The organism is Streptomyces sp. NPDC032161 (assembly GCF_040636995.1).
GTDB lineage: Bacteria > Actinomycetota > Actinomycetes > Streptomycetales > Streptomycetaceae > Streptomyces.
Genome location: NZ_JBEZVN010000009.1, coordinates 115,344 through 172,100, shown reverse-complemented (window position 1 = coordinate 172,100; position 56,757 = coordinate 115,344). Strand labels below are relative to the sequence as shown.

Annotated in this window: 52 protein-coding genes; 37 read left to right on the top strand and 15 right to left on the bottom strand. The window is 72.9% G+C overall.

Going from position 1 to position 56,757, the window contains the following annotated elements; translation table 11 throughout:
- Window positions 1-39 precede the first annotated feature (39 nt).
- Entirely contained in the window at window positions 40-948 is a 909-nt protein-coding gene (locus AB0E67_RS19920) for a 5'-3' exonuclease (RefSeq protein ID WP_362028384.1), read from the bottom strand.
- Window positions 949-1,368: 420 nt separating this feature from the next.
- Between AB0E67_RS19920 and AB0E67_RS19915 the strand changes: the two genes are divergently transcribed.
- From AB0E67_RS19915 to AB0E67_RS19900, 4 genes are all read left to right on the top strand, one after another.
- Complete coding sequence (locus AB0E67_RS19915) at window positions 1,369-2,460, top strand: glycine betaine/L-proline ABC transporter ATP-binding protein (protein WP_362028307.1); 1,092 nt, start codon at window positions 1,369-1,371, stop codon at window positions 2,458-2,460.
- Window positions 2,453-5,086, top strand: coding sequence for an ABC transporter permease/substrate binding protein (locus tag AB0E67_RS19910; protein WP_362028304.1), 2,634 nt, complete (start codon window positions 2,453-2,455; stop codon window positions 5,084-5,086). The genes AB0E67_RS19915 and AB0E67_RS19910 overlap by 8 nt, the downstream gene beginning before the upstream one ends.
- 264 nt (window positions 5,087-5,350) lie before the next feature.
- The gene (locus AB0E67_RS19905; RefSeq protein ID WP_362028301.1) at window positions 5,351-5,989 is read left to right on the top strand and encodes an XRE family transcriptional regulator; all 639 of its coding nucleotides are present in this window, start codon (window positions 5,351-5,353) and stop codon (window positions 5,987-5,989) included.
- Between the two features lie 13 nt (window positions 5,990-6,002).
- On the top strand, window positions 6,003-6,707 hold the full coding sequence (locus tag AB0E67_RS19900; protein ID WP_362028298.1) for a helical backbone metal receptor: 705 nt from the start codon (window positions 6,003-6,005) through the stop codon (window positions 6,705-6,707).
- Here AB0E67_RS19900 and AB0E67_RS19895 read toward each other — a convergent pair.
- Window positions 6,646-7,824, bottom strand: a complete 1,179-nt coding sequence (locus AB0E67_RS19895; RefSeq protein ID WP_362028295.1) for a TDT family transporter — start codon at window positions 7,822-7,824, stop codon at window positions 6,646-6,648. The genes AB0E67_RS19900 and AB0E67_RS19895 overlap by 62 nt on opposite strands.
- Window positions 7,825-7,894: 70 nt before the next feature.
- On the opposite strand from AB0E67_RS19895, the gene AB0E67_RS19890 reads away from it, so the two are divergent.
- On the top strand, window positions 7,895-8,827 hold the full coding sequence (locus tag AB0E67_RS19890) for a LysR family transcriptional regulator (protein WP_362028292.1): 933 nt from the start codon (window positions 7,895-7,897) through the stop codon (window positions 8,825-8,827).
- Between the two features lie 49 nt (window positions 8,828-8,876).
- On the opposite strand, the gene AB0E67_RS19885 is transcribed toward AB0E67_RS19890, so the two are convergent.
- Both AB0E67_RS19885 and AB0E67_RS19880 read right to left on the bottom strand, forming a co-directional pair.
- Entirely contained in the window at window positions 8,877-9,632 is a 756-nt protein-coding gene (locus AB0E67_RS19885) for a gamma-glutamyl-gamma-aminobutyrate hydrolase family protein (RefSeq protein WP_362028289.1), read from the bottom strand.
- Between the two features lie 194 nt (window positions 9,633-9,826).
- On the bottom strand, window positions 9,827-10,555 hold the full coding sequence (locus AB0E67_RS19880; protein WP_362028286.1) for an FCD domain-containing protein: 729 nt from the start codon (window positions 10,553-10,555) through the stop codon (window positions 9,827-9,829).
- A 239-nt stretch (window positions 10,556-10,794) separates the two neighbouring features.
- Here AB0E67_RS19880 and AB0E67_RS19875 point away from each other — a divergent pair, with 239 nt between their 5' ends.
- From AB0E67_RS19875 to AB0E67_RS19865, 3 genes are read left to right on the top strand one after another with little or no spacing between them, the layout of a single operon-like run.
- Window positions 10,795-12,162: a glutamine synthetase family protein gene (locus AB0E67_RS19875; RefSeq protein ID WP_362028283.1), complete on the top strand. Its 1,368-nt coding sequence runs from the start codon at window positions 10,795-10,797 to the stop codon at window positions 12,160-12,162.
- 7 nt (window positions 12,163-12,169) lie between these two features.
- On the top strand, window positions 12,170-13,558 hold the full coding sequence (locus tag AB0E67_RS19870) for an aldehyde dehydrogenase family protein (protein WP_362028281.1): 1,389 nt from the start codon (window positions 12,170-12,172) through the stop codon (window positions 13,556-13,558).
- Window positions 13,559-13,564: 6 nt separating this feature from the next.
- Window positions 13,565-14,356 carry a 3-oxoacyl-ACP reductase gene (locus AB0E67_RS19865; protein ID WP_362028279.1) on the top strand — a complete coding sequence of 264 codons (792 nt, stop codon included), beginning with the start codon at window positions 13,565-13,567 and terminating at the stop codon, window positions 14,354-14,356.
- 216 nt (window positions 14,357-14,572) lie between these two features.
- Here the strand turns inward: AB0E67_RS19865 and AB0E67_RS19860 are convergent, their stop codons facing one another.
- Window positions 14,573-15,775: an amino acid deaminase/aldolase gene (locus AB0E67_RS19860; protein WP_362028276.1), complete on the bottom strand. Its 1,203-nt coding sequence runs from the start codon at window positions 15,773-15,775 to the stop codon at window positions 14,573-14,575.
- A 185-nt stretch (window positions 15,776-15,960) separates the two neighbouring features.
- Between AB0E67_RS19860 and AB0E67_RS19855 the strand changes: the two genes are divergently transcribed.
- From AB0E67_RS19855 to AB0E67_RS19845, 3 genes are all read left to right on the top strand, one after another.
- Window positions 15,961-16,968: a hypothetical protein gene (locus tag AB0E67_RS19855; protein WP_362028273.1), complete on the top strand. Its 1,008-nt coding sequence runs from the start codon at window positions 15,961-15,963 to the stop codon at window positions 16,966-16,968.
- Window positions 16,965-18,158: a type VII secretion-associated serine protease mycosin gene (gene mycP / locus AB0E67_RS19850; protein ID WP_362028270.1), complete on the top strand. Its 1,194-nt coding sequence runs from the start codon at window positions 16,965-16,967 to the stop codon at window positions 18,156-18,158. The genes AB0E67_RS19855 and mycP overlap by 4 nt, the downstream gene beginning before the upstream one ends.
- A gap of 89 nt (window positions 18,159-18,247) precedes the next feature.
- Window positions 18,248-18,976: an SseB family protein gene (locus AB0E67_RS19845; protein WP_362028268.1), complete on the top strand. Its 729-nt coding sequence runs from the start codon at window positions 18,248-18,250 to the stop codon at window positions 18,974-18,976.
- Window positions 18,977-19,080: 104 nt separating this feature from the next.
- On the opposite strand, the gene AB0E67_RS19840 is transcribed toward AB0E67_RS19845, so the two are convergent.
- On the bottom strand, window positions 19,081-19,443 hold the full coding sequence (locus AB0E67_RS19840; RefSeq protein WP_073787788.1) for a DUF1844 domain-containing protein: 363 nt from the start codon (window positions 19,441-19,443) through the stop codon (window positions 19,081-19,083).
- Between the two features lie 322 nt (window positions 19,444-19,765).
- On the opposite strand from AB0E67_RS19840, the gene infC reads away from it, so the two are divergent.
- From infC to pheT, 7 genes are all read left to right on the top strand, one after another.
- Window positions 19,766-20,473: a translation initiation factor IF-3 gene (gene infC / locus AB0E67_RS19835; protein ID WP_362028382.1), complete on the top strand. Its 708-nt coding sequence runs from the start codon at window positions 19,766-19,768 to the stop codon at window positions 20,471-20,473.
- Between the two features lie 121 nt (window positions 20,474-20,594).
- Entirely contained in the window at window positions 20,595-20,789 is a 195-nt protein-coding gene (gene rpmI / locus AB0E67_RS19830; RefSeq protein ID WP_351523667.1) for a 50S ribosomal protein L35, read from the top strand.
- A 108-nt stretch (window positions 20,790-20,897) separates the two neighbouring features.
- Window positions 20,898-21,284, top strand: coding sequence for a 50S ribosomal protein L20 (rplT, locus tag AB0E67_RS19825; RefSeq protein WP_073787782.1), 387 nt, complete (start codon window positions 20,898-20,900; stop codon window positions 21,282-21,284).
- A 129-nt stretch (window positions 21,285-21,413) separates the two neighbouring features.
- Window positions 21,414-22,247, top strand: coding sequence for an RNA methyltransferase (locus AB0E67_RS19820; protein ID WP_351523666.1), 834 nt, complete (start codon window positions 21,414-21,416; stop codon window positions 22,245-22,247).
- Window positions 22,248-22,428: 181 nt separating this feature from the next.
- Entirely contained in the window at window positions 22,429-23,622 is a 1,194-nt protein-coding gene (locus AB0E67_RS19815; protein ID WP_362028264.1) for an ATP-binding protein, read from the top strand.
- 212 nt (window positions 23,623-23,834) lie between these two features.
- Entirely contained in the window at window positions 23,835-24,962 is a 1,128-nt protein-coding gene (pheS, locus tag AB0E67_RS19810; RefSeq protein ID WP_351522151.1) for a phenylalanine--tRNA ligase subunit alpha, read from the top strand.
- Window positions 24,962-27,475, top strand: coding sequence for a phenylalanine--tRNA ligase subunit beta (gene pheT, locus AB0E67_RS19805; RefSeq protein ID WP_362028261.1), 2,514 nt, complete (start codon window positions 24,962-24,964; stop codon window positions 27,473-27,475). Before pheS ends, pheT begins: the two co-directional genes overlap by 1 nt.
- 204 nt (window positions 27,476-27,679) lie before the next feature.
- Here the strand turns inward: pheT and AB0E67_RS19800 are convergent, their stop codons facing one another.
- A complete protein-coding gene (locus AB0E67_RS19800; RefSeq protein ID WP_362028258.1) occupies window positions 27,680-28,540 on the bottom strand; it encodes a 3-hydroxybutyryl-CoA dehydrogenase in 861 nt (286 codons plus the stop codon).
- Between the two features lie 239 nt (window positions 28,541-28,779).
- On the opposite strand from AB0E67_RS19800, the gene AB0E67_RS19795 reads away from it, so the two are divergent.
- Window positions 28,780-30,081, top strand: a complete 1,302-nt coding sequence (locus tag AB0E67_RS19795) for a family 10 glycosylhydrolase (protein ID WP_362028379.1) — start codon at window positions 28,780-28,782, stop codon at window positions 30,079-30,081.
- A gap of 97 nt (window positions 30,082-30,178) precedes the next feature.
- On the opposite strand, the gene AB0E67_RS19790 is transcribed toward AB0E67_RS19795, so the two are convergent.
- On the bottom strand, window positions 30,179-30,391 hold the full coding sequence (locus AB0E67_RS19790) for a DUF1918 domain-containing protein (protein ID WP_362028256.1): 213 nt from the start codon (window positions 30,389-30,391) through the stop codon (window positions 30,179-30,181).
- Between the two features lie 306 nt (window positions 30,392-30,697).
- Complete coding sequence (locus AB0E67_RS19785; RefSeq protein ID WP_362028253.1) at window positions 30,698-31,633, bottom strand: DMT family transporter; 936 nt, start codon at window positions 31,631-31,633, stop codon at window positions 30,698-30,700.
- Here AB0E67_RS19785 and AB0E67_RS19780 point away from each other — a divergent pair.
- Both AB0E67_RS19780 and AB0E67_RS19775 read left to right on the top strand, forming a co-directional pair.
- The gene (locus tag AB0E67_RS19780) at window positions 31,632-33,146 is read left to right on the top strand and encodes a PLP-dependent aminotransferase family protein (RefSeq protein ID WP_362028250.1); all 1,515 of its coding nucleotides are present in this window, start codon (window positions 31,632-31,634) and stop codon (window positions 33,144-33,146) included. The two genes, AB0E67_RS19785 and AB0E67_RS19780, sit on opposite strands and share 2 nt — an antisense overlap.
- Window positions 33,147-33,284: 138 nt before the next feature.
- Complete coding sequence (locus AB0E67_RS19775) at window positions 33,285-33,860, top strand: histidine phosphatase family protein (RefSeq protein ID WP_362028248.1); 576 nt, start codon at window positions 33,285-33,287, stop codon at window positions 33,858-33,860.
- A 110-nt stretch (window positions 33,861-33,970) separates the two neighbouring features.
- Here the strand turns inward: AB0E67_RS19775 and AB0E67_RS19770 are convergent, their stop codons facing one another.
- Window positions 33,971-34,744, bottom strand: coding sequence for a Clp protease N-terminal domain-containing protein (locus AB0E67_RS19770; protein ID WP_362028245.1), 774 nt, complete (start codon window positions 34,742-34,744; stop codon window positions 33,971-33,973).
- A 186-nt stretch (window positions 34,745-34,930) separates the two neighbouring features.
- Entirely contained in the window at window positions 34,931-35,428 is a 498-nt protein-coding gene (locus AB0E67_RS19765) for a peptidylprolyl isomerase (RefSeq protein WP_362028242.1), read from the bottom strand.
- A gap of 390 nt (window positions 35,429-35,818) precedes the next feature.
- On the opposite strand from AB0E67_RS19765, the gene AB0E67_RS19760 reads away from it, so the two are divergent.
- From AB0E67_RS19760 to AB0E67_RS19715, 10 genes are all read left to right on the top strand, one after another.
- Window positions 35,819-37,180 (top strand): bifunctional o-acetylhomoserine/o-acetylserine sulfhydrylase, encoded by a 1,362-nt coding sequence (locus AB0E67_RS19760; RefSeq protein ID WP_362028240.1) that lies wholly within the window; start codon window positions 35,819-35,821, stop codon window positions 37,178-37,180.
- Window positions 37,177-38,376: a homoserine O-acetyltransferase gene (locus AB0E67_RS19755; protein ID WP_362028377.1), complete on the top strand. Its 1,200-nt coding sequence runs from the start codon at window positions 37,177-37,179 to the stop codon at window positions 38,374-38,376. Before AB0E67_RS19760 ends, AB0E67_RS19755 begins: the two co-directional genes overlap by 4 nt.
- A gap of 199 nt (window positions 38,377-38,575) precedes the next feature.
- Window positions 38,576-38,734: a hypothetical protein gene (locus AB0E67_RS19750; protein WP_362028387.1), complete on the top strand. Its 159-nt coding sequence runs from the start codon at window positions 38,576-38,578 to the stop codon at window positions 38,732-38,734.
- 295 nt (window positions 38,735-39,029) lie between these two features.
- Window positions 39,030-39,698, top strand: a complete 669-nt coding sequence (locus AB0E67_RS19745; protein WP_362028237.1) for a HEAT repeat domain-containing protein — start codon at window positions 39,030-39,032, stop codon at window positions 39,696-39,698.
- 6 nt (window positions 39,699-39,704) lie between these two features.
- Window positions 39,705-40,718 carry a MerR family transcriptional regulator gene (locus AB0E67_RS19740; protein ID WP_362028234.1) on the top strand — a complete coding sequence of 338 codons (1,014 nt, stop codon included), beginning with the start codon at window positions 39,705-39,707 and terminating at the stop codon, window positions 40,716-40,718.
- A 723-nt stretch (window positions 40,719-41,441) separates the two neighbouring features.
- Entirely contained in the window at window positions 41,442-42,470 is a 1,029-nt protein-coding gene (argC, locus tag AB0E67_RS19735; protein WP_362028231.1) for an N-acetyl-gamma-glutamyl-phosphate reductase, read from the top strand.
- The gene (gene argJ / locus AB0E67_RS19730) at window positions 42,467-43,621 is read left to right on the top strand and encodes a bifunctional glutamate N-acetyltransferase/amino-acid acetyltransferase ArgJ (protein ID WP_362028229.1); all 1,155 of its coding nucleotides are present in this window, start codon (window positions 42,467-42,469) and stop codon (window positions 43,619-43,621) included. The genes argC and argJ overlap by 4 nt, the downstream gene beginning before the upstream one ends.
- The gene (gene argB, locus AB0E67_RS19725; RefSeq protein WP_362028226.1) at window positions 43,618-44,532 is read left to right on the top strand and encodes an acetylglutamate kinase; all 915 of its coding nucleotides are present in this window, start codon (window positions 43,618-43,620) and stop codon (window positions 44,530-44,532) included. The genes argJ and argB overlap by 4 nt, the downstream gene beginning before the upstream one ends.
- Window positions 44,529-45,725, top strand: a complete 1,197-nt coding sequence (locus AB0E67_RS19720) for an acetylornithine transaminase (RefSeq protein ID WP_362028223.1) — start codon at window positions 44,529-44,531, stop codon at window positions 45,723-45,725. The genes argB and AB0E67_RS19720 overlap by 4 nt, the downstream gene beginning before the upstream one ends.
- Before the next feature lie 10 nt (window positions 45,726-45,735).
- Window positions 45,736-46,272: an arginine repressor gene (locus AB0E67_RS19715; protein WP_073787752.1), complete on the top strand. Its 537-nt coding sequence runs from the start codon at window positions 45,736-45,738 to the stop codon at window positions 46,270-46,272.
- 126 nt (window positions 46,273-46,398) lie between these two features.
- Here AB0E67_RS19715 and AB0E67_RS19710 read toward each other — a convergent pair whose 3' ends face one another.
- Window positions 46,399-47,100 (bottom strand): L,D-transpeptidase family protein, encoded by a 702-nt coding sequence (locus tag AB0E67_RS19710; RefSeq protein ID WP_362028220.1) that lies wholly within the window; start codon window positions 47,098-47,100, stop codon window positions 46,399-46,401.
- Between the two features lie 93 nt (window positions 47,101-47,193).
- A complete protein-coding gene (locus AB0E67_RS19705; protein ID WP_362028217.1) occupies window positions 47,194-47,793 on the bottom strand; it encodes a pyridoxamine 5'-phosphate oxidase family protein in 600 nt (199 codons plus the stop codon).
- A 250-nt stretch (window positions 47,794-48,043) separates the two neighbouring features.
- On the opposite strand from AB0E67_RS19705, the gene AB0E67_RS19700 reads away from it, so the two are divergent.
- The 4 genes from AB0E67_RS19700 to AB0E67_RS19685 all read left to right on the top strand — a co-directional run bounded on the left by AB0E67_RS19700 (window position 48,044) and on the right by AB0E67_RS19685 (window position 52,928).
- Window positions 48,044-49,237, top strand: coding sequence for an argininosuccinate synthase (locus AB0E67_RS19700; RefSeq protein ID WP_362028214.1), 1,194 nt, complete (start codon window positions 48,044-48,046; stop codon window positions 49,235-49,237).
- Between the two features lie 88 nt (window positions 49,238-49,325).
- Window positions 49,326-50,762 carry an argininosuccinate lyase gene (argH, locus tag AB0E67_RS19695; RefSeq protein ID WP_362028211.1) on the top strand — a complete coding sequence of 479 codons (1,437 nt, stop codon included), beginning with the start codon at window positions 49,326-49,328 and terminating at the stop codon, window positions 50,760-50,762.
- Window positions 50,763-50,875: 113 nt separating this feature from the next.
- On the top strand, window positions 50,876-51,847 hold the full coding sequence (locus AB0E67_RS19690) for an aldo/keto reductase (RefSeq protein WP_362028208.1): 972 nt from the start codon (window positions 50,876-50,878) through the stop codon (window positions 51,845-51,847).
- A gap of 166 nt (window positions 51,848-52,013) precedes the next feature.
- Window positions 52,014-52,928 (top strand): sigma-70 family RNA polymerase sigma factor, encoded by a 915-nt coding sequence (locus AB0E67_RS19685; RefSeq protein ID WP_362028206.1) that lies wholly within the window; start codon window positions 52,014-52,016, stop codon window positions 52,926-52,928.
- Window positions 52,929-52,999: 71 nt separating this feature from the next.
- On the opposite strand, the gene AB0E67_RS19680 is transcribed toward AB0E67_RS19685, so the two are convergent.
- Window positions 53,000-53,521 carry a hypothetical protein gene (locus tag AB0E67_RS19680; protein WP_362028203.1) on the bottom strand — a complete coding sequence of 174 codons (522 nt, stop codon included), beginning with the start codon at window positions 53,519-53,521 and terminating at the stop codon, window positions 53,000-53,002.
- Between the two features lie 148 nt (window positions 53,522-53,669).
- On the opposite strand from AB0E67_RS19680, the gene AB0E67_RS19675 reads away from it, so the two are divergent.
- Both AB0E67_RS19675 and AB0E67_RS19670 read left to right on the top strand, forming a co-directional pair.
- The gene (locus tag AB0E67_RS19675; protein WP_362028200.1) at window positions 53,670-54,221 is read left to right on the top strand and encodes a helix-turn-helix domain-containing protein; all 552 of its coding nucleotides are present in this window, start codon (window positions 53,670-53,672) and stop codon (window positions 54,219-54,221) included.
- Window positions 54,218-55,762: an MFS transporter gene (locus AB0E67_RS19670; protein WP_362028197.1), complete on the top strand. Its 1,545-nt coding sequence runs from the start codon at window positions 54,218-54,220 to the stop codon at window positions 55,760-55,762. Before AB0E67_RS19675 ends, AB0E67_RS19670 begins: the two co-directional genes overlap by 4 nt.
- Window positions 55,763-55,896: 134 nt before the next feature.
- Here the strand turns inward: AB0E67_RS19670 and AB0E67_RS19665 are convergent, their stop codons facing one another.
- On the bottom strand, window positions 55,897-56,568 hold the full coding sequence (locus AB0E67_RS19665) for a lysophospholipid acyltransferase family protein (protein ID WP_362028194.1): 672 nt from the start codon (window positions 56,566-56,568) through the stop codon (window positions 55,897-55,899).
- Window positions 56,569-56,757 lie beyond the last annotated feature (189 nt).

The following is a 56,757-nucleotide window of genomic DNA, read 5'->3' as shown; positions in this document are numbered from 1 at the left end:
CCCTGATCCGATTTGCTTAGGCTTACCTAAGCTAGCATCTCAGGCGTGCAGTGTGGAGAGCAGGCGCTGCAGGGCGCCTCCCAGCCCCCAGCGCTTCGCGAGGGCCTCCAGGGCGACGGGATCGCGCGGCTCGGCGGGCAGCGCCGGGTCGAACGCGGGTAGCGGTACGTCACCGGCGACGCGGACCACCTTCGGCGCGACCGCCACGTAGTCCCGGGCCTCGTCGAGCCGCTTGCGCTGCGAGGGCGTCAGCCGGGAGGACGGGTCGTCGACGGCGGCCATGATCCCGGCCAGGTCGCCGAAGGCGTCCAGCAGTTTCGCCGCGGTCTTCTCGCCGATGCCGGGGACCCCGGGCAGGCCGTCGCTCGGGTCGCCGCGCAGCAGCGCCAGGTCGGCGTAGCCGGAACCGTCCACCCCGTACTTCTCCCGCATCCAGGTCTCGTCGGTGAGCTGGAGCGAGCCGACCCCCTTCAGCGGGTACAGCACCCGCACGCCGCGGGCGTCGTCGACCAGCTGGTAGAGGTCGCGGTCGCCGGTGACGATGTCCACCGGCCCGGCGGCCCGGCGGGTGAGCGTGCCGATCACGTCGTCCGCCTCGTAGCCCGCGACGCCGACCCGGGCGATGCCCAGCGCGTCCAGTACGTCCTCGATCACCGGCACCTGCGGGGCCAGGGTGTCGGGGGTCTCCTCCTCGTCGGGCAGGCCCTCGGCGGTCTCGACCGCCACCCGGTGCGCCTTGTACGAGGGGATCAGCTCCACCCGCCAGTGCGGCCGCCAGTCCGCGTCCATGCAGGCGACCAGGTCGTCCGGGCGGTGGTCCTGCACCAGGCGCGCGATGAAGTCGAGCAGCCCGCGCACGGCGTTGACCGGCGTCCCGTCCGGTGCGCGCACCGAATCGGGGACCCCGAAGTAGGCGCGGAAGTAGAGGGAGGCGGTGTCCAGGAGCATGAGTCGTCGCGTCACACCCCGATGATGCCGCACCCCGCCGACACCGCCGGTCGGCCGCGTGGGCGGCGGGGTGAGGAGCGGGCCGGAGTGCCGGGAAGGCGGGCGGGGGTGCTGTCGTGGGCCGGGGCGCCCGGCCCGGTGCGTGCCGTTCACCCCGGGGCGGTCACGCACACACCCCGCTCAAATGTGACCTGAATCACTCTTGTGTTTGGCTCGTGTAAGTGGGGGCAGGCGCGCAGCCGGAGCGGAACACGTAGCGATTTCAACCAGTGCACGTGCCGTGCGGACCGAATCCGCGCCGCTCCACGGTCTGCCGGAGGGGGTGGCAGACCGTTTTTCGGTTCAACGCGCGAGGTGTATGTGTCAAGGCTGCAAGCCGAACACCTGTACAAGGTGTTCGGTAGACGACCCGATCAAGCAGTGCGAAAACTCGAAGGCGGCGCCGACCGCGACGAGCTGCGCGCCGACGGAACGACCGCAGCGGTGATCGATGCCTCGTTCACCGTGGAACCGGGACAGATCTTCGTCGTGATGGGTCTGTCCGGGTCCGGAAAGTCCACGTTGCTGCGCATGCTCAACGGGCTTCTGGAGCCCACAGCCGGACGAGTCCTGTTCGACGGCCAGGATCTGACCGCCCTGAGCCCCGCCGAACTGCGCCATGTCCGGTCCTCCAAGATCAGCATGGTGTTCCAGCACTTCGCGCTGTTCCCCCACCGGAGCGTGCTGGAGAACGCCGCGTACGGCCTCGAAGTGCAGGGTGTGCCGCGCGCCGAACGCGAGAAGCGCGCCGTCGAGGCGCTGGAGCTGACCGGCCTCGCCGGCTGGGAGAAGTCCTGGCCCGACGAGCTGTCCGGCGGCATGCAGCAGCGTGTCGGCCTGGCCCGCGCCCTGGCCACCGACGCCGACCTGCTGCTGATGGACGAGTCCTTCAGTGCGCTCGACCCGCTGATCCGCCGCGACATGCAGGACCAGCTGCTCGAACTGCAGAAGCGCCTGAAGAAGACCATCGTCTTCATCACCCACGACCTCAACGAGGCCATGCGCCTCGGCGACCGCATCGCCGTGATGCGCGACGGCAGGATCGTCCAGCTCGGCACGGCCGAGGACATCCTCGTCACCCCGGCCAACGACTACGTCGCCTCCTTCACCCAGGACGTCGACCGCACCCGGGTGCTCACCGCGGGCGCCATCATGGCCGAGCCGCACACCGTCCTGGGCACCAGCACGGACGACGGCGAGGAACTGCGTACCCCGGACGACGTGCTGCGCGCGGCCCCGGCCACCGTCACCGAGTCCACGCCGATCATCGAGCTGTTCACCCCCTGCTCCCGCAGCGGGGTCGCCGTCGCCGTCACCGACACCGAGGGCGAACTCGTCGGCGTCGTGCCGCGTGCCCGGCTGCTCGCCGTCCTCGGCGAACCGATGAGCCCCACCGAGGTCCCGCAGGACGTCCGGACTCCGGCCGCCGACGCGAAGGGCGCCCAGAACCCGAAGAAGGTGGCCAGTGTTTAGGCTTCCTCTCGGCGACTGGGTCGACTCCGCCGTCGACTGGCTCCAGACCCATCTCTCCTGGCTGTTCGACGCGATCAGCTCGGTCGTCAGCGGCATGTTCGACGGCATAGCCGCCGTGCTCTCCGCCCCCGCCCCACTGTTGTTCGCGGGCATCGTCGCCGTCATCGCCTGGTGGCTGCGCGGTCTGCTCGCCGGTGTGCTCGCCTTCGCGGGCTTCGCCCTCATCGACTCCGTCGAGCTGTGGGACGAGGCGATGGACACCGTCACGCTGGTGCTCGTGGCCACCATCATCTCGCTGGTGCTGGCCGTGCCACTGGGCATCTGGGCCTCCCGCTCGAAGGCCGTGAGCGCGGTGACCCGGCCCGTCCTGGACTTCATGCAGACCATGCCCGCCATGGTCTATCTGATCCCCGGCGTCATCTTCTTCGGCGTCGGCGTGGTCCCCGGGATCATCGCCACCATCATCTTCTCGCTGCCCCCGGGCGTCCGGATGACCGAACTGGGCATCCGCCAGGTCGACAGCGAGCTGGTGGAGGCGGCCGAGGCGTTCGGCACCACCCGGCGCAACACCCTGCTGCGGGTGCAGCTGCCGCTGGCGCTGCCCACGATCATGGCGGGCATCAACCAGGTCATCATGCTGGGCCTGTCCATGGTGGTCATCGCCGGCATGGTCGGCGGCGGCGGCCTCGGCGGCGCCGTCTACCGCGCCATCGGCAATGTCGACGTCGGCCTCGGCTTCGAGGCGGGCATCTCCATCGTCATCGTGGCCATGTACCTGGACCGGATGACCGGCGCGCTCGGCCGCGAGGTCTCGCCGCTGGCCCGCCGGGCGGTCGCCAAGGCGCAGGCCATGGCCGGCGGACTGAAGATCTGGAACCACCGCCCGCAGCCCGTCGTCGCGGTCGTCGGGGTCGTCGTCCTCGCGCTCGTCGCGGGCGGCATGGGCCTCTTCGGTTCCGGCGGCGCGGACAAGGGCGCGGGCGCCGACGCCGCGAAGCCGGGCACCGGCAAGAAGATCAGCATGGGATACATCCCGTGGGACGAGGGCATCGCCTCCACGTTCCTCTGGAAGGAGATGCTGGAGCGACGCGGCTACCAGGTCGACGTCAAGCAGTACGAGGCCGGGGCGCTGTACACCGGCATGGCGGGCGGCCAGATCGACTTCGAGACCGACTCCTGGCTCCCGGTCACCCACGCCCAGTACTGGGAGAAGTACCAGGACGACCTGGAGGACCTGGGCGCCTGGTACGGCCCCACCTCGCTGGAGCTGGCCGTCCCCGCGTACATGAAGGACGTCAAGTCCCTGGAGGACCTCAAGGGCAAGGCGTCGCAGTTCAAGGGCCGGATCGTCGGCATCGAGCCGAGCGCCGGCGAGATGGGCCTGCTCAAGGAGAAGATCCTGCCGGGCTACGGCCTGGACAAGGAGTACAAGGTCGTCGACGGCTCCACGCCGTCCATGCTGGCCGAGCTGAAGCGCGCCTACGCCAAGAAGGAACCGATCGTCGTCCCGCTCTGGTCGCCGCACTGGGCGTACAACCAGTTCGAGCTCACCAAGCTCGACGACCCCAAGGGCCTGTGGGGCAAGGGCGACGGCGTCCACACCCTGGCCCGCAAGGGCTTCTCCGCGGACAACCCCGAGGTCGGCCGCTGGTTGAAGAACTTCAAGATGACCGAGGACCAGCTCACCGGTCTGGAGGCGGAGATCCAGAAGGCCGGCTCCGGCAACGAGCAGAAGGCCGTCCGCACCTGGCTGGAAGCGAACCCCGGCGCCGCCGACAAGTGGACCCCCGTGGCGGGGACCGGCGCGGCCGAGGGCGCGAACGGCAAGGACGAGCGCTCCCGCCCCCTCGACGTCGCCTGGTTCCCCTGGGAGGAGGACATCGCCGCCACCTACCTGTGGAAGGCGGTCCTGGAGGAGCGCGGCTACAAGGTCAATCTCAAGCAGTTCGAGGTCGGCCCGATGTACGCGGCGATGTCCCGCGGCCAGATCGACGTGCAGTTCGACGGCTGGCTGCCGTACACCCAGAAGAACTACTGGGAGAAGTACTCCTCCCGGCTGAGCGACCTCGGTTCCTGGTACGGCCCGACGTCCATCGAGGTCGCGGTGCCCTCCTACGTGAAGGACGTCGAGTCCCTCGCCGACCTCAAGGGCAAGGCCTCGCGGTTCAAGGGCCGGATCATCGGCATCGAGCCGGGCACCGCCACGATGGAGAACCTCAAGAAGAACGTGCTGCCGACGTACGGCCTCGACAAGGAGTACCAGGTCGTCGACTCCTCGACGCCCGGCATGCTGGCCGAGCTGAAGCGCGCGTACGCCAAGAAGGAGCCCATCGCGGTCCTGCTGTGGACCCCGCACTGGGCGTACAACGAGTTCGACATGACCAAGCTGAAGGACCCCGAGAAGGCCTTCGGTGACGGCGACCGGCTGCACACCATCGCCAGCAAGGACTTCCCGAAGACCTACCCGCGGCTGACGAAGTGGTTCAAGGACTTCAGGCTGAGCGAGGACCAGCTCGCCGGACTGGAGAACGAGATCCAGAAGCGCGGCGCCGGTCACGAGGAGGAGGCCGTCGGCGCCTGGATGAAGGAGAACCCGGACATCGTGGACACGATGGCTCCGCAGTAGGGTCCGGACAGGGACTCCGGGACACCGGGGAAGGGGTGGGCGCCGCCACGGGCGGGCCCACCCCTTCCCGTTGCCCACCGGCCGGGGACCGGCGGTCCGGAAGCCGTCCTCCGGTCCCGTCCGCAGGGCGTACGCGGGTCGCGCGGGAGCCGTACGCCGGTCCGTGCGGAACCGCCCGGAGGGGCCCTAACCGGCCGATCTCGCGCAACCATGTGCGGAATGCGCCGACAACCGGAAGGATGACGAGTCGGGAGGGAGCCGCACATGGACGAGAAGGAAACACTCCGCGTGGGCGCCGCGATCCGCCGAAGGCGCAGGTCCCTGGGGCTCACACTGGCCGCGGTCGCGACGCGCAGCGGTCTGTCCGTGCCGTTCCTCAGCCAGATCGAGAACGAGCGGGCGCGGCCCAGCACCCGGTCCCTGGACCGGGTCGCCGGAGCCCTGGAGACCACCCCGGCCCGGCTGCGCGCCGCCGCGGACTCGGCACGCGCCGTCGACGTCGTACGGGCGGCCGGGAGCCGGGCGGACGCCGGGACCGGAGCGGTCGCCGGGCGTCGCGGCGACTGCCACGGGACCGATGAGGCCGGCGAGCACGAGGGCAGCGGCGCGGTCGACGGGGTGCGCAGGGTGGTGCGCGGACGCCACCAGCTCAGCGCCCTGGAGTTCACCGGCGAACTCGACCTCGGGCGGGAGTTCCAGCACCGCAACGACGAGGTGATGTACGTGGTGCGGGGCGCCGCGGAGGTGGAGGCGGAAGGGCGGGCGTACCGGCTGGAGGAGGGCGACACGCTGTTCCTGTCCGGCGGGGTGCGGCACCGCTGGCGGGCCACGACGCCCGGTACGCGGCTGCTGGTCGTCGCGGTCGCCGAGCACATCGACGCGACCGTCGACCCGCGCCGCTGAGAGGGTGTCCGTCGTGCGCGTCGTCTCCCTGGTGCCGTCGCTCACCGAGGCCGTCGCCGTCACCGCCCCCGGCCGGCTCGTCGGCGTCACCGACTGGTGCACCCACCCCGCCGGGCTGACCGCCGCCCGCGTCGGCGGCACCAAGAACCCCGACGTGGCCGCGATCGTCGCACTGCGGCCGGACCTCGTCCTGGCCAACGAGGAGGAGAACCGCGCCCCGGACCTCGCGGCGCTCCGGGACGCCGGTGTCGAGGTGCTCGTCACCGAGATCCGCACCCTCGACCAGGCGTTCGAGGAGCTGGAGCGGGTCCTGGCCGCCTGCGGCGCGCCCCGGCCGCGCTGGCTGGACGAGGCCGAGGCCGCCTGGGCCGCGCTGCCCCCGCCCCGGGCCCCGCGCCGTGCGGTCGTGCCCGTCTGGCGCAGGCCCTGGATGGTGCTGGGCCGCGACACCTTCGCCGGCGACCTGCTGTCCAGGCTCGGCGTGGACAACGTCTACGCGGGCCACGTCGAGCGCTACCCCCGGATTCCGCTCGACCGGCTGAACGCGGCCGACGCCGATCTGGTGGTCCTGCCCGACGAGCCGTACCGCTTCACGGCGGACGACGGGCCGGAGGCGTTCCCCGCGCTGCCCGCCGCACTCGTCGACGGGCGGTACCTCACGTGGTACGGGCCGTCGCTGGTGCGGGCGCCTGCGGAGCTGCGAGCAGCGCTCCGCTGAGCAGCCCGCGCAGCGTCCGCGCCCCGGCCACCGCCCATGCCGTCACCAGCAGCACGTACAGCGCGACGGCCAGCCAGGTGTACGCGTCGAGGCCGGTGTGCCGCGCCAGCCCCGCGGCACCCGTGACGCACGTGCCGACCGGGAAGGTGAAGCCCCACCACGTCATGGCGAAGGGCATGCCGTTGCGCATCGCGCGCACCACCAGGGCGGATGCCAGGGCCAGCCACATCAGCGCGAAACCCATCACCGGCACCCCGTAGAGCACGGCGAACGCCTCGAAGCCCGCGGCGTACGGCGCCGGGACCGTCCCCTCCGCCACATCGGCGAGCTGGCCGACCGCCGTCGTCGACTGGCCCAGCGGCCCGAGGACCAGGAACAGCGTGGGCGTCAGTGCGAGGGGCAGCGGACCCTGGTGGACCAGCCGGGCGAAGATCAGCGGCAGCATCACCAGCGTGGCCAGCAGGCTCAGCCCGAACATCGCGTAGCAGGCCAGCAGCGCCGCCTGGCGCCACTGACCGGCGGGCAGCTCGGGGATCAGCAGCGGGCCGAGCGCCGCGGAGACCATCGGGGCCACCACCGGCAGCAGCCACACCGGCGAGGCGGTGCCGGCCTCGATCCGGTGGCGCGCGACCATCAGGTACGGCACCGCGACCGCGGCCGCCAGCCCGATCACCGTTCCCGCCGTGTACAGCACGGCGTCCAGGGCCACGGCCGCCCCGTGTCCGACGACGTCCCGGCCGACCACCATCGTCGAGCCCCCGACGGCCAGCAGCGCCATCGAGAGACAGCCGTAGAACGGGGCGACGGCCGGGTCCAGCAGATGACGGCGGGCCTGGTCGCGATGGGCGGCCCAGTGCCCGGCGCGGGCCACGAGCACCACGGCCAGCATGACCGTCGCGAGCGCCCACACCAGCGTGCAGGCGCCCCGCAGCCCCGGAACGCTCACCGGCAGCGCGACCCCCGCGCTCGCCACGATCGAGGTGCCCATGACACTCGCGTACCAGTTGGGGCCGATGTGCCGCAGCCGGGGGAGGGGCGGGGCGTCCGGTCGAGGGGTGGCGGACCGTCCGGTCGGCTGTGGGGCGTCGGACTGCCGGGGCTGCGAAAAGATGGCCATGCCACGATTCTCGGAAGGGGCGCGGAATCCCACCAGGGACTCCGTTCCTATGAGGCCATAAGCTGGATTTATGGCCGATGGCACGCATGTTCCGCTCTCCCACCGGGTTCCCGACCTCGGCGCGCTGGAGCTGCTGCTCGCCGTCGCCCGGCACGGCAGCCTGGGGCGCGCGGCCCGCGAGGTCGGGGTCACCCAGCCCGCGGCCAGCAGCCGGATCCGGTCCATGGAGCGGCAGCTCGGCCTGGCCCTGCTGGACCGTTCACCGCGTGGTTCCCGGCTCACCGACGCGGGCGCGCTGGTCACCGACTGGGCGCGCAGGATCGTCGAGGCGGCCGAGGCGTTCGACGCCGGTACGCAGGCGCTGCGCGACCGCCGGGACTCCCGGCTGCGGATCGCCGCCTCCATGACCATCGCCGAGTACCTGCTGCCGGGCTGGCTGATGGCGCTGCGCGCCGAGCGGCCGGACACCGCGGTCTCGCTGCTCGCCGGGAACTCGGCGGCGGTCGCGGGGCGGCTGCTCGCCGGGGAGGCCGATCTCGGGTTCGTGGAGGGCCTGTCGGTGCCGGCGGGGCTCGACGGCACGGTCATCGCCCACGACCGCCTCGTCGTCGCGGTCGCCCCGTCCCACGCGTGGGCCCGCCGCCGCACCCCGCTGACCCCGCGCGAACTCGCCGCGACCCCCCTGGTGCTGCGGGAGCCGGGCTCGGGGACCCGCCAGGTCCTGGACGCGGCCCTGGCCGCGCACGGCGGGCTCGCCGTGCCCCTGCTCGAACTCTCCTCGACGACCGCGGTGAAGGGCGCGGCCCAGAGCGGGGCCGGTCCGTGCGTGCTCAGCGAACTGGCGGTGGGCGAGGAACTGTCCGCCCGGCGGCTGGTGAAGATCCCGATCGGCGGCATGCGGCTGCGGCGCCAGCTGCGCGCGGTGTGGCCCTCCGGTCATCGCCCCACGGGCCCGGCGCGCGATCTGCTGTCCCTGACGGCGCGGGACGCCCGGCCGCGGTGAAGGCGGGCGGGACCGGCCCGCGGAGCCGGTGGTGCGCCCCGCCCGCCGGTCAGTCGCCCGTGCGCCGCGGCGGGGCGAGGCCCTCCAGCGGCGCACGGGCCGCGACCGGGCGGGACGTCGAAGCCGCCGCCACCAGTGCCCGGGCCAGCCGCAGGTCCTCGCCCATCTCCGGATGCCACTGCACCCCGAGGACCCACGGCGACCCGGGCAGCTCGACCGCCTCGACCGTGCCGTCCGCCGCGTGCGCCGAGGCCACCAGGCCCGGGGCGAGCCGTCGTACGCACTGGTGGTGGTAGGTGGGGACGGCGCTCTCCTCCGGAACGATCGACGCGTAGAGCGTCCCCGCCACGGGGACGACCGGGTGCGAACCGAGGACCCCGGCCGCTCCCAGCGGTCCGCCGTGCCCGTCGAGGTGCTGGGTCAGGGTGCCGCCGAGCGTCACGTTGAGCAACTGCATGCCGCGACAGACGCCGAGCAGCGGGGTGCCGCGCTCCAGCGCGGCCCGGATCAGGGCCGTCTCCCAGACGTCGCGCTCCTCGGCGGGAGGGCCCGTCCTGAAGTCGCGCTCCGCGCCGTACAGGGCCGGTTCCACGTCCGCGCCGCCCGCGACGACGAGACCGTCCAGCCGGGCCACGGCGGCTGCGGCCCGGGCCGGGGCGTCCGGCGGGAGCAGCACGGCCAGGCCGCCCGAGCGCTGGATCATGCGCGGATAGGCGGCGGGCAGGAGCGCGGCGGGCAGTTCCCAGACGCCCCAGCGGGCCGCGGGCTCCAGGTAGGTGGAGACGCCGATGAGGGGTTCGGACACGGGACGGTCCCTCCGGTCGGCCGCCGCTGGGCGGGCGGCGGGCTCGGTTCCATCATGCCAATGGTGGCAGAGAATACCTTTGGGATCGGGCGGGAGCGCCACCCGGGCGACGCCGGTCCCGGCCCGGTGCCGACCGCTCGGGCCGGGAACCTCAAGGGCCCGGGCGGGGGCCTCGGCAACTCGCGCCGGGAGGCTCAGGCCAGGAAGCCGCGCAGCAGTGCGGCCGTACCGTCGCAGTGCTCGTGCGTCACCGCGCGCGCGGCCTCCGCGTCCCCGTCCAGGACCGCCTCGACGATGCTCGTGTGCTGGCGCTGGGAATGCTCCAGGTTCCGCACCAGCAGTGGTATGCAGTCCAGCAGGTCGTTCACCGTGGCCCGGACCGCCGCGTACTGCGCGGTCAGCGAGGGTGAGCCGGCGAGTTCGGCCAGGGTCAGATGGAAGAGGGTGTCGCGCCTGCGGTATTCGGGCAGAGGAGCCTCGTGCGTCGCCGCCAGAGCAGCCCGCAGCCGCTGCACGCCCGCGTCCGTCAGCCCCTGTCCGGCGCAGAGTCCGGCCGCCCCGGCCTCCAGCACCTCACGGAAGCGCAGCACGTCCTCCAGGTCGACCGACTCCACCTTGCGGCGCAGCTCCGCCTCGCCCGCCCCGGCGCGCCGGGGCACCACGAACGTGCCGCCGTACCGTCCCCGCCTGCTCTCCACCAGGCCCTGGTCGTGCAGCACCTTCAGCACCTCGCGCAGCGTGACCCGGCTGATCGCCAGCAGTTCGGCCAGTTCGCGCTCGGCCGGCAACCGCCCGCCGCCCGGCACCAGGCCCAGCCTGACCACCTGGAGGATCTGCTCCAGCGCCTCCTCGAAGCCGTTGCCCGCCCGGACCGGCCGGAGCACGGGCAGCAGACGGTCGGTGAACTCGTTTTCCTCGGCCACGCCCCGTGGTTCCCTTCACATTCAAAGGTTCTCTCCCATACCTTAGAGGGTCCGGCCGTGGGCGGCACGGGAGCAGGAGCGGGGCCGGGGTGCGTGCATCGCAGGGCGGAGGGCCGGGCCGACGCGGGGCACCGGCGATCGACGACGACGCCGCGGGACGCGTGCCCCGGTCCGCGGCACCGCGAAGCCCGCCGCCGGACCCTCTCACGCGTTCCGGCTGACCGAAGGAGGAGTGTCCCGTGGCAGACCCGACGGCACCGCTCGGCATCGAGGAGCTGCACGCCCTGGTCGCGAACGGCGAGATCGACACGGTCGTCCTGGCCTTTCCCGACATGCAGGGGCGGCTCCAGGGCAAGCGGTTCGCCGCCCGCCACTTCCTCGACGAGGTCGTGGAGCACGGCACCGAGGCCTGCGACTACCTGCTCGCCGTCGACACCGACATGAACACCGTCGACGGATTCGCGATGTCCTCCTGGGAGAACGGTTACGGCGACTTCGCCCTCCACGCCGACCTCACCACCCTGCGCCGGACCCCCTGGAACGAGGGCACGGCCCTGGTCGTCGCCGACCTCGCCCGGGCCGACGGCGCCCCGGTCGCCGCCGCGCCCCGCCACATCCTGGACCGCCAGCTGGAACGGCTCGCCGGGCACGGCTACACCGCCCACGTCGGCACCGAACTCGAGTTCATCGTCTTCCGGAACACCTACGAACAGGCATGGGACCGCAACTACCGCGACCTGACCCCGGCCAACCGGTACAACGTCGACTACTCGGTCCTCGGCACCGGCCGCGTCGAACCCCTGCTGCGCCGCATCCGCAACGAGATGGCCGCCGCGGGACTCACCGTCGAGTCCGCCAAGGGCGAGTGCAACCCCGGACAGCACGAGATCGTGTTCCGCTACGACGAGGCCCGGGTCACCTGCGACCAGCACGCCGTCTACAAGACCGGGGCGAAGGAGATCGCCGCCCAGGAGGGTGTGGCGCTCACCTTCATGGCGAAGTTCAACGAACGCGAGGGCAACTCCTGCCACATCCACCTCTCGCTCCGCTCCACCGACGAGCCCGGACACGGCGTCATGGCAGACGGGGACGGCGGCATGTCCCCGGTGATGCGCCGCTTCCTCGCCGGACAACTGGCCACCCTGCGCGAGTTCTCCCTCCTCTACGCACCGAACATCAACTCCTACAAGCGCTTCCAGCCCGGCTCCTTCGCCCCGACCGCCGTCGCCTGGGGCCACGACAACCGCACCTGCGCGCTCCGCGTCGTCGGCCACGGCCACTCGATGCGCTTCGAGAACCGGCTGCCCGGCGGCGACGTCAACCCGTACCTCGCCGTCGCCGCGATGGTCGCGGCGGGCATCCACGGCATCGACAAGGGCCTCGAACTCCCCGAACCGTGCGCGCGCAACGCCTACACCGCCGACTACGACCACGTGCCCACCACCCTGCGCGAGGCCGCCGGACTCTGGGAGCGCAGCGAGGTGGCCGCGGCCGCCTTCGGCGACGACGTCGTCGCGCACTACCGCAACATGGCCCGCGTCGAGCTCGAAGCCTTCGACGCCGCCGTGACCGACTGGGAGCTGCGCCGCTCCTTCGAACGTCTGTGAGGCATCCGTGACCCCGACCGACCGGCCCGAACGGCCGCTGGAACACCACGTACTCGACCCCGCGACCGAAGAACTCCTCGCCACCGTCCCGTCCACCACCGTCGCCGAGGTCGACGCGGCGGTCGAACGCGCGAGGGCGGCCCGGCGCGTCTGGGCCGCCCTCGCCCCCGCCGACCGCGCCCGCGGGCTGCGCCGGTTCGCCGCAGCCGTCGACGCCGAGGCCGAGGAACTGGCCCGTCTGGAGGTGCGGGAGGCGGGGCACACCCTCGCGGGCGCCCGCTGGGAGGCCGGCAACGTCCGTGACCTGCTCGACTACGCCGCCGGGGGAGTGGAACGGCTCACCGGACGGCAGATCCCGGTGCCCGGCGGAATCGACGTCACCCTCCTCGAACCCCTCGGCGTCGTCGGCGTGATCGCGCCGTGGAACTTCCCCATGCCGATCGCCGCCTGGGGGTTCGCCCCCGCCCTCGCCGCGGGTAACGCCGTCCTGCTCAAACCCGCCGAGACCACCCCGCTCACCGCCCTGCGCCTGGCCCGGATCGCCCTGGACGCGGGACTGCCCGAACACCTCCTCCAGGTGCTGCCCGGCGCGGGCGCCGTCACCGGCGACGCCCTGGTCGAGCACCCCGGCGTCGACAAGATCGTCTTCACCGGCTCCACCCGCACCGGCAGACGGATCATGGCCAGGTGCGCCGACCGCGTGAAGCGGCTCACCCTCGAACTCGGCGGCAAGAGCCCCAACATCGTCTTCGCCGACGCCGACATCGAGGCCGCCGCGGCAGCCGCCCCCATGGCGTTCCTGGACAACGCGGGCCAGGACTGCTGCGCCCGCACCCGCATCCTGGTCCAGCGGTCCGTCCACGACCGGTTCCTCGAACTCCTCGCCCCCGCGGTCGAGTCGGTCGTCGTGGGCGACCCGTCCGACGAACGCACCGACATGGGACCGCTGATCTCCCGGGAGCACCGCGACCGCGTGCGCGCCCTCGTGCCCGAGAATGCGGAGGCGATCCGGGGCAAGGCGCCCGAAGGCCCCGGCTTCTGGTTCCCGCCCACTGTCCTCACCGGCGTGGGCCCCGACGCGCCCGTCGCCACCGAGGAGGTCTTCGGACCGGTCGCCGTCGTCCTCCCCTTCGACGACGAGGCCGACGCCGTCCGGCTCGCCAACGCCACGGAGTACGGCCTCGCCGGCTCGATCTGGACCCGGGACGTGGGCCGCGCGCTGCGCGTCTCGCAGGGGGTCCGGGCCGGGAACCTCTCCGTCAACTCGCACGTGAGCGTCCGCTACTGGACCCCGTTCGGAGGCTTCGGCCGGTCCGGACTCGGCCGGGAACTCGGCCCCGACGCCCTCGCCGCCTTCACCGAGACCAAGAACGTCTTCATCAGCACGGAGGACTGAACCGACATGACCACCACCGACGCCGAGCACGTCTGCCGCCGCCTGACCGGCCGGACCGCCGTCATCACCGGGGCCGGCAGCGGCATCGGTCTCGCCACCGCCCGCCGCCTGGCGTCGGAGGGCGCCCACGTCGTCTGCGCCGACATCGACGAGGCCACGGGCAAGGCCGCGGCCGAGGAGGCCGGCGGCATCTTCGTACGCACCGACGTCACCGACCCCGAACAGGTCGAGGCGCTCTTCGCGGCCGCGTCCGACACCTACGGCTCCGTCGACATCGCCTTCAACAACGCGGGCATCTCCCCGCCCGAGGACGACTCCATCCTCACCACCGGCCTGGAGGCGTGGAAACGCGTCCAGGACGTCAACCTCACCTCCGTCTACCTCTGCTGCAAGGCCGCCCTGCCCTACATGCGGCGACAGCGCCGCGGCTCGATCATCAACACCGCGTCCTTCGTCGCGGTCATGGGAGCGGCCACCAGCCAGATCTCGTACACCGCGTCCAAGGGCGGCGTCCTCTCCCTGTCCCGCGAACTCGGCGTCCAGTTCGCCCGCGAGGGCATCCGGGTCAACGCGCTGTGCCCGGGACCGGTCGACACCCCGCTGCTCCGGGAGCTGTTCGCCGAGGACCCGGAGCGCGCGGCCCGCAGGCTCGTGCACGTCCCGGCCGGGCGGTTCGCCGACGCCACCGAGATCGCGGCGGCCGTCGCGTTCCTCGCCAGCGACGACGCCTCGTTCGTCAACGCCACCGACTTCCTCGTCGACGGAGGCATCTCCGCCGCCTACGTCACCCCGCTCTAGTGCCGCTCCCGGCAACGTCTGCCCCGTCGCGCCGCCCGGCACTTCCCCGAGCTCTCAGCTTCGTTCGAGCAGGGGAGACCCCATTCGAGGGCTTGTGGCCGCCTTGCGATCGCACGCACCGGACGACGCTCCTTCCGGGCAAACCTTGCCGGTCACGGCACTAGAACGACCGGAGGCGGGGGCCGTCCGGCCCCCGCCGCGCGACGCTCGCAGAACTCAGAGGAACGTACGGCCCTCGCCCCGGTACGTCGGCACCGTCGCCGTCACCCGGTCGCCCTCGACCAGCCGCAACACGTCGAAGCGCTCGCACAGTTCACCAGCCTTCGCGTGCCGGAACCACACCTTGTCGCCGATCAGCAGATCGTCGGCCGGTGAACCCAGCAGCGGCGTCTGCACCTCGCCCGGCCCCTCCTGGGGGTCGTAGCGCAGGCCCTCCGGCAGATACGGGACCGGCAGCCGGTCCGTCCCCGCGGGGCCGGACGCCGGGTAGCCTCCGCCGAGCACGGTCACCACCCCCACCCCCGGGCGGCGCACCACCGGCTGGGCGAACAACGCCGCCGGACGCGCCGTGAACGACGTGTAGTTGTCGAACAGCCGGGGCACGAACAGCCCCGACCCGGCCGCGATCTCCGTCACCGCCCGCTCCGCCGCCGTGTGCTGCACACTGCCGGTGCCGCCCCCGTTCACGAACTCCAGGTCCGGGGCGACCGCCCGCACGGCCCGCACCGACTCGGCCCGCCGCACGACCAGTTCCCTGCGGCTCGTGGCCTGCATCAGCCGGACCGCCCGCGAGCGCAGCGGATGCCCCGCGACCGCGTCCCCGACCCCGGCGATGTGACCCTCGTAGGCCATCAGACCCACCAACCGGAAGCCGGGCCTGCGCACCACCGAGCGCGCCAGCTCGGCCAGTCGGGCGGGCGTCCGAAGCGGCGAGCGGCGGGCGCCGACCCGCACCCGGCCGCCCAGCAGACGCAGCGAGGTGTCCAGTTCGAGACAGACCCGGATCTCCTCCCGGCCACCGGCCCGTGCCGCGTCGATCAGCTCCAGCTGCGCGTGGTCGTCCACCATCACCGTCACGGTCGCGGCGAGCTTCGGATCGGCGGCCAGCTCCGCGAAACCGGCCCGGTCGGCCGACGGATAGGCCAGCAGCACGTCGTCGAAACCGGCCCGCGCCAGCCACAGCGACTCGGCCAGCGTGAACGACATGATCCCGGCGAACCCGGGCCGGGCCAGCACCCGTTCCAACAGGGCCCGGCAGCGCACGGACTTGCTCGCGACCCGGATCGGTTTGCCGCCGGAACGGCGCACCAGGTCGTCGGCGTTGGCGTCGAACGCGTCCAGGTCGACGACGGCGAGCGGGGCGTCCAGGTCGGCGGTGGCCCGGTCGTAACGGGACCGGTCGGCGGCGCGGGCAGTCATGGCCGCAGCTTGCCAGACGTCCGTACCGCTGGGTAGGGGGATGATCCGCGCAGATCGCCCCGCCGCCCCGGCGTCCCGCTCCCAACCGGGCCCCGCCACCCCGTAGAGTGACGACACGCGGCGAACCAACGGGCCTGCCTGCGACGTCGATCCGCGCACGGTACGGAATGGGATCAGGGGGGCGGATGAGTACCGAGGCGCAGCGCCCTCCCGTTCCGCCCCGCCCGGCCGCGGCCCCGGCCCCCGTGCCCGCACCCGCCGCACCGCCCTCCCCGGTCCCGCCGCCCGCTGTGACGGCACCACCCGTACCGGCCCCGCCGGCCGCCGCGACGCCACCGGTCGGTGCCCCGCACCCGTACACGTACACGTACACGTACCGGCAGCCGTTCCCGGAGACCCCCGCCGAGACCACCACCCGGCTGCGCCCGGTACGGACCCGCCACCCCGCCCGCACCGCGGCCGCCGCGGTGTGTGTCGTGCTCGGGCTCGGACTGATCGGCGGCGCCGCCACCGGCGCCTGGCTGACCAGCACCTCCTCCGCCGACCCCGCCGCCCGCAGCCCCTACACCGTCGGGCGCTCCGCCTGGCACAGCGTCCCCGTGGACACCCTCTTCCCGCGCGTCCTCGACGGCCGGGGAGCGGGGCCCGGCGGCGCCGACCGGGTCTGGACCAGGCTCGCCGTGGCCCCGGACGGCGGCTGCGCGCCGGCCCTGGACCCGCTGCTGGCCCGGGCCCTGCGGCCGGTCGGCTGCGAACGGCTGCTGCGGGCCACGTACACCGACGCCACCACGAGCTCCGTCACCACGGTCGGGGTGATCTTCACCGAGGGGGACGCCCGGGCCATGACGGCGCTGCGCGACCGGTTCTCCGAACAGCACCTCGACCGCCGCGCCGACCTGATGCCCCGCACCTACCCCGTCGACGGCACGGTCGCCGCCGCGTTCGGCGACCGGCAACGCGCCGCCTGGTCCGTCCGCGTGTCGACCGGGATGCCCGTCGTCGTGTTCGCCGTCTCCGGGTTCGCCGACGGGCGCCCCGTCACCGACCCGCGCCCCGCGGACCGGGCCGCCGGCCCCGAGGCGAAGGGCACGGTCGCCGAGGCCGGGCTCGGCCACGAGGCCGGAGGCGTCGCCGACCGGATCGAGCGCGGTCTGCGCCGGACCGTCACCGACCTCACGGAGAAACCGCGATGAGCCGCCGCGCCCGCCACCACCGCCGCGCGCTGGGCGCGGTCTGCGCCGCCACCGCGTTCGCGCTGCTGCCCGCGGTCCCGGCCCGCGCCGACGCCATACGGGACCAGCAGTGGGGCCTGGAGGCGCTCCACACCGACCAGGCGTGGCGGACCACCAAGGGCCGGGGGATCACCGTCGCCGTCGTCGACACCGGGGTCGACGGCAGCCTCCCCGACCTGGACGGCCAGGTACTGCCCGGCAAGGACATGATCGGCTTCGGCGCCCGCCGCGGCGACCACGCCTGGGCGCGCCACGGCACGGCGATGGCGGGCATCATCGCGGGCCGCGGTCACGGGCCAGGTGGCGCCGACGGGGTGCTCGGCGTGGCGCCCGGGGCGAGGATCCTCCCGGTCCGGGTGATCCTCGAAGCCTCCGACCCGGCCCGCGCCAGGGCCCGGGAGTCCCGCGGCACGGCCCTCGCCGACGGCATCCGCTGGGCCGCCGACCACGGCGCCGACGTCATCAACCTCTCGCTCGGCGACGACAGCGAGTCGGCCCACCCGGAAGCGGGCGAGGACGCAGCGATCCAGTACGCGCTGGGGAAGGGGGCCGTCGTCGTCGCCTCCTCGGGCAACGGCGGCGAGAAGGGCGACCACGTCTCCTACCCCGCCGCCTACCCCGGGGTGATCGCCGTCGCGGCCGTCGACCGGTACGGCACCCACGCAGCCTTCTCCACCCGCCGCTGGTACACCACCGTCAGCGCGCCCGGGGTCGACATCGTCGTCCCCGCCCCCGACCGCCAGTACTACGTGGAGTGGGGCACCTCCGCCGCGGCCGCGTTCGTCTCCGGGGCGGTGGCACTGGTGCGCGCCGCGCATCCGGGACTGACCCCGGCCCAGATCAAGCGGCTGCTCATGGACACGGCCCGCAGCGGCTCCGGCTCCGGCCACGACGACGCCCGGGGGTACGGCATCGTGGACCCCGCCGCCGCGATCGAGGCGGGCTCCGCGCTCCGCCCCGCCGGTCTGCGGGCCGAGTCGGCCGAGGCCGGGTACCGCGAGCGGTACTTCGGACCGGGGCCCGCCCCCGAGCACCACGACACCCGGCCCACCGGCCGGCTCGCCCTCGCCGCCGGCGGCCTCGGGGCCGTCCTGCTGGCCCTGGCCGTGGTGCTGTGGCGCGGCCGGGCCGGAGCGCGGCGCCCGGTCTGATCCGGTACGCCGACGGGCATCCGGCACGGCGGCGGAGTGCACACCGACCTGCCGGAAGGGCGGGCGGGCGCAGGGACTACGCTCGCCCCGTGGAGCTGAAGAACATTCCGGACCCCGGTTACTCCGACGACGACGGCTCGGCCGACCCGGCACTCGCGGCGGCGCTCGCCGCCTGGGCCGAGGACCGGACGGCGGTCGGCCCGGTACTCGAAGCACTCCAGGGGACCCGGCTGCTGGTCCCCGTCGTCGCCGTGCTCGGCGAGGTGGAGGTGGACGAGAACGGGCTGCGGCGCGAGAAGACCAGCGACATGGCGGTCCCCACCCTCCTGGCCGGGGACCGCCGCGCCCTGCCCGCCTTCACCTCGACCGACTCGCTGGCCCTCTGGGACCCCGGAGCCCGCCCCGTCGCCGTCCCCCTGCACCAGGCCCTGCGCGCCGCCGCGCACGAGAAGGCGGACACCGTCGTCCTCGACCTCGCCGGACCGGTCGCGTTCGAACTGACCGGCTCCGCGCTGCTCGCCCTCGCCGAGGGCCGCACCAGCGCCGATCCGCTGGACGACCCCGCGGTCACCTCGGCGGTGCGCGACGCGGTCGCCGCCGAGCCGTCCGTGGTCCGCGCCCATCTCGGCCCCGGCCGGGCCGACGGCACCCTCGCCCTCGTCCTCGACGCCGGGACGGACCCCGCCGACGCGGCCCGCCGGGTCGCCGAGCGGCTGGCGGCCGACGAGGTCCTGCGCGCCCGTCTGGTGCGGGGCCTGGACCTGGCGGTGCTCCCGGCCGACGCGGCGGCACCGGGCGAGGCCCTGTTCACGCGCTGAGCCCCCGGAGCCCGTACGACAGACGTGAGCCCACCGCCCCCGGGGGCGGTGGGCTCACGTCTGCGCGGAAGAAGGAAGACCGGAAGGGAAGAAGGAGGGGCGGGTCAGCCGAAGATCGGACCGGTGTACTTCTCGCCGGGGCCGGTGCCGGGCTCGTCCGGCACGAGCGACGCCTCGCGGAAGGCGAGCTGGAGCGACTTCAGACCGTCACGCAGCGGAGCCGCGTGGAAGGAGCTGATCTCCGTCGTACTGGCGTCCAGCAGACCGGCCAGGGCGTGGACCAGCTTGCGGGCCTCGTCGAGGTCCTTGTGCTCGTCGCCGTCCTCGGTCAGGCCGAGCTTCACCGCGGCGGCGCTCATCAGATTGACCGCGACCGTCACGATCACCTCGACCGCGGGCACCTCCGCGATGTCGCGGGCCATCTCGTCGAAGCCGGGGGAATCGTTCACGGGGGTCGCGTCACTCATGCGCCATACGATAGGCGCACGGGAACACCGTGCCGTGGGCGGGAGTGCCGGGAGACACCGGGTTAGCGCACGCCCTGCGGAACTGCTAACCTTGTGTAACGACCGGCTGGGCGACTATGTGCCCGGCCCACAAGTGGAGGCTCCGATCTCCCACCTGGCTGCCCCTCGGGGCGGCGGGTCACCGGTCAGGCGGTGCCCATCGTTCCGTACGGACGATGGATCCGCCCGATGCGCCCCGCGGCAGACCGCGGCGGTGTTCCGGTTTTCCAGGAGCCCCGCCTGTGTCCCGTCGGGGCATTTTTCTTGGCCTTGTGCGGTTGGTCTGAAACGAAACAGACGTTACGCGGCTGTCCGCCAGGCGGTCGCGTGGTGCTACCGAGGAGGATCCATCAGCGCCGAGCCCCGCATCAACGACCGGATTCGCGTTCCCGAGGTGCGACTTGTCGGTCCCAGCGGCGAGCAGGTCGGGATTGTTCCGCTTGCCAAGGCCCTGGAACTCGCGCAGGAGTACGACCTCGACCTGGTCGAGGTGGCGGCGACCGCCCGTCCGCCCGTGTGCAAGCTCATGGACTACGGGAAGTTCAAGTACGAGTCGGCCATGAAGGCCCGTGAGGCGCGCAAGAACCAGGCGCACACGGTCATCAAGGAGATGAAGCTCCGGCCGAAGATCGACCCGCACGACTACGACACCAAGAAGGGTCATGTCGTCCGGTTCCTCAAGCAGGGCGACAAGGTCAAGATCACGATCATGTTCCGTGGTCGTGAGCAGTCCCGCCCCGAGCTGGGCTTCCGACTGCTCCAGCGTCTGGCTTCGGACGTGGAGGACCTCGGTTTCATCGAGTCCAACCCGAAGCAGGACGGCCGGAACATGATCATGGTTCTTGGCCCGCACAAGAAGAAGACCGAAGCCATGGCCGAGGCCCGCGAGGCCCAGGCCGCCCGCAAGGCGGAGCGCCAGGGTTCCGGCTCCGGCGCCGGTGCCGAGGGCGGGAACGCCCAGGCTTCGGGAGAGACACCTTCCGAGGCGTGATCCCAGGGGGCCGCCATCCAGGCGGCCCCGGGTCACCCCGGAAATCCCACCAAGAACTGACGCCCCTGCTGTCCGGTGCCCGCACCGAGAGGGGCGCCACTGACGAGGAGAGAACGGCGCGATGCCGAAGAACAAGACGCACAGCGGTGCCAGCAAGCGTTTCAAGATCACCGGCTCCGGCAAGGTGCTCCGCGAGCGCGCCGGCAAGCGCCACCTTCTTGAGCACAAGTCGTCCAAGAAGACCCGCTCGCTGACCGGCACGGTCGTGCTGGCCCCGGCCGACGCCAAGAAGGTCAAGAAGCTTCTCGGCAAGTGAGTCCGTCGCCCCGGGTGATCCCGCGGGCGCGACCTCGACTGAGACCGGGACCCATTCGTTTTCGGGTCGTGTGAGTCCAACCACGGCCCCGCTGCAAGGAGTTGACAAGTGGCACGCGTCAAGCGCGCAGTAAACGCCCACAAGAAGCGCCGGGCGATCCTGGAGCAGGCCAGCGGTTACCGCGGCCAGCGCTCGCGGCTGTACCGCAAGGCGAAGGAGCAGGTCACCCACTCCCTCGTCTACAACTACAACGACCGCAAGAAGCGCAAGGGCGACTTCCGCCAGCTGTGGATCCAGCGCATCAACGCCGCTGCTCGTCAGAACGGCATGACGTACAACCGCCTCATCCAGGGTCTGAAGGCCGCCAACATCGAGGTGGACCGCAAGATGCTGGCCGAGCTCGCGGTCAACGACGCCAACGCGTTCGCCGCCCTCGTCGAGGTCGCCCAGAAGGCCCTTCCGAGCGACGTCAACGCCCCGAAGGCCGCCGCCTGATCCAGGCCGCACCTTCCGTTCGCTGAGCCGGACCCGCAGGCGCTCGCCGTCTGCGGGTCCGGTGCGTTGCACCCCTGTTCCGTTCCGTACGTCCGTCACCTCCGTACGCAGAGAGGCTCGCCGCCGACCATGGGCACCCCCGAACTGATCTCCCCGCGATCCCCGCGCGTCACCGCCGCCCGGCGGCTGGCCAAGCGCAACTTCCGCGGCAAGGAGCGCAGGTTCATCGCCGAGGGCCCGCAGGCCGTGCGCGAGGCAGCCGGACACCGCGGCGCCGACGGCGAACCGACGCTGATCGAGCTCTTCGCCACGGTCGAGGCCGCCGAGCGGTACGCCGACATCGTCGACGCCGCCCACGCGGCCGGCGCCCGGGTGCACCTCGCGGACTCCGGTGTCCTCGCCGACGTGTCGCAGACCGTCACCCCGCAGGGCCTGATCGGCGTCTGCCGCTTCCTCGACTCCCCGTTCGACGCCATCCTCGCCGCGCGGCCGAAACTGGTCGCCGTGCTCGCCCACGTACGCGACCCCGGCAACGCCGGCACGGTGCTGCGCTGCGCCGACGCCGCGGGCGCCGACGCCGTCGTGCTCACGGACGCCTCGGTGGACCTCTACAACCCCAAGTCCGTCCGGGCCTCGGTCGGTTCGCTCTTCCACCTGCCGGTCGCGGTCGGCGTCCCGGTCGAGCAGGCCGTACAGGGGCTGAGGGAGGCGGGCGTACGCATCCTCGCCGCCGACGGCGCGGGCGACGACGACCTCGACGACGAACTCGACGCCGGGACCATGGGCGGGCCGACCGCCTGGGTCTTCGGCAACGAGGCGTGGGGGCTGCCGGAGGAGACCAGGGCGCTGGCCGACGCCGTCGTACGGGTGCCGATCCACGGCAAGGCGGAGAGCCTCAATCTGGCGACCGCGGCGGCCGTCTGCCTGTACGCCTCCGCGCGGGCCCAGCGGTCCCGCTCCTGAGCCGGCTCCCGGACCGGGACGGGGCCCGCGACGGCGCCGTGGCCGTGTCCCGCCGGACGGCGCCCGGCGCACGGCGGGCGTACGCCCCCGCAGGGTGTCGCACCGTCACCGACGACTAGTAGGGTGACGGGCCCGGGGGCCCACTGCACCGGTCGGCATCGCGAGAGGTGGGATAAGGGATATGGGCGTCGGCATGAACAGGCCGCGCGGGACACGCACCGCCGCCGTGCACGCCTGCGACGAACCCGACGCAGCGGACGGGCCGCCCGACGACCGGAGCCCCGCACCCGATCCCCGCCCGGACGCCGACGCCCCCGGGGATCCCCACCGGGGCATCGACCCCGACGAGCTGCCCGACGGCCTGGTCGTCGCCGACGCGTCCGGCCGGATCGTCCGCTACAACGCCGCGGCGGCCCGCATCACCGCCGTGCCCCGGGCCGCGGCCCTCGGCCGCCTCCTGGAGCAGGCGCTGCCGCTGGAGGACCTCAAGGGCCACCGCTGGTGGGCCCTGACCGATCCGTACGGCGGGCTGGCCACCCGCACCGGCCAGCCCGAGCGCCACCTGCTGCTGCCGGGCGGCCGCGAGGTCCTGGTCTCCGCACGGTACGTGCGCGAGCGCCCGACCGGGCCCGTGCGCCGCGTGGTGGTCTCCCTGCGCGGCACCGAGGCCCGCCGCCGCAACGAGCGCAGCCACGCCGAACTGATCGCGACCGTCGCTCACGAACTGCGCTCCCCGCTGACCTCCGTCAAGGGGTTCACCGCGACGCTCCTCGCCAAGTGGGAACGGTTCACCGACGACCAGAAGCGGCTGATGCTGGAGACCGTCGACGCCGACGCGGGCCGCGTCACCCGGCTCATCGCCGAACTCCTCGACATCTCCCGGATCGACTCCGGCCGGCTGGAGCTGCGCCGGCAGCCGGTGGACCTCTCCGCCGCCGTCGAGCGCCACGTCCAGGCCCTCACCGCCAAGGGCCAGGACCCCGACCGCTTCCTCGTCCGCACCTGCCAGCCGGTGCCCGCGGTCTGGGCCGACCCGGACAAGGTCGACCAGGTGCTCGGCAACCTCCTGGAAAACGCGGTGCGCCACGGCGAGGGAACCGTCACCATCGAAGTCGCACCCGCACCGGCGGACGACGAGAAGGGAACGGCTGTCACCGTGAGCGACGAAGGCCCCGGCATCCCCGAGGAATCGATGTCCCGCGTCTTCACCCGCTTCTGGCGGGGCAGCAAGCGCGGCGGCACCGGCCTGGGCCTCTACATCGTCAAGGGCATCGTCCAGGCGCACGGCGGGACGATCACGGTCGGCCGCGGCCCCGGCGGCGGCGCCGAATTCCGGTTCGTCCTGCCCGTGAGCGCTCCCGCCTACCTCGGATAGCGGCGTCCGGGCCGCGGACGACGGTGTTCGCGCGGCGACCGGACGGGCCGGGGCGGGGTGCCGGGAGGCCGCCCGCGGACCCTGCACACGTCCGGAGCCCTTTAGACTCGTCCTTTGGCACCTTTGCGTCCTCCGGCCGTCGGGCGGGGCCGCCGGGGTCCGGGGCGTCCCCGGTTCAGAGCAGTACCAGCCAATCGGAAGCACGGGAAGAGATGTCGGCACCGAACAAGTCGTACGACCCAGTCGAGGTCGAGGCACTGAAACCGGAAGAGATCGAGCGCATGCGGGACGAGGCGTTCGCCGCCTTCGCCGCCGCCGGTGACCTCGACGCGCTCGCCCGGGCGAAGACCGCGCACACCGGCGGCACCTCGCCGCTGGCGCTCGCCAACCGGGAGATCGGCGCGCTGCCGCCCCAGGCCAAGGCCGAGGCGGGCAAGCGCGTGGGCCAGGCCCGCGGCGCGGTGAACAAGGCCCTCGCCGCCCGTCAGGCGGAGCTGGAGGCCGAGCGGGACGCCCGCGTGCTGGTCGAGGAGGCGGTGGACGTCACGCTGCCGTACGACCGTGTCCCGGCCGGCGCCCGCCACCCGCTGACCACCCTCATGGAGCGCGTCGCGGACGTCTTCGTGGCCATGGGCTACGAGATCGCCGAGGGCCCCGAGGCCGAGGCGGAGTGGTTCAACTTCGACGCGCTGAACTTCGTGCCCGACCACCCGGCCCGGCAGATGCAGGACACCTTCTTCGTCCGCGGCGCCGACGGCGCCGACACCGACGAGTCCGGGGTCGTGCTGCGCACCCACACCTCGCCGGTCCAGGCCCGCACCCTGCTCGACCGCGAGCCTCCCGTCTACGTCGTCTGCCCCGGTCGCGTCTACCGCACCGACGAGCTCGACGCCACGCACACCCCGGTCTTCCACCAGATCGAGCTGCTGGCCGTCGACGAGGGCCTCACCATGGCCGACCTCAAGGGCACCCTCGACCACATGGTCCAGGCGCTCTTCGGCGCGGACATGAAGACCCGGCTGCGGCCGAACTTCTTCCCGTTCACCGAGCCGTCCGCCGAGATGGACATGGTCTGCTACGTCTGCCGCGGCGCGTCCGTCGGCAACCCGGACCGCCCCTGCCGCACCTGCGGCAGCGAGGGCTGGATCGAGCTCGGCGGCTGCGGCATGGTCAACCCCAGGGTGCTCATCGCCTGCGGCGTCGACCCCCAGAAGTACAGCGGATTCGCCTTCGGGTTCGGCATCGAACGGATGCTGATGTTCCGCCACAACGTCGAAGACATGCGAGACATGGTCGAGGGTGACGTCCGTTTCACCCGGCCGTTCGGGATGGAGATCTGATGCGTGTCCCGCTTTCCTGGCTGCGGGAGTACGTCGACCTGCCGGCGACGGAGACCGGCCGTGACGTACAGGCCGAGCTCGTCGCCGTCGGCCTGGAGGTCGAGACCGTCGAGCAGATCGGCGCCGGCCTCAAGGGTCCCCTGGTCGTCGGACAGGTCCTGACCATCGAGGAGCTGGAGGGCTTCAAGAAGCCCATCCGCTTCTGCACCGTCGACGTCGGCGACGCCAACGGCACCGGCGAGCCGCAGGAGATCGTCTGCGGAGCCCGCAACTTCTCCGTCGGCGACAAGGTCGTCGTGGTCCTCCCGGGCGCCGTCCTGCCCGGCGACTTCGCGATCTCCGCGCGCAAGACGTACGGCCGGACCTCGCACGGCATGATCTGCTCCGCCGACGAGCTCGGCATGGGCGACGACGGCACGCACGGCATCATCGTGCTGCCGCCGGAGCACGAGGTCGGCACCGACGCCATCGAGCTGCTCCAGCTCGTCGACGAGGTCCTGGACATCGCCGTCACGCCCGACCGCGGCTACTGCCTGTCCATGCGCGGCGTCGCCCGCGAGACCGCCATCGCGTACGGCCTGCCGCTGCGCGACCCGGCGCTCCTGGACGTGCCCGCGCCGAACGCGTTCGGCCACCCGGTGAAGGTCGCCGACCCGGTCGGCTGCGACCGGTTCACCGCGCGGACCGTCGTCGGCCTCCAGCCCGAGGCGCGCTCCCCGATCTGGATGCAGCGCCGGCTGCAGAAGGCCGGGATGCGCCCGATCTCGCTCGCCGTCGACATCACCAACTACGTGATGCTGGAGCTCGGCCAGCCGCTGCACGCCTACGACCGCACGCGTCTCGACGGGCCGATCGGGGTGCGCCGCGCCCAGCAGGGCGAGAAGCTCACCACCCTCGACGGCACGGTCCGCATCCTGGACGCCGAGGACCTGGTCATCACCGACGACCGGGGCCCGATCGGCCTCGCGGGCGTCATGGGCGGTGCCAACACCGAGATCGCGGACGCCCAGGACGGCACCCACGGCACCACCGAGGTCGTCATCGAGGCGGCGCACTTCGACGCGATCTCGATCGCCCGTACCGCGCGCCGCCACAAGCTGTCCTCCGAGGCGTCCAGGCGCTTCGAGCGCGGCACCGACCCGCAGGCCGCGGCCGCCGCCGCGCAGCGCACCGTCGACCTGCTGGTGCTGCTCGCGGGTGGTACGGCCGAGGCCGGGGTCACCGAGGTCTGCGCCCCGTCCGCGCCCCGCACCATCGCGATGCCCGCGTCCCACCCCGACCGGGTGGCCGGGGTGGAGTACGGCCGTGAGACCGTCGTGCGCCGCCTCCAGGAGGTCGGCTGCGACGTCTACGGGCAGGACGAGCTGATCATCACCGTGCCGTCCTGGCGCCCCGACCTCAGCGAGCCGAACGACCTCGCCGAGGAGGTCATCCGGCTGGAGGGCTACGAGAACCTCCCGTCCACGCTCCCGACGCCCCCGTCCGGGCGCGGGCTCACCGACCGCCAGCGGCTGCACCGCCGGATCGGCCGGGCGCTCGCCGGGGCCGGGTACGTCGAGGCGCTGAACTACCCGTTCGTCGGCGGCGCCGTGTTCGACCAGCTCGGGCTCGACGCCGACGACGCCCGTCGCCGCACGGTCGACCTCGTCAACCCGCTGTCCGACGAGGAACCCTCCCTGCGCACCACGCTGCTGCCGGGGCTGCTCGGCGCGCTGCGGCGCAACGACGGCCGGGGCGGTCACGACCTGGCGCTGTTCGAGACCGGGCTCGTCTTCAGGCCCGCCGACGGCGCTGCGAAGGCCGTCCGGCTGTCCGTCGACCGCCGTCCCGGCGACGAGGAGATCGCCGCGCTCGACGCCGCGCTGCCGCACCAGCCCCGCCACGCCGCGGTCGTCCTCGCGGGCGCCCGCGAGCAGGCCGGCTGGTGGGGCGCGGGCCGCCCGGCGGACTGGGCCGACGCCGTCGAGGCCGCCCGCACGGTCGCCCGGGAGGCGGGTGTCGAGGCGACTGTCCGAGGCGCCCAGCACGCGCCGTGGCATCCGGGCCGGTGCGCCGCGCTGTACGTGACGGTGAACGGGGAGGAGACCCTCCTCGGGCACGCCGGCGAGCTGCACCCGCGCGTCGTCAAGGCGTTCCACCTGCCGGAGCGCACCTGCGCCATGGAGATCGAGCTGGACGTCCTGGAGCGGGCCGTCGACGGACCGGTCCGGGCGCCCGGCATCTCCGCCTTCCCGGTGGCGACCCAGGACGTCGCGCTGGTCGTCGCGGAGAACGTCCCGGCGGCCGACGTGGAGCGGGCGCTGCGCGAGGGCGCGGGCGAACTCCTCGAATCGCTGCGGCTGTTCGACGTCTTCACCGGCGACCAGATCGGCGCGGGCCGCAAGTCCCTGGCGTACGCGCTGCGCTTCCGCGCCGCGGACCGCACGCTGACCGTCGACGAGGCCACGGCCGCCCGTGACGCCGCGGTGGCGCTGGCCGCCGAGCGGACGGGCGCGGTGCTGAGGGGCGCCTAACGGCGCACCGCGCATCGCGCGGCAGGGGACGAAGGGGCGTGTCCGGGCTTCGGACACGCCCCTTCGTGCCCGCCGGAAGAGGCGTTCGCGGGTGCGGTCCGACCCCTCCGGCGCCCTCGCGGGGGCGGCCCGGGACGGCGCGGGAACGCGAACGGGGCCGGACCGGGCGCACCGGTCCGGCCCCGAAACAGGCGCGGTCGGGGATCAGGAGTACACGTAGAAGCCCGAACCGGTCTTGCGGCCGAGCCGCCCCGCGTCCACCATGCGCTGGAGCAGCGGGGGAGCGGCGTACAACGGCTCCTTGAACTCCGCGTACATCGAGTCGGCGACCGATGCCACGGTGTCCAGCCCGATCAGGTCGGAGAGCTTGAGCGGCCCCATGGGGTGGGCGCAGCCGAGCTCCATGCCGTTGTCGATGTCCTCGCGGCTGGCGATCCCCGACTCGAACATCCGGATCGCGGAGAGCAGGTACGGGATCAGCAGCGCGTTGACGACGAAGCCGGACCGGTCCTGGGCGCGGATCGGGTGCTTGCCGAGGACGTCCTGCACCAGGGCCTCCGCGCGGTTCACCGTCTCGTCGGACGTCGTCAGCGCGGGGATCAGCTCGACGAGCTTCTGCACCGGTGCCGGGTTGAAGAAGTGGATGCCGATGACCTGGTCGGGGCGGGAGGTCGCCACGGCCAGCTTCACCAGCGGGATGGAGGAGGTGTTCGAGGCCAGGATCGCGTCCGGCCGGGTCACCACCTGGTCGAGCACCTGGAAGATCTCGGTCTTGACCTGCTCGTTCTCCACGACGGCCTCGATGACGAGATCGCGGTCGGCGAACTCTCCGAGGTCGGTCGTGAAGCTCAGCCGGGCGAGTGTCTCGTCCCGTTCCTCCGGGGTGATCTTGCCGCGGTCGGCGGCCTTCGAGAGGGAGTTGTGGAGCCTGGTGCGGCCGATCTCCAGCGCCTCGCCGGTGGTCTCGGCCACCTTGACCTCAAGACCGCTGCGGGCGCACACCTCCGCGATGCCCGCGCCCATCTGGCCACAGCCCACCACTCCGACGCGTGAAATATCGGCCATAGAGTCCGTCACCTCGTGCCTTTCGCTGATCTCCGAGTCGCAGGTTCCCGTGTGAGTCCGGTGCCCGCCCCGACCCCCCGACGTTACTCCGCCGCCTACGGGTGATCGCGGGCCGGGGCGGGCATGCTCTGCCGTACGCCCGCACACGGAGGCGACGGACACCGGCGCGGACCGACGGCGACGGCGGTGCCGGCGACGGTGGTCACGACGAGGGAGAGAGACGGCAGGTGCGAGACGAGATGCGGCAGATGGCCCGAAGAGGCTTTGTGACGGGAGCGGCCGGAGCGATGGGCGGGGCCGTCCTGGCGGGTGACGCCGTCGCGGCTCCCGCCCGGCAGGGTTCCGCCTCCCGGACGGTCGACGGCCCCGGGCGGGAGGGCGCGTCGCCGCACGGCGGCGGCCACCGGACCGCGCGGCGCGAACTGCGCGGTGTGTGGGTCGCCACCGTCGCCAACCTCGACTGGCCGTCGAAGCCCGGTCTGACGGCCGCCGCGCAGCGCGCGGAGCTGATCGACCACCTGGACGAGGCCGTCGACCGGCGACTGAACGCCGTGATGCTCCAGGTCCGGCCGACCGCCGATGCCCTGTGGCCCTCGCCGTACGAGCCGTGGGCCCAGTACCTCACCGGCGTCCAGGGCAAGGACCCCGGCTGGGACCCGCTGGGCACCGCCGTGCACGAGGCCCACGACCGGGGGCTGGAGCTGCACGCCTGGTTCAACCCGTACCGGGTCGCCAACCACACCGACCCGTCCCGGCTGGCCGCCGCCCACCCCGCCAGGCGGCACCCCGACTGGGTCCTGCCGTACGGCGGGAAGCTCTACTACGACCCGGGCCTCCCCGAGGTCCGCCGCTTCGTCCAGGACGCGATGCTGGACGCGGTGCGCCGCTACGACATCGACGCCGTGCACTGGGACGACTACTTCTACCCGTATCCGGTGGCCGGGCAGGAGTTCGCCGACGACGCCGCGTACGCGAAGTACGGTGCGGGGTTCCCCGACCGGGCCGCCTGGCGGCGCGACAACACCGACCGGCTGGTGCGCGAGACCGGCGAGCGGATCAAGAGGATCAAGAAGAACGTCCGGTTCGGCATCAGCCCGTTCGCGGTCTGGCGCAATGCCGCGACCGATCCGCGCGGCTCCGCCACGAAGGCGGGCGTGCAGACCTACGACGACCTGTACGCCGACACCCGCGGCTGGATCAAGAAGGGCTGGATCGACTACATCTGCCCGCAGGTCTACTGGAACCTCGGGTTCGCCGCCGCCGACTACGCCGAACTGGTGCCCTGGTGGAACGAGGTCGTGCGGGGCACGGGCGTCGATCTGTACATCGGCGAGGCGCTGTACAAGGCCGGTGATCCCGCCCAGCCGGCCGCCTGGCAGGATCCGGCCGAACTCTCCCGCCACCTCGACTTCGCCGCCGCCTGCGACCAGGTGCGCGGCCATGTCTACTTCTCGGGCAAGGACGTGGTCGAGGACCGGATCGGCGCGATGACGCGCGTGGTGGACGACCACTACCGCAACCGGGTGCGCCCGCCCCGCTGAGGGAGTGGCGGAGCGGACGCTGTGACGGGGCGGGCGGCCGGGAGGAATCCGGTCGCCCGCCGGTGCCCGGGCGCGACGAGCGCCGCCGCGGAGGCCGCTACGGGCTCTCCGGTGTCCGCTTCCTGTCGGCGGTGTGCTGTACGACGCTGTCGGGACCGGGCGAAATCACGTGCTCGTGCCCGTCCTCGGACCGGACGCGGTACGGGGGAGTGCCTCCAGGGCCGAGCACTTCGAGGATCTCTGCGACCTTGTCGCGCTGCCCCACGGTCCTGCCGTGCGTCAGCAGCCGGTCGCCCGCGTGTGCCTCCATCGGGAGTGACCTCCTCACGGGTGGCGGTCCTTGTCGACAAGTCTATGACCGAAAAGCGACTTCGCCCGGTGGGGAAGCGGGGTCGCGGGCCGGACGCCGGGGCCGGGCTCGCGCGGGTGCGCCCCGCCGAGGGCGCCGGGTGCGCGGTCTCGCCGCGGGCGGCAAGCGGGCGGCGCGGGGCGGCCGTCACGGGGGAAGGGCCGGGGGCGGGTCCTCGGCGCGGGCGCCGGAGCTCGGCTCCGGGCACGGGGCCGGCTCGTCACGGGCCGGGCCCCTGCCACGGTCCCTCGTCACGGGGCCGGGCGGCTACCGGCGCCGGGGGCGCCCCGCACGTTGGGTGACCGCGATGCAGACGAGGACCGCGACCGCCGCCACCGGCGCCGCCGCCGACACGTCCTCGCCGAGCAGGAAGAACGACCACCCCAGGGTCAGCAACGGCTGCGCGAGCTGGAGCTGGCTGGCCCGGGGCACGCCGATCTCCGCCATGCCCCGGTACCAGACGTACAGGCCGAGGAAGGTGGACCCGGCGGCCACCCAGACCAGTCCGATCACCCCGTGCGCGGTCATCCGCACCGGCTCCAGGGGCAGCGCCACCGCCGCCCCGGCCACCGCGAGCGGCAGCGAGAGGACGAGCGCCCAGCCGACCACCTGCCAGCCCGGCATGACCGCGGCCAGCCTGCCGCCCTCCGTGTATCCCGCCGCGCAGACCAGCAGTGCGCCGAACAGGTACAGGTCGCCGGCGGACAGCGCGCCGCCGCTCTGGTCCACGGTGAACGCGATCACCACGCCCGCCCCGGCGAGCGCCGCGAACCAGAAGGCGCGGGGCGGCCGGACCCCGGTGCGGAGCGAGGAGAACACCGCGGTCGTCAGGGGGAGCAGCCCCACCACCACGGCGGCGTGGGAGGTCGTCGAGGTCCGCAGGGCCAGCGTGGTCAGCATCGGGAAACCGACCACGACGCCCGCGGCCACGACGACGAGCCCGGCCCGGTGCGCGCGGTCCGGCAGCGGGACCCGCCCCGCCAGCAGGAACCCGCCCGCGATCAGCGCGGCGAGCACGGTGCGAAGGGCCACCAGGGACCAGGGACCGAAGCTCTCCAGACCCCAGACGGTGGACGGGAAGGTCAGCGAGAAGGCGACGACGCCGAGTCCGGCGAGAACCACACCGCCGCGGTTCGACGCGGTGGTTCCCGCCTCATCGACCGCTATCGTCCTGCTTCTGGTAGCGCTATCCTTGACTCTCATGCACGATCCTAGCAGCGTGGCCCAACTGGCCGATTTTCTCCGGAGTGAGCTCGACCGCTACCCACCAGATGGAAAGCTGCCATCGAGCCGGGCTCTCGTCGAGCGCTTCCGGGTCAGCCCCGTGACCGTCTCCCGGGCCATCGCCCGGCTCGCCGCCGAGGGCCTCGTCGTCACCCGGCCCGGCGCCGGCGTCTTCCGGGCCCGGCCCCGTACGGACACGTCCCCACCGGGCGACACCTCCTGGCAGGAGGTCTCCCTCAGCGGTGACGGCGGCCCCGAGGCGGTGCCGCGCACCGTCGACGCCTCCGGTGTCCTGGTCACGCTCGCCGCGCCCCCGGCCGGTGTCATCGAGCTGAACGGCGGCTACCTCCACTCCTCGCTCCAGCCGGAGCGGGCGCTCGCCGCCGCACTCGCCAGGGCCGGCCGCCGCCCCGGTGCCTGGGACCGCCCGCCCATCGACGGGCTGCCCGAACTGCGGGCCTGGTTCGCCCGGGAGATCGGGCCCGCGCTCAGTGCCGCCGACGTGCTCATCACCGCGGGCGGCCAGAGCGCGCTGACCGTGGCACTGCGGGCGCTCGCCCCCTCGGGGGCTCCGGTGCTGGTCGAATCGCCCACCTATCCCGGCATGCTGGCCGCCGCCCGGGCCGCCGGACTGCGCCCGGTGCCGGTGCCCGTGGACACCGACGGGGTGCGGCCGGAGCTGCTCGCCGCCGCGTTCCGGGCCACCGGCGCGCGGGTCTTCGTCTGCCAGCCGCTCTTCCGGAACCCGACGGGCGCGGTCCTCGCACCCGAACGGCGCGGCGAGGTCCTGCGGATCGCCCGGGCGGCAGGGGCGTTCGTCGTCGAGGACGACTTCGCCCGGTGCCTGGTGCACGACGACGCCGGTCCGCTGCCCCCGCCGCTGGCCGCCGACGACCCCGACGGCGTGGTCGTCCACGTCCGCTCCCTCACCAAGGTCACCTCTCCCAGCCTGCGGGTGGGCGCGCTCGCCGCCCGCGGTCCGGTGCTCGCCAGGCTGCGCGCCATCCAGGTCGTCGACAGCTTCTTCGTGCCCCGGCCGCTCCAGGAGGCCGCGCTCGAACTGGTGGGTTCCCCGGCATGGGGCCACCATCTGCGGTCCGTGTCCGCCGAGTTGAGAAACCGGCGCAACACCATGACGGCGGCCCTGCGGTTCGACCTGCCGGCCCTCGCGCTCCCGCACGTCCCCTCGGGCGGTGGCAGTCTGTGGCTGCGCCTGCCCGGGACGGAGGCGGGCACCGACGAGTCCGCGGTGGTCTCGGCGGCGCTGCGCGCGGGCGTGGCCGTCGCGCCCGGCCGCCCGTACTTCTGTGCCGAACCCCCTTCCCCGCACATCCGGTTGAGCTTTGCCGCGGTCGCCGGCGCGGCCGAGATCGTCGAGGGCGTCCGCCGTCTGCGCACGGCCTGCGAAGAGATCCTGGGGACGTTCCCGGCCGGATCCGGGGACGCAGGTTCGCCGGAGGAGCCGACGGAACCGGGCGGGAGGACGCGGTAGGGGCCGCGAGGCCGTCCGCGGGGCATGCCGGGCCGTCGACGGAGCAGCGCACCGCACGGGCACCACGTTCCCGAACCTTCGTAAAGGCTTGCGATTACCCCCTTGACCCGGATGGCGTTCGGCTCCACGATCGCCGCCATGACCGTGCGAGTCTCGCTCGTCGCCGCGGCCCGCAGTTCCGCGCCGCTCGCCGAGCGCTTCGACGAGGACCGGCCGCTCGATCCCACCGGGTGGCACGAAGTGCGGCTCGCCGCGCACGCCCTGGCACCCCTGGGCGCCGCCGAACTGCGCTACTGCTCGCCCACCGCGCGCAGCCGCGCCACCGGTCGGGCGCTCGGCTACGCACCGCTCGTCCAGCCCGCGCTGCGCGACTGCGACATGGGGCGCTGGCGCGGCTGCACCCTGGCCGACGTCGCCGCCTGCGAGCCCGCCGCCGTCGACGCCTGGCTCGCCGACCCGCGCTCCGCCCCGCACGGCGGCGAACCGCTGCTCGCCTTCATCTCCCGGATCGGGAGCTGGCTGGACACCCGGCCCGCGTGCGAGGGCGCCATCGTGGCCGTCGCGGAACCCGCCGTCGTCCGGGCCGCGCTGGTCTACGCCCTCATGGCCCCGCCGTCGACGTACTGGAACGTCGACGTGCGCCCGCTGTCGACGGTCACGCTCTCCGGTGGTCCGGGGCGCTGGAGCCTGCGGCTCGAAGCGGGAGCCCACTGACCGGGCGTCGTCGACGCCCGCGTCCGCTCCCCGTGCGCGGCGTCGTGCGGGGTGCGGCGTCCCGGCCGCACGCGTACGGCCGGGACGCCGCGCTCTGCGGCGCCGTTCGGTCAGCCCTCCTTGTTGTCCGCGTCCTTGTCGTCCTCGCCCTTGTTCGGGGAGTCGGAGAGGAACGTGAGGGCCTCGGCGATCGCCGTCTCGGCGGTCGACTTGTCGATACCGAGACCCGACAGCACGCCCGCGCCGTCCTCCTGCTCCAGGAGGGCGAGCAGGAGGTGCTCGGTGCCGACGTAGTTGTGTCCCATGCGCAGCGCCTCGCGGAACGTGAGTTCCAGCGCCTTGCGGGCCCCGGCGTCGTACGGGATCAGGTCCGGCACCTCGTCCGCGGCGGCGGGCAGGGTCTCGGTCGCGGCCCGGCGGATCGCGTCCGGAGCGATGCCCTGGGCCTTGACGAAGGCGATGCCCAGCCCCTCCGGCTCGCTGAGCAGCCCCAGCACCAGGTGTGCGGTGCCCACCTGGTCGTTGCCCGCCGCCCGGGCCTCGTTCTGCGCGGCCATGACGACGTTCTTGGCCCGCGGGGTGAAGCGGCCGAAGCCCTGGCTCGGGTCGAGGTCCGAGGGTTCGCCGGGGTCCTTGGCCACGAACCGCTTCTGGGCGGCCTGCCTGGTCACGCCCATGCTCTTGCCGATCTCGGTCCAGGAGGCGCCCGAGCGCCGGGCCTGGTCCACGAAGTGGCCGATCAGGTGGTCGGCCACGTCGCCGAGGTGGTCCGCGGCGATGACGGCGTCGGAGAGCTGGTCGAGGGCGTCGGTGTGGGTCTTCTTGATGGCCTCGATCAGGTCGTCGAGGCGCACGGGATGGGTCATGCGTACGGGATTCACCATGTGTCAACCGTAGGTTGACAGTCGGGAGGTGTCAACCGTGAGTTGACAGTGGAGCTGCCGGGAACGACGGAGCGCGCCGTCCGACGGGGTCCGTCGGACGGCGCGCTCGTTCAGAGGTCGCGCATGCGCTCGGTCATGCGGTCGTGCAAAGGGTGCGTACGCCGCGCGCGAGGGCGCGGGCGCGGGTCAGAGGACGCCGCTGTCCGCGATGGTGATCTTCGCCTGGGGGCGGCCGCTCTGCGTGCCGAGGGCCTCGATCTTCTTGACGAGGTCCATGCTCTCCTCGTTGTCGACCTCGCCGAACACCACGTGCTTGCCGTCCAGCCACGACGTCACGATGGTCGTGATGAAGAACTGGGAGCCGTTGGAGTCGGGGCCGCTGTTGGCCATGGACAGCAGGCCGGGCTTGGAGTGCGCCAGCTTGAAGTTCTCGTCGGGGAACTTCGCCCCGTAGATGCTCTTGCCGCCCGTACCGTTGCCCGCGGTGAAGTCGCCGCCCTGGAGCATGAATTCGGGGATGATCCGGTGGAAGGACGATCCCTTGTATCCGAAGCCCTTCTCGCCGGTCGCCAGCGCGCGGAAGTTCTCCGCGGTCTTGGGAACGACGTCGTCGAACAGTTTGAACGTGATCCGCCCGGCGGGCTCGTCGTTGATGGTGATGTCGAAGTAGACCTTGCTCGTCATGGAACCATCCTGACATCGACGCGTCCGGGGCCGTCCGGCGGGCGCGGTTCCACGCCGTCGGGGCGCCCCCGTCATCCGCAGCGCGGAAGCGGACCGCCCCGGTTGTCCGCACTGCGGAAGGCGGTGGTGCGCGCTGTCCGACTGTGGTTACCTGGGCGCATGATCGTGCTCGTGACCCGCCGCCACGTGGACTACGCGCGTGTCACGACCATGAGTTGTCCCACCGCCCGCTGACGCGGCCCCGTGGTGGCCCATCCCGCGCCGTAGCCGCGCACACCTGCGCGTACGCCCTCCGACACGGAGCCCCGTACGCCTGCTTCCTGCACCCCGCCGCTCACACCGGCACCACCCCGCCCGCCGCCGGGCATCGCACGTGTACCGAGGAGAAGCATGAGCCAGCCGATCGACGCCGTCACCGCCGGCCACACCCCCGAGGACGAGCCGACCGGATCCGCCACCCCCGCCTGGTCGTTCGAGACCAGGCAGTTGCATGCCGGCGCCGTCCCCGACCCGACCACCGGCGCCCGGGCGGTCCCGATCTACCAGACCAGCTCGTTCGTCTTCCGCGACACCCAGCACGCGGCCGACCTCTTCTCGCTCGCCGAGCCCGGAAACATCTACACCCGCCTCCACAACCCCACCCAGGACGTCTTCGAGCAGCGGATCGCCGACCTCGAAGGCGGCGTCGCCGCCGTGGCCCTCGCCTCCGGGCAGGCCGCGGAGACGCTCGCCGTCCTCAACGTGGCGGGCGCCGGCGACCACATCGTCTCCAGCGCCTCCCTCTACGGCGGCACGTACAACCTCTTCCGGCACACCCTGCGGAAGCTCGGCATCGAGGTGTCCTTCGTCGAGGACCCGGACGACCTCGACGCCTGGCGGGCCGCCATCCGGCCCGGCACCAAGGCCCTGTTCGCGGAGACCCTCGGCAACCCGCGCGGCAACGTCCTCGACATCCGCGCCCTCGCCGACATCGCGCACGAGGCCGGGCTGCCGCTGATCGTCGACAACACCGTGCCCACCCCCTTCCTCCTGCGCCCCATCGAGCACGGCGCCGACGTCGTCGTCCACTCGGCGACCAAGTTCCTCGGCGGCCACGGCACCACCCTCGGCGGCGTCGTCGTCGACGCCGGGACCTTCGACTTCGGCGCGCACCCCGAGCGCTTCCCCGACTTCAACGAGCCCGACCCCAGCTACCACGGCCTGCGCTACTGGCCCGCCCTCGGCCCCGGCGCGTACGCCATCAAGCTCCGCGTCCAGCTGCTGCGCGATCTCGGACCGGCCATCGCGCCGCACTCCGCCTTCCTGCTCCTGCAGGGCGTGGAGACGCTGAGCCTGCGCATGGAGCGCCACTCGTCCAACGCCCAGGCGCTGGCGGAGTGGCTGGAGCAGCGCGACGAGGTCGCGGCCGTCCACTACGCCGGACTGCCGTCCAACCGCTGGTACGAGGCCGGGCGCCGCTACCTCCCGCGCGGCGCCGGGGCCGTGCTCTCCTTCGAGCTGCGCGGCGGCGTCGAGGCGGGCAAGCGCTTCGTGGACGCCGTCGAACTCTTCAGCCACCTCGCCAACATCGGTGACGTGCGCAGCCTCATCATCCACCCCGCGTCCACCACCCACAGCCAGCTCGACGACGCGCAGCTCGCCGCCACCGGCACCTCGCCGGGCCTGGTGCGCCTGTCGGTCGGCATCGAGAACCTGGACGACCTCAAGGCGGACCTGGAGGCCGGCTTCCGCGCCGCGAAGGAGGCGTCCTGAACACCGCCGACCACCCCGCCGACGGGACCACCCCAAGGGCGATCCCCCCTCCTGCCACCGGCGCGTGGCAGGAGGGGGACCTCCCGGGGCGCCGCACCTGGTACCACCGTCCGGAGCCCCTGCCGTTGGAGGGCGGCGGCGAGCTCCCGGACGTACGGCTGGCGTACGAGACGTGGGGGCGGCTCGCGCCCGACCGCTCCAACGCGGTCCTCGTCCTGCACGCGCTCACCGGCGACAGCCATGTCGCCGGACCGGTCGGGCCCGGCCACCCCAGCCCCGGCTGGTGGGACGCGCTGATCGGGCCGGGCCGGGCGCTCGACACGGACCATTGGTTCGTGGTGGCGCCGAACGTCCTGGGCGGCTGCCAGGGAAGCACGGGCCCGGCCTCGCCGCGCCCCGACGGCCGTCGCTGGGGCGGGTCGTTCCCCCGGCTCACCCAGCGCGACCAGGTGCTCGCCGAGGCCGGGCTCGCCGACGCGCTGGGCATCGACCGCTGGGCCCTCGTGCTCGGCGGCTCCATGGGCGGGATGCGGGCGGTGGAGTGGGCGGTGTCCCATCCGGAGCGCGTCGCGTCGCTGCTGCTGCTCGCCACGACGGCGGTGGCGAGCGCGGACCAGATCGCCTGGGCCACCGCTCAGCTCCACGCGATCCGCGCCGACCCCAACTGGCGGGGCGGCGACTACCACGACGCAGGACCGGGGCAGGGGCCGCACGCGGGCCTCGGCGTCGCCCGCCGCATCGCCCACATCACCTACCGCGGGGCCGAGGAACTCGACGCCCGCTTCGCCAACCGCGCCCAGGACGGGGAGGACCCCTCGCTGGGCGGCCGCTACCAGGTCGAGTCCTACCTCGACCATCACGCCGCCAAGCTCGTCCGGCGCTTCGACGCGGCCAGCTACGCCGTGCTCGCCGAGGCGATGAACGCCCACGACGTGGGCAGGGGCCGCGGCGGCACGCGCGCCGCCCTCGCCCGGGTGACGGCGCGGACCCTGGTCGCGGGGGTCGACTCCGACCGCCTCTACCCGCTGTCGCAGCAGGAGGAGCTGGCCGCCGGGATCCCCTCGGCCGACCGGGCCCGGGTGGTCGCCTCGCCGTACGGCCACGACGGATTCCTCATCGAGACGCCGCAGATAGCCGCGCTGGTACGGGAACTCCTGGACGACGTACGGGACACGGCCGCCGTTCAGACCGGGTGAGCGCCGCCGTCGGGGGACCGCGTTCCGGTGTCTCCCGGCGGCAGCCCGGCCCGTCGGCGATCCGGGCCGTCGGCAACCCGGCCGGTGGTCGGCAACCTGGTCGGTCGGCAATCCGGCCCGGTCGGCAAGCTGGTCGGTCAGTAGCCCGGGCCGTCGGCCTGGGCCCGCGGCAATCCCGGTTCGTCGGCGACCCCGGTTCGTGAGTGAGCGACTGCTCCCGTCGGAGGCGGGGCCGCCCGCCGCCGTTCCGGACGTCCCGGCCGTGCTGCTGCGGCCGGACGGCCATGAGGTGTGGCTCGGCGCGGACCAGCGGGACTTTCTCGACCGACTCCCCAGATGGTTCGGCGCCGCCGGCTGAGCGCACGGCCTCCACGGCCCGCCCGGCGGGCGCCCGGCCGTGGCCGAACGCCGCATCCGGCCTCGTACCCGGGACTCGGCGCTCCGGCCGGCCCTTCGGCGCCGCGATCGGTCCGGCAGGGCATCAGGGCCGTCCTGCCCGCTGGTCCCGACGAGCCGCGAAGCCGCCCGATGGCCGACGGCGTCCACCGGAGCCGACCGCCGTGGTCGGCACGAGTGCCCCCGCTCACACCGGTCCCTGCTTTGACCTTGACACGGTGACAGGGTCTTCACTGCTTGCCCAGGAGGTGGTCTCGATGACAGTCACGAGACGGGACACGGACGCGGTACGAGCGCTTCGGGGGTTGGAGGACGGCCGTTCGTCCGTGCGACTGAGGGCTGCTCTGGCGGTCGGCACCATGCCCGACCCGCGCTTCGTCGACAAGCTTGTCGAGCGATGCGCGATCGAGCCGGAGTTCTTCGTCCGCGACATGCTGACCTGGGCGCTCACCCGCCACCCGGTGTCCGTGACGCTCCCTGGGCTGCTCCGCGAAGTCCGTTCGGAGCGCGCGCAGGCGCGGAGCCAGGCGCTGCACACGCTGTCCAAGATCGGGGACCGGCGGGCGTGGCCGGCGATCACCCGCCCGCTCCTGGCCGATGCCGAGGACGAGGTGGCGCGGAGCGCCTGGCGGGCCGCGGTCGTGCTGGTGCCGGAGGGCGAGGAGTCCGCGTTGGCCGCGGTGCTGGCGACGCAGCTAGGGCGCGGCGGGCGGGAGACGCAGTTGAGTCTCAGCCGGGCACTGGTCGCGCTGGGCGAAGCGATCGTGCCGGCTCTGCGTGCCGCGACGACGGACCTCGACCCGCGCATCCGCGCGCACGCGCTCGCCACACGACGGCTGCTGCGCGATCCGGACGCCGGGTTCGAGTTCGCGATCGAGGAGGCGAAGCGCATCGTGGTACTCGGCGGATCCGACCGGGAGGGATGACGGGACGTGTTGATCGGCGAGGTGGCGCGGCGGTCCGGGGTCAGTGCCCGCATGCTCCGGCATTACGAGTCGCTCGGTCTGGTGCGTCCTTCGGGCCGCACCGGCTCCGGCTATCGGGAGTACTCCGGGGAGGACATCCGGCGGATCTTCCACATCGAGAGCCTGCGGTCGCTGGGGCTGTCGCTGCGTGAGATCGGACGCGCGCTCGACGACCCCGGCTTCACGCCCTCGGCGCTCGTCGACGACCTCATCCGCCAAACGCGCGAGCGCGTCGCGGCGGAGACCGAGCTGCTCACGCGGCTGGTCCGGATCGACGCCGCAGACCCCGCCGACTGGACGGACGTCCTCAAGGTCGTCGCGCTCCTCCAGGCACTGGGGTCCAAGAGCGCCGACGCGCGCCAGCGCGCGGCCCTCTCCTCGGTCGACGAGGCTCCGGTGCCGGTGGAGGCCCTGGTCGAGGCGGTGCTGAGCGAGACGGAGCCGAACGTCGCCGGGGCCCTTCGATGGGCGCTGGCGCGATCGGGCGGCCGCGGCCCGGCACTGCTGGCCGAGGGCCTCGGCTCACTGGTGGCCGTGGTGCGGGAACGTGCCGTTCAGGCCCTCGCCGAGATGCCCGGTGGTGAGGCCGCCGCGCTGCTGAGGGATGCCCTCACGGACCCCGACGTCGTGGTCCGCGGGTATGCGGCCCTGGCGCTCGGCGCACGTGGCGAGGCCGAGACGGTCCCGACGCTCATCGACATGATCGTGGCGGGAAGGAACGACACCGATGCGGCCGATGCGCTGAGCGTGCTGGCGAGCGACACCGCGACGGCGGACCGGATCGCGAGCGGGCTCGTCGACCGCCTCGCCCGCGACACCACCGAGGCGCCCGCACGCGGACGGCTGACGCAGGCGCTCGGGGGCATTCCCGGGACGCGGGCGTCACGCGCCCTCGCGGAGCTGTCGCACGACGTGGAGCCCGCCGTCGCGCTGACCGCGGCGTACCTTCTTCGCTGTGGTCGGGCGGCCGGAGACCAGTAACGTCCCCGGCTGCCCGACCACGGCCGGTCGGCGGATCCTGAGGGTGATGGTCGGCGGACGACACCATGCCCGGCGCGCGGCGGGAAAGCATTGCCACGGGTGAGAGCTTCGGCTGTCGATCGAGCATCAGGATCCGCCGCGGCGCGTGCTCGCCCGCCATCGACGACTCCGGGTGACGTGCCTGGGACCTTTCGGAGCGGGTGACATCGCGGTGCCGGGCTGAGCCGGGCCCCTGACGGAGCCTGTTCGCGCTGCCTCGACACCGGATGGCCGTTCTCTGCCGCCCCCCGCGCCTGTTTCGCGTGGCGAGTCGGCCTCAGCTCTCGTCTTGCCCGCGCCGTGGGTGCCGTTGAGCCATACGATCATGGAACCCGACGTTAGCGCCCCTCCCGGCAACGTTTGCCCTGTCGCGCCGTCCGGCACTTCCCCGAACTCTCAGCTTCGTTCGAGCAGGGGAGGCCCCATTGCTCGCAGCGTTGGCCACAAGCCCACGTAGCCCCTTCCCCGAGCTCTCGACTTCGTTCGAGCAGGGGAGACCCCATTCGAGGGCTTCCGGCCGCCTTGCGATCGCACGCACCGGACGACGCTCCTTCCGGGCAAACCTTGCCGGTCACGGCAGGGCCAACTCTGCTGCCCGGTCCCATTCGGCCACGCGACGCGCGACGGTCATTGCATAAAAGTGCAGGGGTGCGTATAGTCATGCCATCGACGAGGAGGGTTTCGATGGTGGTACGTGCAGCGGTGGCAGGGGCGAGCGGATATGCCGGCGGGGAGCTGCTCCGCCTCCTGCTGGCCCACCCCGGGGTCGAGATCGGGGCCCTCACCGCCCATTCCAACGCGGGACAGCGGCTCGGCGCGCTGCAGCCGCACCTGCGGCCGCTCGCCGACCGGGTGCTGGAGCCGACCACGCCCGAGGCGCTCGCCGGGCACGACGTCGTCTTCCTCGCCCTGCCGCACGGCCAGTCCGCCGCCGTCGCCGAACAGCTCGGTGACGAGGTGCTCGTCGTGGACATGGGCGCCGATTTCCGGCTCGCGGACGCCGCGGCCTGGGAGAAGTTCTACGGCTCGCCGCACGCCGGCGCGTGGCCGTACGGTCTGCCCGAACTGCCTGGCGGACGCGCGGAGTTGGCCGGGTCCAAGCGGGTCGCGGTGCCCGGCTGCTACCCGACGGCCGTCTCGCTGGCGCTCTTCCCGGCGTACGCGGCCCAGCTGGCCGAGCCCGAGGCCGTGGTCGTCGCCGCGTCCGGCACCTCCGGGGCGGGCAAGGCGGCCAAGCCGCACCTGCTCGGTTCCGAGGTGATGGGCAACATGTCCCCGTACGGCGTCGGCGGGGTCCACCGGCACACCCCCGAGATGGTCCAGAACCTCAGCGCGGCGGCCGGTGAGCCGGTCACCGTCTCCTTCACCCCGACCCTGGCGCCGATGCCCCGGGGCATCCTCGCCACATGCAGCGCCAAGGCGAGGCCGGGGGTGGGCGCCGAGGCCGTGCGCGACGCGTACGAGAAGGCGTTCGCCGACGAGCCGTTCGTCGAGCTGCTCCCCGAGGGGCAGTGGCCCGCCACCGCGTCCGTGTACGGCTCCAACGCCGTGCAGATCCAGGTCGCGTACGACGAGGCGGCGCACCGGATCGTCGTCGTCTCGGCCATCGACAACCTCGCCAAGGGCACTGCGGGCGGCGCCCTCCAGAGCATGAACATCGCCCTCGGACTCCCCGAGGACACAGGTCTCTCCACGATCGGAGTCGCACCGTGAGCGTCACGGCAGCACAGGGATTCTCGGCGGCGGGCATCGCCGCCGGGATCAAGGAAAGCGGAAACCCTGACCTGGCCCTCGTGGTCAACCACGGCCCGCGTCGCGCCGCCGCGGGCGTCTTCACCTCCAACCGTGTCAAGGCCGCCCCCGTCCTCTGGTCGCAGCAGGTGCTCCAGGGCGGCGAGGTCGGCGCCGTCGTCCTCAACTCCGGTGGCGCCAACGCCTGCACGGGCCCCAAGGGCTTCCAGGACACGCACGCCACCGCCGAGAAGGCCGCCGAGGTCCTGCCCGGCCACAGCGCGGGCGAGATCGCGGTCGCCTCGACCGGGCTGATCGGCACCCTGCTCCCGATGGACAAGCTGCTGCCCGGCGTCGAGAAGGCCGCCGCCGCCCTCAGCGAGCACGGCGGCGAGAAGGCCGCCATCGCGATCAAGACCACCGACACCGTCCACAAGACCGCCGTCGCGGGCGGCGAGGGCTGGACCGTCGGCGGCATGGCCAAGGGCGCGGGCATGCTCGCCCCCGGCCTCGCCACCATGCTGGTCGTCCTCACCACCGACGCCGACGTCGACGCCGCCGGGCTCGACTCCGCGCTGCGCGCCGCCACCCGCACCACCTTCGACCGGGTCGACTCCGACGGCTGCATGTCCACCAACGACACCGTGCTGCTGCTGGCCTCCGGCGCCAGCGGGATCACTCCGGACCAGGACGAGTTCGCCCAGGCCGTGCGCGCCGTCTGCGCCGACCTCGCCCGGCAGCTCATCGGTGACGCCGAGGGCGCCTCCAAGGACATCCGGATCGAGGTGATCAACGCCGCGACCGAGGACGACGCCGTCGAGGTGGGCCGCTCCATCGCCCGCAACAACCTCCTCAAGTGCGCCATCCACGGCGAGGACCCCAACTGGGGCCGGGTCCTCTCCGCGATCGGCACCACGAAGGCCGCCTTCGAGCCCGACCAGCTGAACGTCGCCATCAACGGCGTCTGGGTCTGCAGGAACGGCAGCTTCGGCGAGGACCGCGACCTGGTCGACATGCGCTACCGGGAGGTCGCCGTCACCGCCGACCTGGCCGCAGGCACCGAGTCCGCCGTCATCTGGGCCAACGACCTCACCGCGGACTACGTCCACGAGAACAGCGCGTACAGCTCATGACCACGGCGCGGAAGCACACCGCACTCCCGAAGGCGCAGATCCTCATCGAGGCACTGCCCTGGCTGACCCGGCACCACGGCAGGACCGTCGTCATCAAGTTCGGCGGCAACGCCATGGTCGACGAGGAGCTGAAGGCGGCCTTCGCCCAGGACGTCGTGTTCCTGCGCCAGGCCGGCCTCAAGCCCGTCGTGGTGCACGGCGGCGGCCCTCAGATCAGCGCCCAGCTCGACAAGCAGGGCCTGGTCAGCGAGTTCAAGGCAGGTCTGCGCGTCACCACGCCCGAGGCGATGGACGTCGTACGGATGGTGCTGGCCGGACAGGTCCAGCGCGAGCTCGTCGGCCTGCTCAACCGGCACGGCCCGCTCGCCGTCGGCCTGACCGGCGAGGACGCCCACACCATCACCGCCACACGGCACCGCCCGGTGATCGACGGGGAATCCGTAGACATCGGCCGGGTCGGCGAGATCACCGCCATCGACACCGGCGCGATCCAGGCGCTGCTGGACGACGGCCGCATCCCCGTCGTCTCCTCCATCGCCCGTTCCGCCGACGACCACCACGTCTACAACGTCAACGCCGACACCGCGGCCGCCGCGCTCGCCGCCGCGCTGGGGGCCGAGACGCTGATGGTCCTCACCGACGTCGAGGGCCTGTACGAGGACTGGCCGAACAGCGACGACGTGATCAGCCGCCTCACCGCCACGGAGCTGGAGAAGCTGCTGCCCGAGCTGTCCAGCGGCATGGTGCCCAAGATGGAGGGGTGCCTGCACGCCGTGCGGGGCGGCGTCGAGACAGCCCGGGTCATCGACGGCCGGGTCCAGCACTCGATCCTGCTGGAGATCTTCACCGACGAGGGAATCGGCACGATGGTCGTGCCCGACGAGGCACCCGACACCCAGGGGGAGTCATGAGCAACCAGGAGTACGCGCAGCGCTGGCAACACGCCCTCATGGACAACTACGGCACCCCCCGGCTCTCCCTCGTCCGAGGCGAGGGGGCCAGGGTGTGGGACGCCGACGGCACCGAGTACCTCGACTTCGTCGGCGGCATCGCGGTCAACGCGCTGGGCCACGCCCATCCCGCCGTCGTCGAGGCCGTCTCCGCCCAGGTCGGCTCCCTCGGCCACGTCTCCAACCTCTACATCGCGCCGCAGCCCGTAGCCCTCGCCGAACGGCTGCTCCAGCTCTTCGGCCGCGACGGACGGGTCTACTTCGCGAACTCCGGCGCCGAGGCCAACGAGGCCGCCTTCAAGATCGGCCGGCTGACCGGCCGGACCCACATGGTCGCCACCGAAGGCGGCTTCCACGGCCGGACCACGGGGGCGCTCGCGCTCACCGGCCAGCCGGGGAAGCGCGAGCCGTTCCAGCCGCTGCCCGGCGACGTCACCCACGTCCCGTACGGGGACGCCGAGGCCCTGCGCGCCGCCGTCACCACCGACACCGCGCTGGTCGTCATCGAGCCGATCCAGGGCGAGAACGGTGTGGTCGTGCCGCCCCAGGGCTATCTGGAGGCCGCCCGGGAGATCACCCGGGCCACGGGGACCCTGCTCGTCCTCGACGAGGTGCAGACCGGCATCGGCCGCTGCGGCCACTGGTTCGAGCACCAGGCCCACCAGGGCGTGGAGCCCGACGTCGTCACCCTCGCCAAGGGGCTCGGCGGCGGGCTGCCGCTGGGCGCGACCGTCGCCTTCGGCCCGGCCGCCGAGCTGCTGAAGCCGGGCCACCACGGCACGACGTTCGGCGGCAACCCGATCGCCTGCGCCGCCGGTCTGGCCGTCCTGGACACCCTGGCGACCGACGGAGCCCTGGACCGGGTGAAGCGGCTCGGCGAGCGGATCCGGGACGGAGTGGAAGGTCTCGGGCACCCTCTGGTCTCCCACGTCCGCGGCTCCGGCCTGCTGCTGGGTATCGTGCTCACCGAGCCCCGCGCGCCCCAGGTGCGACAGGCGGCTCAGGGAGCCGGAATCCTGGTGAACGCCCCCGCCCCCGACGTCCTGCGGCTGATGCCGCCGCTGATCATCGGTGACGCCGAGGTGGACGCGTTCCTCCGGGCACTTCCCGGCGCCCTCGACGCGGTACACGGGGACGGACGATCCGGAGAATGAGGCGACGACGATGACCGAGGCGCAGGAGACCGAGCAGAGCGGGCCCTCCGTGCCGCAGACCCGCACCGCGCGCCACCGCCGGATCGTGGACATCCTGAACCGGCAGCCGGTGCGCTCGCAGAGCCAGCTGGCCAGGCTGCTCGCCGACGACGGGCTGAGCGTCACCCAGGCTACGCTCTCCCGCGACCTCGACGAACTGGGTGCGGTGAAGATCCGCAACACCGGGGGCGAGCTGATCTACGCGGTGCCGAGCGAGGGCGGATTCCGCACCCCGCAGGCGCCGCTGGGCGGATCCGCGAAGGAGGAGCGGATGCGCCGGCTCTCCGCCGAACTGCTCATCTCGGCGGAGGCGTCGGCCAACCTCGTCGTGCTGCGCACGCCCCCCGGCGCCGCGCAGTTCCTCGCCTCGGCCATCGACCAGGCCGAACTGCACGACATCCTCGGCACCATCGCGGGCGACGACACGCTGCTGCTGATCAGCCGGGACCCGGCGGGCGGTCAGGCCCTCGCCGACCATCTGCTGCGCCTGGCCCAGAACGAGCGCTGACCGACGCGGCGTCCGGTGCCGCGGGGCCGGTCCCGGGCGTCACCGGGACCGGCCCCGCGCACGCTTCGTACGTGCCGCCGGCCGCCCGTCGTCACGGACGCGTCGGCCACCGGCTCGTGCACGCTCTCAGTAGCGGATGATCGAGGTCGGGCCCGAACGGGTTCCGATCGCGATGTGCGGACGACGGGCCGGTTCCACCCAGCCGAGGATCCGGTCCATCGCGGCCGCCGGTACGGAGACGCACCCGGCGGTCGCGCCGCGTCCGTCGACGTGGAGGAAGATCCCGGCGCCGCGCCCGCGCACCGGGCGCGCGTAGTTGAAGCCGATGACGAGGGCGCGGGCGTACTGCGTCGGATGGTCGGCCAGCCGCTCCGCCTCGCCCGCCCGGCAGTCCGCGGGCCGGGGCTCCACCCAGCGGTTGTAGGCGCGCGCCGCGTTGTCCTGGCACCACCAGGAGCGGCCGGTGATCCGGCGGTACGGATGAACGGTGCCGTGCGGCGCCGCCCCGGTCCCGAAGGCGTACGGCAGGCCGTACAGACCGGTGGGCGTGGTGGAGGTGCCCTGCCTGCGGGTCGCCCCCTCGGCCAGGCCCTTCGCGCCGAACCGGGCCGGTGCCGACCCGGCCCTCGTCCAGACGCCCCGGCGCAGGTCCCACCAGGTGACGGTGCCCGTGGTGGAGCCCCTCGCCGGAGCCTCGGCCGTGATCAACTGAAGTCCGCCGCCGGTGTCCGCCATCCGGGCGGGCAGGGGCGGCGCGGCGACGGGCCGGGCCGCGGCCGTGCCCGCCAGTGCGAGCAGGACCGTACCGATCAGCAGGGATCTGGGCATGCCCGGACGGTAGACCCCGCGGCGCGCCGCCGCACCCGGACCCGCCCCGGACGGCTCAGAGCCTGGCGGGCGGCCACGCCCACCGCCAGGCGCTCAGTCCCGTTCCGCGCCCGGCATCGCCGGCAGCGGGAGCGGCAGGCCCGGCAGCCCGTCGATGCTCGTCGCGACGTGCTCCTTCTTCTCGAAGTACGCGCTCAGCGACGCGTCGTCCTCGCGGGCGAAGCGCTGGGCGTGCAGGGGCCGGTCCGCGTCGTACGACATGAGGGGGACGGCGAACCCGCAGGTGTCCCGGATCAGTTCCGCCCGCACCACGATGACGGCGCGCAGCCCGTGCGGGCCGGGATCCACGTGGCGGAAGTGCCGGAGCAGCGACGGGAACCGCGGGTCGTCGCGGAAGACCGGCTCCCCGCGGCCGTGCACCCGCACGATGTTCGGCGGCCCCTGGAACGCGCACCACATCAGGGTGATGCGGCCGTTCTCCCGGAGATGGGCGATGGTCTCGGCGTTGCTGCCCGCGAAGTCCAGGTAGGCCACGGTCCGTTCGTCGACGACCGCGAAGGAGCCGCTGACGCCCTTGGGGGAGAGGTTGACCGTGCCCTCGCCGTCCAGCGGCGCGGTCGCGGTGAAGAAGATGCGCTGTTCCTCGATGAAGGTCCTGAGCCGCCCGTCGATTCGTTCGTACGTCTTTCCCATGGCGGCCATTGTCGCCGCGGAGCCTCGGCCGGTGCAGACCGCTCCGGTGGTCGGGACGCGTACGGCGAGGGCGCGACCCGGTGCGCACGGGGGAGCGCGGGGCGGTGGTGAGCCGGTCGTCGTGGGGGTCCGCTCCGGCGGCGGGAAGGGAGTGAGGGCCGGCGACGCGCCGCCCACCAGCACCTTTGACAAACCATACGGAGGACTGCATAGTTATACCCATCAGTGATTGCACCGTAAGGAGAAACCCGTGACCGAGCGCGTCGTACTCGCCTACTCGGGCGGCCTGGACACCTCCGTCGCCATCGGCTGGATCGCCGAGGAGACGGGCGCCGAGGTCATCGCCGTTGCCGTGGACGTCGGCCAGGGCGGCGAGGACCTGGACGTCATCCGCAAGCGCGCGCTCGCCTGCGGTGCCGTCGAGGCCGAGGTCGCGGACGCGAAGGACGAGTTCGCCGAGGGCTACTGCCTCCCGGCGATCAAGGCCAACGCCCTCTACATGGACCGCTACCCGCTGGTCTCGGCCCTGTCCCGGCCGGCCATCGTCAAGCACCTCGTCGCCGCCGCGAAGAAGCACGACGCCGGCATCGTCGCCCACGGCTGCACCGGCAAGGGCAACGACCAGGTCCGCTTCGAGGCCGGCATCGCCGCGCTCGGCCCCGACCTGAAGTGCATCGCCCCGGTCCGCGACTACGCGATGACCCGCGACAAGGCGATCGCCTTCTGCGAGGAGAAGAACCTCCCGATCGCGACCACCAAGAAGTCCCCGTACTCCATCGACCAGAACGTCTTCGGGCGCGCCGTCGAGACGGGCTTCCTGGAGGACATCTGGAACGCGCCGATCGAGGACATCTACGAGTACACGCAGAACCCCGCCACCCCGCGCGAGGCCGACGAGGTCGTCATCTCCTTCAAGGAGGGCGTCCCGGTCGCCATCGACGGCAAGCCCGTCACCGTCCTCCAGGCCATCCAGCAGCTCAACGAGCGGGCCGGCGCCCAGGGCATCGGCCGGATCGACATGGTCGAGGACCGCCTCGTCGGCATCAAGTCCCGCGAGGTCTACGAGGCCCCGGGCGCGATCGCGCTGATCACCGCCCACCAGGAGCTGGAGAACGTCACCGTCGAGCGCGAGCTGGCCCGCTACAAGCGGCAGGTCGAGCAGCGCTGGGGCGAGCTGGTCTACGACGGCCTGTGGTTCTCGCCGCTCAAGCGCGCCCTGGACGGCTTCATCGAGGAGGCCAACCAGCACGTCACCGGCGACATCCGGATGACCATGCACGCCGGCCGCGCCGTCGTCACCGGCCGGAAGTCGGAGCAGTCGCTCTACGACTTCAACCTCGCCACCTACGACACCGGCGACACCTTCGACCAGTCCAAGGCGCAGGGCTTCATCGAGATCTTCGGCCTCTCGTCGAAGATCGCCGCCAAGCGTGACCTGTCCTGATCCCCAGCTGTTACGTCACCGCCTCCCCGGACCCTCCGTGCGGGGAGGCGGTCGCACATCCACCCCTTGTCCTTCCGAGGAGCACGCAGTGAGCAACGGCACCAGCAACGGCGACGTACGGCTCTGGGGCGCCCGCTTCGCCGACGGTCCCGCCGAGGCCCTGGCCAAGCTGTCCGCCTCCGTCCACTTCGACTGGCGGCTCGCGCCGTACGACATCGCGGGCTCCCGCGCCCACGCGCGCGTGCTGAACAAGGCGGGCCTGCTCACCGATGACGAGCTGGACCGCATGATCGCCGGGCTCGACCGGCTCGAATCCGATGTGGCGGACGGTTCGTTCACCGGCACCGTCGCCGACGAGGACGTCCACACCGCGCTGGAGCGCGGCCTGCTGGAACGCCTCGGCCCGGAACTCGGCGGCAAGCTGCGCGCCGGCCGTTCCCGGAACGACCAGATCGCCACGCTCTTCCGGATGTACCTGCGCGACCACGCCCGGATCATCGGCGGGCTGATCGCCGAGCTCCAGGGCGCGCTGGTCGGCCTCGCCGAGGCCCACCCGGACGTCGCGATGCCCGGCCGTACACACCTCCAGCACGCCCAGCCGGTCCTCTTCGCGCACCATGTGCTGGCCCACGCGCAGGCCCTGTCGCGGGACGCCGAGCGGCTGCGGCAGTGGGACGAGCGGACGGCCGTCTCCCCGTACGGCTCCGGCGCCCTGGCCGGTTCGTCCCTGGGCCTGGACCCGGAGGCGGTCGCCGCCGAGCTGGGCTTCGAGCACGGGTCCGTCGGCAACTCGATCGACGGCACGGCCTCCCGCGACTTCGTCGCCGAGTTCGCCTTCATCACCGCGATGATCGGCGTGAACCTCTCCCGGATCGCGGAGGAGGTCATCATCTGGAACACGAAGGAGTTCTCCTTCGTCACCCTGCACGACGCCTTCTCCACCGGCTCCTCGATCATGCCGCAGAAGAAGAACCCCGACATCGCCGAGTTGGCGCGCGGCAAGTCGGGCCGCCTCATCGGCAACCTGACGGGCCTGATGGCCACGCTGAAGGCGCTTCCGCTGGCGTACAACCGGGACCTCCAGGAGGACAAGGAGCCGGTCTTCGACTCCTGCGACCAGCTGGAGGTCCTGCTCCCGGCGTTCACCGGGATGATGGCCACCCTGACCGTCAACCGCGAGCGCATGGAGGAGCTGGCCCCGGCCGGGTTCTCGCTCGCCACCGACGTCGCCGAGTGGCTGGTCAAGCAGGGTGTGCCGTTCCGCGTCGCGCACGAGGTCGCGGGCGCCTGCGTGAAGGAGTGCGAGCAGCAGGGCATCGAGCTCGACCAGCTGACCGACGAGCAGTTCGCGAAGATCTCCGGGCACCTGACGCCCGAGGTCCGCACGGTCCTGAACGTGCCCGGCGCGCTCGCGTCCCGCAGCGGACGGGGCGGCACCGCCCCGTCGGCGGTGGCCGTCCAGCTCAACGAGGTGAAGGCCGACCTCGCGGTCCAGCAGGAGTGGGCCGCCGCGAAGAAGAACTGACGACGGTGCGGGAAGCCGGAGGGCGGGAGGGCGCGCACGCGCTCCCGCCCTCCGGTTCCGCCGGGCCGGGTTACGTTGACGGGGGAGCGCACCCGAACGACGAGGAGCCCACGATGCCCTTCGCACGGCTGGCCACAGCGACGACGCCGACCGCCCACATCGGGCTCGGCCTCGCGGCGGTCGGCAGACCCGGCTACATCAACCTGCACCGCGACCGCGACCTGCCCGGCGACCGCGGCGTCGAGGCGCTGCGCGAACGCACCCACGAACTGCTGGACGCCGCCTACGCGCAGGGCGTCCGCTACATCGACGCGGCCCGCTCCTACGGCCGTTCGGAGGAGTTCCTCGCCGACTGGCTGAAGGCGCACCCGGAGGCGGACGACGTCGTCGTCGGCAGCAAATGGGGCTACACCTACACCGCCGACTGGAAGGTCGAGGCCGAGGCGCACGAGGTCAAGGACCACGGCCTCGCCACGTTCCTGCGCCAGCGTGCCGAGACCGGCGCCCTGCTCGGCGACCGTCTCGACCTCTACCAGATCCACTCGGTCACCGTCGACAGCCCGGCCCTGACCGACCGGGAGCTGCACGCGCGGCTCGCCGGGCTCGCCGCCGAAGGGGTCACCGTCGGCCTCTCCACCAGCGGTCCCCGGCAGGCCGACGCCATCCGGGCCGCACTCGCCGTCACGGTCGACGGCGAGCCGCTCTTCCGTACCGTCCAGGCCACCTTCAACGCGCTGGAGACGTCGGCCGGAGCGGCGCTCGCCGAGGCGCACGACGCCGGACTCACCGTCATCGTCAAGGAGGGCATGGCGAACGGGCGGCTCGCCGGAACGGAGGCCCCGGCGGTGATCCGGGAGATCGCGGCCGACGCCGGGGTGGGGGCGGACGCGGTCGCACTCGCGTTCGTCCTGTACCAGCCGTGGGCCGGAGTGGTGCTCTCGGGCGCGGCGACCGTCGACCAGCTCGCCGGGAACCTGCACGCGGCCGTCGTCGACCTGGACGAGGAGCGGCGCTTCCGGCTCGGCGCGCTCGTGGAGGATCCGGAGGCGTACTGGCGGCACCGGGCCGCGCTGCCCTGGGGCTGAGCGAGGGGGCGCGTGAGCGGTGCGCCCCGGCCGGTCCGGTGCGCCGGGGGGAGCGGGGCCGACGAGGCAGCGGGGCGGGGCCGATGAAACCGAGCGAGCCTCTGTCACATCGACGGCCCCCGGCGCGTCATCACGGTGACGGATCACGACGGAGGAAAAGGCCACTGTGGAGACGAACGAGTTGCTGGCGGAGCGCTTCGAGGAGAACCGGAGCCGGCTGAAGGCCGTGGCCCACCGGATGCTCGGCTCGGCGAGCGAGGCGGAGGACGCCGTCCAGGAGGCCTGGATCCGACTCAGCCGTACCGACAGCGCGGCGATCGAGAACCTGGGCGGCTGGCTGACGACGGTCGTCGGGCGGGTGTGCCTGGACATGCTCCGCTCCCGCCGCTCCCGGCGCGAGGCGTTCCTGGACGAGGCGTTCCCCGGCACGGGAGTGCCCGAGGCGCACGCCCCCGAACCCGTGCTCGGCGCCCGTCCGGACGACGACCCCGAGGAACAGGCGCTGATGGCCGACTCGGTCGGCCTCGCGATGCTGGTCGTCCTGGAGACGCTGGACCCGGCCGAGCGGCTCGCGTTCGTCCTGCACGACATGTTCGCCGTGCCCTTCGATGAGATCGCGCGGGTCGTGGACCGTACCCCGGCCGCGACGCGGCAGCTCGCCAGCCGGGCCCGTCGCCGGGTGCGCGGGGCGGATCCGGCGACGGGGCCCGAGCACGCCCGCAGGCGCGAGGTCGTCGAGGCCTTCCTGGCCGCCGCCCGCGGCGGTGACTTCGAGGCCCTCGTCGCCGTGCTCGACCCGGACGTGGTCGTGCGCTCGGACGCGGGCACCGGTGGTGCGGGCATGCCGATCGTGGCGCGGGGCGCCGCGGCCGTGGGCCGCCGGGCGATGATGTTCGCGCCGTTCGCCCGTTCGTCGCAGCGGGCCCTGGCCGGCGGGGAACCGGCGGTCGTCTCGATGCGTGAGGGCGGGCGGTTGTCGGTGATGGTCTTCACGATCGAGCGGGGGAGGGTCGTCGCCCTGTCCGTCACGGAGGACCCGGCGCGCCTGCCCGGCCTCGATCTGACCGTCCTCGACGGCTGACGGGCGCCGACCCCGTGCGGCGGCGGTGGCGGCCACCGCAGGGGGTCGGGGCGACCCGGCGCGCGGTCGGCTCAGCGCGCGCCGCCCCGACGCCCGTCCGCCCACCCCGCGAGCGTCTCGAAGTCGCCCGCCAGCAGCCCGGTGCGCGGATCGATCCACAGCAGCAGTGCCGCCGCCCCCTGCCCGTGGACCCACTCCCGGTCCCGGTCGGCGATCTCGTCGTCGATCCAGGCGAACGCCCGGCCGGCCGCGTACGCCACGATGTACGGCGTCTTCCAGTACGTGTCCTCGGGAGCGGCGACGGGAAGCGACGGCCAGTCGATGTACGGCAGCGGGGGCAGTCCCAGACGCGGCCCGATCCACACGTTGGCCTCGTCCATCCAGGTCGTCGCCCAGACCAGCTCGTAGCGCCCGGCGAGGCCGAGCAGCGCCCGGCCGTGCTCCGGGTTGAGCAGGACGGGCAGCGGCGGTCCGAACTCCCAGCCCGTCGGGCGTGTCCAGTGCCGCGTGTAGCCGTCCGGGACACGACGGTTCAGGAGTGCCGCGTACGGGTTGAGCGGACCGTCGATGTCGATCAGCAGCAGCGGCTTCATACCGACATGGTCCTCTTTCGTCCGCCGCGGTGGCGACGGTCCCGTACGGCGCGGGGCGACAGGCCGCTCGGTACGGGCGACGGTCTCCCGCGGTACGGACGACGACCCTCATGAGACACGTTTGTCTCATGTGGTTTATCGTTGTCTCATGAGTCTCGACCGTGAACAGGTGCTCCGCAGCGCCGCCGCCCTGCTGACCCGAAAATCGACCGCCACCATGGACGAGGTCGCCCGGGCCGCGGGCATCGGGCGCGCCACCCTGCACCGGCACTTCGCGGGACGGGATGCCCTGGTCAGGGCGTTGGAGGACCTGGGCATCCGGGAATTCGAGGCCGCGCTCGACGCCGCCGCGCTCGACGAGGGCACGTCCGAGGAGGCGCTGCGGCGGCTGGTCGCGGCCGTCGAGCCGAGTGCCGGGCTGCTGTCCTTCCTCGTCACGGAGAACCAGCTCTTCGAGGGCGACGAGCTGAACGAGGGCTGGAACCGGCTGGACGCCCGGGTCGCCGCCTTCTTCCGGCGCGGCCAGGAACGCGGCGAGTTCCGGATCGACCTCACCCCCGCCTGGCTGACCGAGACCCTCTACGGACTCTTCTCCACCGGGGCCTGGGCCGTTCAGGCGGGCCGGATCGCCGGGCAGGACTTCCAGTACATGATCGTCGAGTTGCTGCTCGGCGGCGCGCGTCGGAGCGTAGGACGATGAGCACACTCGACCAGCACGTGCAAGCCCCTCGGGAACTGCGGCGGCCGGGGCGGTGGATCGCCCTGGCCGTCCTCGTCCTCGCGGTGCTGCTCGTGGCCGTCGACGCCACCGTCCTCGGTCTCGCCACGCCGTTCCTCACCGAGGACCTCAAGCCGTCCGGCACCCAGCTGCTCTGGATCGGCGACGTCTACTCCTTCGTCATCGCGGGTCTCCTGGTCTCCATGGGGAGCCTCGGCGACCGCATCGGCCGCAAGAAGCTGCTGCTGTGCGGGGCGATCGCGTTCGGCGCGGTCTCCGTGCTCAACGCGTACGCGAGCAGCCCCGAGATGATGATCGCGGCCAGGGCGCTGCTCGGGGTCGCGGGCGCCACTCTGATGCCGTCCACGCTCGCCCTGATCCGCAACCTCTTCCACGATCCGCGCGAGCGCAGTCTCGCCATCGGCATCTGGGGAGCCATGGCCTCGGCGGGTGCGGCCGTCGGTCCCGTCGTCGGCGGGTTCCTCCTGGAGCACTTCTGGTGGGGCTCGGTCTTCCTGATCAACCTGCCCGTCATGGCCGTCCTGGTCGTCGTCGGCGCCAGGATGATCCCCGAATCGAAGAACCCGGCCCCGGGACCCTGGGACCTGGGCAGTGTGGCGCTGTCGTTCCTCGGCATGATCGGTGTCGTGTACGCCGTCAAGGAGATGGCCGCGCACGGGGTGGGCTGGGGTGCGTCCATCGCCGGTCTCGGCGGTCTGGCCGCGCTCGGCTGGTTCGTACGCAGGCAGCTCACGCTTCCCGCGCCCCTGCTGGACATGCGTCTCTTCCACCACCGCGGCTTCTCCGGCGCGGTCCTCGCGGACCTGTTGACCATCCTCGGCCTGTCCGGTCTGGTCTTCTTCCTCTCCCAGTTCCTTCAACTGGTGCAGGACCGCCGACCGCTGGAGGCGGGACTCGCCGAACTGCCCGCGACCGTCGGGGCCGTCGTCGCGGGTCTGGTCGCCGGGCGGGTGGCCCGCCACTACTCGGTGCGCTCGGTGGTGTCCGGCGGTCTCGGCGCGATCGGGCTGGCGCTCGCCGCGGTCACCGCGATCCACAAGGAGACCGGCTATCCGCTGATCGGTGCCGTGCTGCTGGTCGTCGGCGTCGGCGCGGGGTTCGCGTTCACGGTCACCGCGGACGTGATCCTCTCCAGCGTCCCGAAGGAGCAGGCGGGCGCCGCGGGCGCGGTCTCCGAGACGGCGTACGAACTCGGCGCGGCCCTCGGCATCGCCCTGCTCGGCTCCGTCGTCACCGGCGTCTACCAGGACTTCGTCACCCCGGAGGGCATCCCGGCCGCCGCCGCGGCAGCCGCCCACGACTCACTGGGCGGGGCCGTCGAAGCGGCCCACGGCCTACCGGCGCCGCAGGCCGACGCGCTGGTCGCCGCGGGGCAGGAGGCGTTCGTCGAGGGGCTGCGGCTCGCGGCGGGCGCGGGTGCGGCGGTCCTGCTGGCGACCGCCGTCGCGGCCTGGTTCCTGCTGCGCGGCCAGAAGCTGGCGGAGGGCATCGTGCCCGAGTAGCCGCCCACCGCCCGCCCGCGCACCAGGAGTGTCGGGCACACCGGCGGCACACGCACGAAATCCGGGCGGTGCGCATGCGAAAGGGGTCCGTACCCACACCGGGTACGGACCCCTTCGCCCTGCCGTGCGTCAGCTCACGCGGCCTTGGCCTTCGTTGCGTACATGTCGACGTACTCCTGACCGGACAGCCGCATCACCTCGGCCATCACGGAGTCGGTCACCGCCCGCAGCACATAGCGGTCCCGGTCCATGCCCTCGTACCGGGAGAACTCCATCGGCTCGCCGAAACGGACCGTCACCTTCCCGGGACGCGGCAGACCGGCGCCGGTGGGCTGCAGCTTGTCCGTGCCGATCACCGCGAACGGCACCACGGGCGCGCCCGTCATCAGCGTCAGCCGCGCGATGCCGGTACGGCCCCGGTAGAGCCGGCCGTCGGGGGACCGGGTGCCCTCCGGGTAGATGGCGAAGGCCTTGCCCTCCTCCAGCACCCGACGGCCCGTCATCAGCGCCGCGACACCGCCCCGGCCGCCGTCCCGGTCCACCGGGATCATGCCGCAGCCCGTGAAGAACCAGGCCATCGCGCGGCCCTTGAGCCCCTTGCCCTTCACGTACTCGTCCTTGCCGATGTAGAACACCGGCCGGTCGCAGCAGATCGGCATGATCATGGAGTCGATGAACGTCAGGTGGTTGCCCGCGAGGATCACCGGACCGTCCCCGGGGATGTTCTCCGCGCCCTCCACCTGGGGGCGGAACATCAGGCGCAACAACGGTCCGAGCACTGCCTTGATGAGCGCGAGTCGGGACAACGGTTCCTCCGGTGTAGCGGCCGGGCCGGCCGGGGCGCGGGATCGTGACGGTCCATGCAGGTGAGGACGATACTCGCGGGTACCCGCCGACCGCACGTCGGGTTCATCCAACGGATACCGGACGTTGACACGTGTTTGCGCCAAGTTCGTCCGGCTGCCGTTCCCTCGACGGTACGACTGCCTACGCTC

Coding starts and splice junctions, on each gene's coding strand:
- AB0E67_RS19745 (WP_362028237.1), top strand. CDS start 39,030: ATGACAGTCACGAGACGGGACACGGACGCGGTACGAGCGCTTCGGGGG.
- pheT (WP_362028261.1), top strand. CDS start 24,962: ATGCGTGTCCCGCTTTCCTGGCTGCGGGAGTACGTCGACCTGCCGGCG.
- AB0E67_RS19860 (WP_362028276.1), bottom strand. CDS start 15,775: ATGACTGCCCGCGCCGCCGACCGGTCCCGTTACGACCGGGCCACCGCC.
- AB0E67_RS19815 (WP_362028264.1), top strand. CDS start 22,429: ATGGGCGTCGGCATGAACAGGCCGCGCGGGACACGCACCGCCGCCGTG.
- AB0E67_RS19855 (WP_362028273.1), top strand. CDS start 15,961: ATGAGTACCGAGGCGCAGCGCCCTCCCGTTCCGCCCCGCCCGGCCGCG.
- AB0E67_RS19775 (WP_362028248.1), top strand. CDS start 33,285: ATGACCGTGCGAGTCTCGCTCGTCGCCGCGGCCCGCAGTTCCGCGCCG.
- AB0E67_RS19760 (WP_362028240.1), top strand. CDS start 35,819: ATGAGCCAGCCGATCGACGCCGTCACCGCCGGCCACACCCCCGAGGAC.
- AB0E67_RS19765 (WP_362028242.1), bottom strand. CDS start 35,428: ATGACGAGCAAGGTCTACTTCGACATCACCATCAACGACGAGCCCGCC.
- argB (WP_362028226.1), top strand. CDS start 43,618: ATGACCACGGCGCGGAAGCACACCGCACTCCCGAAGGCGCAGATCCTC.
- AB0E67_RS19905 (WP_362028301.1), top strand. CDS start 5,351: ATGGACGAGAAGGAAACACTCCGCGTGGGCGCCGCGATCCGCCGAAGG.
- AB0E67_RS19865 (WP_362028279.1), top strand. CDS start 13,565: ATGACCACCACCGACGCCGAGCACGTCTGCCGCCGCCTGACCGGCCGG.
- AB0E67_RS19690 (WP_362028208.1), top strand. CDS start 50,876: ATGCCCTTCGCACGGCTGGCCACAGCGACGACGCCGACCGCCCACATC.
- mycP (WP_362028270.1), top strand. CDS start 16,965: ATGAGCCGCCGCGCCCGCCACCACCGCCGCGCGCTGGGCGCGGTCTGC.
- AB0E67_RS19770 (WP_362028245.1), bottom strand. CDS start 34,744: ATGGTGAATCCCGTACGCATGACCCATCCCGTGCGCCTCGACGACCTG.
- argC (WP_362028231.1), top strand. CDS start 41,442: ATGGTGGTACGTGCAGCGGTGGCAGGGGCGAGCGGATATGCCGGCGGG.
- AB0E67_RS19795 (WP_362028379.1), top strand. CDS start 28,780: ATGCGGCAGATGGCCCGAAGAGGCTTTGTGACGGGAGCGGCCGGAGCG.
- AB0E67_RS19680 (WP_362028203.1), bottom strand. CDS start 53,521: ATGAAGCCGCTGCTGCTGATCGACATCGACGGTCCGCTCAACCCGTAC.
- AB0E67_RS19890 (WP_362028292.1), top strand. CDS start 7,895: ATGGCCGATGGCACGCATGTTCCGCTCTCCCACCGGGTTCCCGACCTC.
- AB0E67_RS19920 (WP_362028384.1), bottom strand. CDS start 948: ATGCTCCTGGACACCGCCTCCCTCTACTTCCGCGCCTACTTCGGGGTC.
- AB0E67_RS19780 (WP_362028250.1), top strand. CDS start 31,632: ATGCACGATCCTAGCAGCGTGGCCCAACTGGCCGATTTTCTCCGGAGT.
- AB0E67_RS19670 (WP_362028197.1), top strand. CDS start 54,218: ATGAGCACACTCGACCAGCACGTGCAAGCCCCTCGGGAACTGCGGCGG.
- pheS (WP_351522151.1), top strand. CDS start 23,835: ATGTCGGCACCGAACAAGTCGTACGACCCAGTCGAGGTCGAGGCACTG.
- AB0E67_RS19705 (WP_362028217.1), bottom strand. CDS start 47,793: ATGGGAAAGACGTACGAACGAATCGACGGGCGGCTCAGGACCTTCATC.
- AB0E67_RS19675 (WP_362028200.1), top strand. CDS start 53,670: ATGAGTCTCGACCGTGAACAGGTGCTCCGCAGCGCCGCCGCCCTGCTG.
- AB0E67_RS19790 (WP_362028256.1), bottom strand. CDS start 30,391: ATGGAGGCACACGCGGGCGACCGGCTGCTGACGCACGGCAGGACCGTG.
- AB0E67_RS19785 (WP_362028253.1), bottom strand. CDS start 31,633: ATGAGAGTCAAGGATAGCGCTACCAGAAGCAGGACGATAGCGGTCGAT.
- rpmI (WP_351523667.1), top strand. CDS start 20,595: ATGCCGAAGAACAAGACGCACAGCGGTGCCAGCAAGCGTTTCAAGATC.
- AB0E67_RS19720 (WP_362028223.1), top strand. CDS start 44,529: ATGAGCAACCAGGAGTACGCGCAGCGCTGGCAACACGCCCTCATGGAC.
- AB0E67_RS19895 (WP_362028295.1), bottom strand. CDS start 7,824: ATGGCCATCTTTTCGCAGCCCCGGCAGTCCGACGCCCCACAGCCGACC.
- AB0E67_RS19710 (WP_362028220.1), bottom strand. CDS start 47,100: ATGCCCAGATCCCTGCTGATCGGTACGGTCCTGCTCGCACTGGCGGGC.
- AB0E67_RS19820 (WP_351523666.1), top strand. CDS start 21,414: ATGGGCACCCCCGAACTGATCTCCCCGCGATCCCCGCGCGTCACCGCC.
- AB0E67_RS19715 (WP_073787752.1), top strand. CDS start 45,736: ATGACCGAGGCGCAGGAGACCGAGCAGAGCGGGCCCTCCGTGCCGCAG.
- AB0E67_RS19840 (WP_073787788.1), bottom strand. CDS start 19,443: ATGAGTGACGCGACCCCCGTGAACGATTCCCCCGGCTTCGACGAGATG.
- AB0E67_RS19800 (WP_362028258.1), bottom strand. CDS start 28,540: ATGGCCGATATTTCACGCGTCGGAGTGGTGGGCTGTGGCCAGATGGGC.